The organism is Algibacter mikhailovii (assembly GCF_014651495.1).
In the GTDB taxonomy this organism is placed as follows: domain Bacteria; phylum Bacteroidota; class Bacteroidia; order Flavobacteriales; family Flavobacteriaceae; genus Algibacter_E; species Algibacter_E mikhailovii.
This window is the reverse complement of record NZ_BMWZ01000006.1, coordinates 1-57,671: the sequence shown is the minus strand read 5'-3', so window position 1 is coordinate 57,671 and position 57,671 is coordinate 1. Positions and strand designations below refer to the sequence as shown.

Sequence of the window (57,671 nt, the reverse complement as noted above, 5' to 3'; positions counted from 1 at the left end):
TCAGAAATCTACTATAAAAACTTATGGGATGTTAACCCTTATACACTAGAAAACGTTCGTATTAGGTATCGCGCAAAAAATAATGCCACCGCATACGCCTACGGTTTGGACCTTAGATTAAATGGCGAGTTTGTGCCTGGAACAGAATCATGGTTTAGTTTTGGTTATTTAAAAACAGAAGAAAATATTGATAATCGAGGCTATATTTCAAGACCTACAGATCAACGTTTAAAATTTGCGGCACTTTTTCAAGATTATGTTCCCAATATGCCTAATCTAAAAGTGTATTTAAATTTGGTTTATAATACAGGATTACCTGGCGGTTCACCTAGCTATGCCGACCCATATGATTACCAAAACCGACTCCCAGATTACAAACGTGCCGATTTAGGTTTACAGTATGTTTTGGTTGATGCGAATAAACAATTTAGTCACGGTTGGAAAAAACCATTCAAAGGGCTATCATTTGGGTTTGAAATCTATAACATATTTGACGCTCAAAATTCAATTACAAATACTTGGGTAAGAGATGTGAGTAACAAAAGACAAATAGCCATACCAAATTATCTCACCCCTAGAGTGTTTAACGTTAGAACAACAATGAAGTTTTAGGGTTTAGAAATAAACGTTTTCAAAACACCAATAACATAGTCAACTTCTTCTTTTGTATTGTATATACTAAATGAAAACCGTAACGAGGGCTTGTTTAATGCTTCAGTATGTGATAGCTCATAAAGGACATGAGACGTTTGCGTACTTCCACTTTGACAGGCACTACCTTTAGAACAGGCAATACCTTTTAAATCCAATTGAAATAACAACATTCCCGCTTTTTCAGCCGGTATGGGTAACCCTACATTTACCATAGTATAGGTACTTTGCTCTAAATTAGAGCTCTGTCCATTAAAGGATACTCCAGGAATTTCTGCTGAAATTTGATCTATAAAATACTGCTTTAAATCACGTACATAATTAGCCTCACTGGTTAAATTCTCATAAGCCATGGAAAGCGCTTTTTCCATGCCAACTATATTATGAATATTTTCAGTACCTGCTCTTAAACCTCTTTCTTGCTCCCCACCAATAATAAGCGCTCTTAAGCCAGAGTTTTTTCTAACAAAGGTAAAACCTACACCCTTCGGTCCATGAAACTTATGGGCAGAGGCTGCAAGAAAATCAATCTTAATGTCCTGAAGATCTAGTTTATAATGGCCTATAGCTTGTACGGCATCGGTATGAAAGTAAGCCTTATGTAATGTACACAAATCGGCAACTTTTTTAACATCCAAAATATTTCCTATTTCATTGTTTACATGCATTAAACTGACCAAGGACGTTTCATTAGTATCTAATAATACTGATAAATGATTTAAATCAATATCGCCTGCACCATTGACATTTACATATGCAACATTAATATTATAATCCTTTTTTAAGGCCTCAACTGTATGTAAAACGGCATGATGCTCTATTTTTGAGGTTATTATTTTGGTTACTCCTAAATCTCTAACAGCACTATTAAGCACTAAATTATCAGCTTCGGTACCACCCGATGTAAATACAATTTCTCCAGCAGACACGTTTAAAGACTGAGCAATTAACTTTCTTGAGTGCTCTATTAAAACCTTTGATGACCTCCCATAACTATGGGATGACGAAGGGTTTCCAAAATTATTCTTCATAACTTCAAAAACAACCTGAGCAACCTCATCTCTTATGGGTGTCGTAGCAGCATTATCAAAATAAACACGATTCATTTTAGTAGTTGCATTTGAAATAACGTTTCTCTTTCTCTTTTTCAGGGTCTAATTCGCATCAAAAATACTTGAAATAAAATTATTATCATTATGATACGTTATAATTGTCAATTCCTTTATTTTTGCCAAAAACAAATAACATGCGAAAGTTAGTTTTTACTATAATCACTATTGCTCTTGTTTCATTTTACTCATGTAATGATGGTGATATCATAACAGTTGAACTTGATTTTGAAGATACTTTTGAATCATGTGGTGTTACCAATTTGGTACTTTTTAAGACTAAAGAAGATCCCTCAGAATCTTTATCTTTATTTTTAAATGGTGTTACTTTAGAAGACATACTAACGGTTGACGAAGATGGTCTATTTGAAAAAACATATACGATTAACACAACAAACCCTTTTAATTATAGAACCTATAGTAATACCGATTTACCTAGTGATTTATTTTGTAGTGACATCCCCAATTCAGAGGTTATTATTACCCAAGATATTGAAAGTACCAGTGGTAGTGCCGACTTAAAAACAGTACTTACTGAAGATGACAATGATGGGATTCCGGCTATATTAGAAGACAGGAACAATAATGGCAATTTGGAAGATGATGATACGGATAATGATGGCATACCTGATTATATAGATGCTGATGACGATGGGGATAATATACTTACCAAAGACGAAGATCCAGATCCTAACGGAGACGGTGATTTAAGTGATGCACTGGATAGTGACGGTGACTCCATACCAGATTATTTAGATACAGACGATGATGGCGATGGTGTAAAAACCAGAGATGAAGAAAATGATTCCCAAGACAACAATCCCGCTAATGATACTACCAACTTTGAGGTTGGTCCTGATTATTTAAATCCTCAAGTTGCCACAACAGTTCCCGCTACTGGCTATAGAACGCATACTATTGTGCAAACCTATAAAGTCACGCTTATCATTAGAGATATTGACATTCAAATCATCTCTGCCGATTTCTATGATTTTGGAGAATTAGAAAACAGTGCCTTATCACAAACACGCGTAGGTGATCCTATTTTTAATTAATTGGAAGGCGCATTTTGATAAATATACACCTCAGTAGCACCTAAACCATATTTTTGGTAGTTGGCATCATAGTATTTCACGTTACTATAACGACCAAATAAATATTCCAACTCCATTTTAAGTACACCTTGGCCAACGCCGTGAATAAATACGACCTTTTGAATGCGCTTAGAAATAGCAAAATCCAATTGCCGTCTTGCTGTGTCTAACTGTAAGTTTAACATATCATGATTTGCCATACCCCTTGAAGATTTTACTAATTGATTAATATGTAAATCCACTTCTAGAGTAGGCTCATAACGATCTTTTGCCCGTTTCTTAACTTGATGCCTTCTTTTAGTTTGTTCTTTCTCTGCTACCACGGCATCAATTGACGTTTTAGAAAACAAAGCCGTTTTTAACTTCTGATTTTTTTCACTCTTCACCAACTCATTAGTCTGGAAATTTAATAAAAACCCATCTCCTGTTTCAATGGTTACAGTTTGGTTATTTATTTCTTTTATTACACCAGATAAATCTTCATCTAAAACCAATACATGATCACCAAGTTCAAAATTCATAAGTCTTCGTTTTCTTGATGTTCGTCATTCTCATGCTTATTTCTACTTGGGATCGTCTTAGAAATTCGGTAAACGCCAATCATTAATAATACAATGCCTCCCATTAACATGAATTGATTTTCGTGCTCACCTACTTTGGCATACATGGCTGTAAACGCGCCAATAATTATAAAAATATAATTTAAATATTTCATAGTACTTATTACATCTATGGTAGCGCAAATTACACCAATAATTTAGAATTTTCTTCGTAATTATCAATAAAAATAAATCACTGCATGCACTACTAAAGCTCCATCATATTAAGTTTCTTTTAGTATTTTAGCTACTTCATTGTTTGTGCTTTACTATCTATGGAAGAATTCATGCTCCCCTGTTTAAATAAAAAACTACTAGGCTTTGAATGCTTTGGTTGTGGGATTCAGCGTTCTATAGCGCTAATTTTAGAAGGTGAGTTTGTCGGTGCTTTCCATATGTATCCGGCCATATATAGTTTAACCGTTTTATTCGTATTAATACTTATTAATTATTTTCAGAATTTCAAATGGGGTAGTAAAATAATTACTATTTTGGCTATACTTAATGCTGTAATAATAGTAACAAGTTTTTTTATTAAAAATTTTATAATCAACTAAAAACCATAACATGGAACAACAAAAACTCCCAAATTCAACGCTAATTTTAGTTTTAGGTATATTATCAATCCCTATGTGCTGTTGCTATGGTGTTGTTGGACTCATTTTGGGTATAACTGCTATTGTATTAGCGAATAAAGCAGCAAAAATTTATGCAGAAAATCCTGAAGAGTATACGGGCTATCAAAATGTGAAGACTGGTAAAATTTTGGGAATTATCGGGATTATATTGGGCGTACTTTATATGATTTTCATTATTGTCATGATAAGTTTGGTTGGATGGGAAACCTTGCAAGATCAAGAACTTCTACAAGAACGGTTACAAGATATGATTGAGGTATAAAACGATATACTATAGACATAAAAAAAAGCGACCATTGGTCGCTTTTTATATTTATCCATAGTATGCTTCGCTTTAATCTTCAAATGACTTTAGCGTCTTGATTATAATTGATACACAATCTAATAATTGTTCTTCGGTCATAACTAATGGTGGCGCAAACCGAATAATATTGCCATGTGTTGGTTTTGCTAGCAAACCATTCTCTTTCAACGCCAAACATATATCCCATGCCTTATTACTCCCTTCGTCATCATTTATGACTATGGCATTAAGCAGGCCTTTTCCTCTTACTAATTTTACGATGCCGCTAGTTTCAATATATTTATTTAACTCCTTTCTAAATAATTCACCTAAAGTAAATGCATTTTCAGCCAAGTTTTCATCTTGAACCACTTCTAAAGCTGCCATAGCCACTGCAGCTGCAACAGGGTTTCCTCCAAAAGTACTCCCGTGATTCCCTGGTTTAATAACTTGCATCACGGCATCATTCGCTAAAACAGCCGAAACAGGATATACACCACCACTAATGGCTTTACCTAAAATCAAAACATCTGGTTTAACATCTGGCGTATTATCACAATTTTTATTTTCGCAAGAACAATTTCCACAGGTTGCTAATAAACGCCCGGTTCTAGCAATACCGGTTTGAACCTCATCTGCAATAAATAAAACGTTATGTGCTTCACAAAGTGCTTTGGCTTTCACTAAATAATCATCACTTGGCACATAAACACCTGCTTCACCCTGAATAGGCTCGACTAAAAAGCCTGCAACATTAGGATTGTTTTTTAACGCCTCTTCTAAAGCGGTTAAATTATCATACTCAATCTTAATAAACCCCTTGGTATAAGGTCCAAAGTTTTTTCGAGCTATAGGATCATTTGAAAATGAAATAATGGTTGTCGTTCTTCCGTGGAAATTATTTTCACAAACAATAATTTCAGCATTATTTTCATCAATACCCTTTACCTCATACGCCCATTTTCTGCAAAGCTTTAGAGCCGTTTCTACAGCTTCAGCTCCGGTATTCATAGGTAAAAGCTTATCAAATCCGAAAAATTCACAAGCAAATTTTTCATACTTACCAAGCACATCATTATGAAATGCTCTGGAGGTTAATGTTAATGTTTGCGCTTGCTGCACCATAGCATTAACAATTTTTGGGTGGCAATGCCCTTGATTAACTGCAGAATACGCCGATAGAAAGTCATAATACTTTTTACCTTCAACATCCCATACATACACACCTTCTCCCCTATTTAATACTACAGGTAAGGGATGGTAGTTGTGTGCACCATACTTGTTCTCTAAATCTATCGCTTGTTGCGAAGTTAATTGGTCTAAAACAGCCATTTTTAAAAATAATTTAAGGTTTAATGTCTTTATAAAAAGACACCGTTTGACACCATATATAGTGCAAACATTAATAATTAAATCTCGCTTTACGAGTAAAATAACTATTCCTTATCTACCTTTATCCTTTCGAAAGTGTCGAAAATTCAGCGTGGGAAAGAAATCATCCCTAGGAATGACAAAATTAGTAAAATTTTAGTTAATCCCGAAAACCTTAGTCAGACATTCTTCCTGAGAGTGAAGACACTTGCAGTTCTAGACGTTTTATTTCTCTTAATAATGCGTTTTTATCCATTTGCATCCAAGCAAATATTTTTAGCATACTTACACCAATCAGAAAAACAAGACTTCCAGTAGCCCACTTAATTAAATCAAAAGTGATTTCAGAATTAAAAAACTGCACCAAACAATAAATAAACAGTCCAAAAAACACAAGGGTCATAATATTCATAAGGTACATGATCCACTTGTTTTTCCCTTTAAATAAACCCCACACCATCTGGAGCACATTTTGTTCCTCCAAATCATCATAAAATTTAGCTTCTTCTTCAGTTAACGTTTCCTTTATTAATTTATCAATATCTTCATTATGTGTTTTCATGTCTTTTTATTTTTTAATTTATAGTATTATGTATTTCTATGTTTTCAAAAGCTGTTTTAGTCGTTCTCTAGCATGGAATAATCTTGATTTCGCAGTACCTACCGATATATTGAGCATTACGCTAATTTCTTTTAATGAGTACTCCTGAGTATAAAACAAGCGAATAACCATTTGCTGATGTGGTGGTAACGTTTTTAGTGCTTTCAGTAATCTTAACTTTATTGCCGTATTGCTGTTTTCATCTTCAGTAATAACGGTATTTTTGAAATTATAATCATCAAGGTTATTTTTTAATTTTTTATTCGCTTTAATCCAATCTAAAGACTTGGTATACACAATACGTAACGCCCAACTCCCAAAACTTTCTGGCTTTTTTAAACCGTCAATTTTATTAATAATCACACTCCAAGCATCTTGAGCAATATCTTTAGCTACATCTGCATCTTTAACCAACCAGAATGCTTTTTCACAAAATGTTTTATGCCATCGTTTAACTAATAAGGCAAGCGCATCCTTCTTTCCTGACTGAATTTGCTTTACTAAAACACCATCTATATCCTTTTGTTTTTTCACTTACTTGGTTTTAGTAAAAATCGCCATAAACGCACCCAGTAACACCATGTTGTAAATTTTTTAGTCTCTAAAAAATTATTTTCTATAGTGTCAAAAGCATTTTCAATTAAGGCATCATGCAGCCATCTAATAACAAATATCCATTTAAAAGTAGCTAAAAAACCTTCCGTTTTCATGAGAATGCTATGCCTAACTTCGGTAGCCTCCTCATTTAATGCAATAATTTCAAACCTATGATCACCATTAAATCCTTCGGGTTCTAAGAATTCGAAACTCATATACTCGCCTTCCTCATACCCCTTAATTGAATACCTAATCATACCATGTCCGCCTTCCTCACCTATTTTTAACCCTGTTTTAAACTTTATGGCTGGCCACCTATCTTTTGGCCACACTTTATCTTCCTTAGTCGCCAAAGTTTTCATTAGACTAGAAACCCTTGCTTTAGGCTGATTAATAACTCGTTTATGGATATTTACAACTTGCATTCTACACTATAGACAACCAAAATTTAAAAAGGTTCATTTATTTTTAAATAATTTTAAATTCCTTTAAAGTTAATAGAAATAAAGCCATATTTATGTATTGCTATTATTATTTTTGCAGCATGTCTAGAAGAAGCAAACAGAGAAAACAAGTTTTTGAAAACGTAGAAGTCATAGATGCTGGAGCAAAAGGTAAAACCATTGCAAAAGCGCCTGATGGCAAGGTGATTTTTTTACCTAATGCCGTACCAGGTGATATAGTAGATGTGCAAACCTTCAAAAAACGCAAGGCCTATTATGAAGGTAAAGCCACTGTTTTTCATAAACGATCTGATAAACGCACCACGCCTGCTTGCGAACATTTTGGAACCTGTGGTGGTTGTAAATGGCAAGATATGGGCTATGAACATCAATTGTTTTATAAACAAAAGGAGGTTACCAATAACTTAACCCGCATTGGTCATATAGAACTGCCTGAGGTCACTCCAATCCTTGGATCCAAAGCGCAATACTTTTATAGAAATAAGATGGAGTTTTCTTTTAGTGATAGCAGATGGTTAACCCTTGAAGAAATTCAATCGGATGAGGACCTTGGAGATAAAAATGCTTTAGGTTTTCATATTCCAGGCATGTGGGACAAAATACTTGATGTAAAAACATGTCATCTGCAAGCTGATCCCTCAAATGCTATTAGAAACGCCGTTAAAGCTTTTGCTATTGAAAACGGATTGGCTTTTTTTAATACTAGAAATCAAACCGGCTTATTGCGTACCATGATGATTCGTACCTCCACAACAGGAGATATTATGGTTATGATTCAGTTCTTTAAAGAAGATAAAGCTAAGCGTGAACTATTATTAGATTTTATTGCTGAAACCTTTCCTCAAATCACCTCGTTACAATATGTTATTAATGGTAAAGCTAATGATACCATATATGATCAAGACGTGATTTGCTACAAAGGTGAAGATCATATTTTTGAAGAAATGGAAGGGCTTAAATTTAAAATTAACGCCAAATCATTTTATCAAACTAATTCTAAACAAGCTTACGAACTGTATAAAATAACACGTGATTTTGCAGGGTTAACTGGTAATGAATTGGTATTTGATTTATATACGGGGACCGGAACCATTGCTCAATTTGTATCTAAAGAAGCTCATAAAGTGATTGGTGTTGAATCTGTACCTGATGCCATTAGTGCCGCCAAAGAAAACGCACAATTAAATAACATTACTAACGTTGACTTCTTTGTAGGTGACATGAAGCATGTGTTCAATGCTGAGTTTATTGCAACGCATGGCAAACCTGATGTGATTATTACCGACCCACCAAGAGATGGCATGCATAAAGATGTGGTTGAACAAATATTAAATATCAAACCAAAGCGCGTGGTCTATGTGAGTTGTAACAGTGCCACACAAGCCAGAGACTTAGCCTTAATGGATGCGCAATATAAAGTAATTAAAACCCAAGCAGTAGATATGTTTCCTCAAACTTTTCATGTAGAAAATGTTGTACTTTTGGAACTTCGATAATTGCCCTTTAGTTTAAGAATGAAATATTTTAAATTTATTATAATTCCTATTTTAATTCTAGTTGGATTATCACTAGCCTGCGAGCCTGATGATATTTGTCCGTCAACCACATCTACAACGCCTCGACTGATCATTGACTTCTATGATGCCAGTAACTCTGATAATAAAAAGAGTGTTTTTGACTTCAGAATTGAAGGTGTGGGTAATGCGACTTATCTTGACGGCTTAGATTTAGATGGCAATGAAATTGCTTATGATGGCTTATCCAATTTTGATGAGGCCTTGCTTCCTTTAAAAACGGACGAGAATACCACCCAATTTGTTCTCATTAAGGAATATGAATATATAGATGAAACAACGCCACCTAATGGTAACCGTGATACTATAACCATAAATTACAGCAGGGAACTTGTTTATGTTTCTCGTGCTTGTGGCTATAAAACCATCTATAAAAACGTCACTTTAACCATTGAGCCTGATGATGACAACTGGTTAAAGTCCAGACAACCCATAAATGACAATCAATCTGTAGAAAATGAATTTGAAACACACTTTAATGTTACGCATTAGTAGTATATTTTGTATGCTATGGTTTTGTGCAACACTGAGTGCTCAAAATGATAGTATACCAGAAACCGTGCATGACTCTACAAAAATCCAACAAAAATTCGGACTCCGTTTAGGAGCAGATATTGGAAAATTAGGACGGTCATTCTTAGATGATGATTATACCGGATTTGAAATTATTGGAGATTTTAGACTCACAAAAAAACTTTACATCGCTGCAGAAATTGGTGTTGAAGAAAAGAACACCATCACGAATTACATGGATATCACTAGCTCCGGGAGCTATTTAAAAGCAGGTGTTGACTATAACATGTATGAAAACTGGCTGGATATGGACAATATGATTTTTGCCGGATTTCGTTTTGGCGGAAGCACATTTTCACAGGATTTAAATAGTGCTACAATATATACCACCAATCAATATTGGTCCCCACAGCTAACTTCTACAGACAAAATAGAGGTTAGTGGCTTATCTGCTTTCTGGGCAGAAATACTACTCGGGATAAAAGCTGAACTATTCAAAAACCTATACATGGGATTGAATGTACAGCTGAAAATATTAGCCACGGAGACTAAACCAGATAATTTTGGAAATGTCTATATACCGGGATATCATAAAAACTATGACAATAGCCCTATTGGCGTGGGTTACAGTTACACCCTATCGTATAGAATTCCGCTATACAAGAAAGACTAACATAAACATACCTTGTCTTTCTTATAATTCACAAAATCTTGTTTAAAAAATTTCAAGTTAACTTGCCTTCCTATTGAAGTACAATACAAGCCTGCTACAAAATGTCGTACTTAGCATTATAAAACAGGGGCTCCATAAAGCAGGGATCCTTAAACACAAAGCGAAGCTTCTTTGACTAGCACTTTCGGGTATATAGTATCATCCCGTTGAACAACTTTTCCAAAACTAAAAACGTTAATAATATTTTATTTATATTTAGTAATTGAGACTTAAAACTAGAAGATTATGAATAAAATAAAAAAAGAAGACATCAACCAAGACGTTTTTGATTTGTATGATGACTACGCCCATAACAAAATAGGCAGACGCCTGTTTATAGAAAAACTATCCCTTTATGCGGTTGGCGGACTTACCGTCTCTTCATTACTTAGCTTTATTTCACCCAATTATATAGATAACCTCCTAGTAAAACCAGATGATGCCCGACTAAATTCAGATTATATCACCTATAATTCACCTAAAGGCGGGGGAGCCATTAAAGGTTTACTATCCATGCCAGACAAAACTAAAGGAAAATTACCTGGCGTGATTGTGGTTCATGAAAATCGAGGATTAAACCCATATATTGAAGATGTTGGCAGGCGTACAGCCCTTGATGGTTTTATTTCATTGGCACCGGATGCCTTAACGCCACTAGGAGGTTACCCAGGAAATGATGATGATGGCAGGGCGATGCAAAAGAAAAGGGACCGTAATGAAATGCTAGAAGATTTTATTGCGGCATATGACTATTTATTAAATCACGAAAACTGCAATGGCAAAATAGGCGTGGTAGGTTTTTGTTTTGGCGGCTGGATTGCCAATATGATGGCGGTAAAAGTACCAAACTTATCGGCAGCGGTTCCGTTCTATGGCGGACAACCCTCTGACGAAGATGCAGCTAAAATTAAGGCGCCATTATTACTGCAATTTGCAGGTTTAGATACCCGAGTTAATGCAGGATGGCCAGATTATGAAGTCGTTTTAAAAGCAAATAACATTCCTCATACCGCACATATTTATCCTGATGTTAATCATGGCTTTCACAATAACACAACTCCTAGATACGATGAAAAAGCCGCTACTCTAGCCTGGGAACGTACTATTTCGTTTTTCAAGAAAGCATTGTAAAACTAAAGTAATTGAATACTTTAATTAATACATTTTCAATATTGTAAATCTAGACAATAATCCTATGGATAATAGCAGACGAAATTTTATAAAGAATGGGATGATTTTAGGCTTGGCTCCAATTATAAATACCAATCCTATTCATAGTTTTGTAAATTTTTATAATACCTCTGAAACTTTAAAAATCCTTATTCTTGGTGGCACTAGTTTCTTAGGCCCCCATCAAATTGCATATGCCCTAGAGAGAGGGCATGAAGTATCCATTTTCTCAAGAGGTAAAACCACCCCTAAAATACATACAGAGCACTTCCAAAAAGTTGAGCATCTCATAGGATATCGAGAAGATAATTTAGAGGCTCTAAAAAACAGAACATGGGATGTAGTTATAGATAATTCTGGAAGAAAAACGAAATGGACCGAGGACACTGCAAAACTTTTAGTCAATAATGTTGGTTACTATATGTATACCTCTTCAGTTAGTGTATATTACCCATATACAGGTAATGACTTTTCAGAAGATAGAGCGGTGGTTACAGAAATACCAGAAGATGCTACTGATGAAGAAAAGCCAACGTATGCGTATGGGGTAATGAAAGCAAATTCTGAACTGGCCGCTATTAATATTTTCGGATCTGATAGGTCCATCATTGTACGGCCACATCTCATTGTAGGGCCTGGTGACCCTACAGATAGATTTCCATATTGGATAGCAAGACTTGAAAAAGGTGGTGATTTTATTATACCCGGAAAAAGCGATGAAGTTATACAGTATATTGATGTTAGAGATTTGGCAGAATGGATGATACGCTTAGCCGAGAACAAGGCTTCTGGTACATTTAATGGTGCTGGCCCTAACTTTGAAATGACTACTAATGCTTTTGTATATGGCATCCATGCTAACTTTAATTCGCCTATTAATTACATTCAAATAGATGATATTGACTTTTTAAGAGACAATAACATTTTTGCCATTCAACCTTGGGTGATACAATTACCTGAATACGCCGGCATGTCAAGAATAGATATAAAAAAAGCAGTGCAATCTGGTCTACAATTTAGAACATTATCTGAAACTGTAGAAGCCACAAAGCTATGGTGGTACTCGAGCGCCGTTGCAGCGGAAAGGCGAGATAACATTTTAACCAGTGAACGGGCTTTAATGCCAAGAGAAAAAGAAATAATAGCAAAATGGAAAAAATCAAATCTAAAGTAAATAAGTTATTGATTATCCTATTTCTATTATTTAAACTATTCTGATCCGTTATTACCTGAATAGTGTCCTAACAAAATCAAAGTTATGGGTCTATCTTATAATCAGACGTGAAGCTAGGCGTATGCATACAGAATTGCATTAAAATCACCTTAGGGGCTTCCCTCTAAACGTAATGCTTAATTTTCAAGAATATTTACCGATTTACAACCATTACAATTAATACGAAAAATATTAAAACATTTCACGGCATTAATGAACGTACTGCCATAAGCGACTTGGAAAATTTTATTCGGTTTTAGCATCAAATCCTTAAAAATAGTTGTCCAGAATAGCTCCTTTAAGTATTACAAAATAATGGAGTATTTAACCTACTACTCCCCTTATACCTTAAATACCCAAACATCATTATACAAGTAAGGTCTGAAGCCATATGTTGCGCTTTATTTATGCTTTAAATACCGAACTCTAATCTTAGAGATTTCCATAGAGTTTGTTCCTCCATGTCTTTGTTATGAAGGCAAAACAACCAGATAATTAGGTGCTACTGAATCATGTTATTTCAACCACAAAAGATAATTTCGTATCTTACTAACTAACAACCACATACCAACCAAACAATGACTACTAATAAAACAGAGCGTTTACATGCGCTAGATTCTCTTAGAGCCATTATGATGATACTGGGTATTGTCTTGCACTCGGCAAACACTTATGTTGTTGCAGATTACGGAGCAAGTTGGCCATTAAAAGACCCTGATAGTACCAGTATCACATTAGATTATATCTCTAGCATTGTTCATGCCTTTAGAATGCCTATTTTCTTTGTTATTGCAGGTTTCTTTGCATCGCTTTTGTTTTATGAACGGTCCTATTCCAAAATGATAAAAAATAGAATTAACCGTATACTGTTTCCTTTTATTGTGTTTCTAATCATCATGTGGCCATTGGTTACAATGGCTTTTACCTATTCTAATTTAGTGTTTTCAGGCCATCTAAATGCCTATGAAGCCACCTTGGCTAAATACACTAACATAGCTGCATTTATACCACAACATACCATGCATTTATGGTTTCTATACTATCTGGTATTCTTTTCTTTAACATCTTATGTTCTTGGATTATTATTTACAAAGCTCCCAAAAACATCGCGTAAAATAAGTCAGATGTTCAATTACATTATTCAAAAACCTATCTTAAAAGTTATGGTGTATTCTGTCATAACATTCTTGTTACTGCTTGCTATGAATAGGTATTGGGTAGCCACATCATTAAGTTTTGTGCCAGATTTTAATACCTATATTTTTTATGCGTTTTTCTATTTCTTTGGTTGGATATTATTTAAATCAAAAGCCTATTTAAACACCTTTTTAAAGTACGATTGGCTATTTACCATTTTAGCAATCGTGTTGTTCACCACCTATTTTTTAATGGATGATACGGCTTTAGCACTAGAAGTAAAAATGGCCATTAAATCTGTGAACGTCTGGCTATTCACTTTTGGTTTTACAGGTCTTTTTATAAGATATGCTAGCAAACATTCGGCTCTCATGCGTTATGTATCAGATTCGTCATATTGGGTGTATCTATTGCACTTGCCTTTAACAGCATTTTTACCAATGTCCCATTATGAAGTTGACATACCTGCCTTTTTTAAGTTTTTATTAGTTATGAGCGGCACCACTATTATCTGTTTTGTAACCTATCATTATTTGGTTAGAGCTACATTAATTGGTAAATTTTTAAATGGCCGATCTTACACGAGGCGTATTAAAGATATTAAGCCCAGTCCTACTAGGACCCCACAGATTAATGTGGCGCATTCTGAATATAGATTTCTGGCCGATGTTCCACAGGAAAATTACAAGAATTAGCAATAAAACATAAGGCATTAGCTTTTGCATGAAGTGATTTAGCAAGTTCTTTTTTTGTAGCATCCTGTATCATAACTTCAGGATGTAAAGTTACTTTTTTGAACCGACCACTCCCCGACCCGTCCACATCTAAAATAGCCTCGGCATGATCCTCATAGTTTAATACAGCAATATGGTGTTGTGCACAAACATATAGATAAGACATCATATGGCAAGAAGCCAGAGCAGATAACAACAAATCTTCTGGATTATATAGGGTGTCGTCACCTCGAAATGGTTTTGCCGCTGATACCTCTAAAGGTGCTTTTTTATTAGGTATAGTCACGACATGATTTCTGCTAAAATCTTTAGGATTTTGGGTGGTTTCATGAGTACCTAATTGCCAGTTTACTTTGGCTTTAAAAATGTGCTGAAATGCCATAGGATTATTTTTTTGAGAAAGATACGGAATGGCGAATAAAACATAGTACATGTTAATAATTAAGCATTCATCTTTGGATACGCCAATTCTAACGTCGCTTATTGTTGTTTGTTAGCAATCAAAGCAACAGATGTATCGCATTAAAGTTGGTAATATTTTAAAAATCCAGACTTGCTCCCAATTTAGATAATACCTTTGTAATTGGCCTAAGGGGACGAATAGCTTTATAATAAGTAATCAAACTAATAAACCTGTAGTAAGTCGCCAAACAAACTACAAAACGGCATTTAGCGTCAAAGATTAAGACAGCATATGGTTTCTTGCGCAACACACACTGCAATGGTTAATAATTTCGCAAAACTACCTAAGGTTGTTTTGTCAAGAAAAACCTAGCTGTTCTATTCATTATTTCAGGCCATTGAAGCCTACGTATACCTCTAAAGACAATGACAAGCTGAGAAGTACTTGAACCAAAATTGTAGTTTTTTGGACCAAAAGCATAATGGATTGATTATTAACTGCATTAGTTTTGAATTATTCATATTTAAAACATTTATAATGAAAACAATCCAAATAATTTTAGTTCTAATTGTGTTTACAATGCATTATACACAAGCACAACAAAAAAATCAATCAGCAATTAAAAACAATGACAGCATGAAAACCTATGTAATTGAACGTATTATTCCTGGAGCTGGAAACTTAACACCAGAGCAACTAAAAGCAATATCTCAAACATCATGCACAGTTTTAAAAGAAATGGGGCCAAGAATTTCATGGCAACATAGCTATGTTACAGGAGATAAAGTGTATTGCGTATACAAAGCAGAGAATAAAGAAACAATTGATGAGCATGCAAAAAAAGGGGGATTTCCTGCAAATTCTGTAAACGAAGTTGCAACTATCATTAGCCCTGTAACAGCTGAACAATAAAATCTTTTTTTTAAAATTAGTATCTTACTTAAAAATACAATTATGCCAATTTTTATGGACTTTCACGATTTGCCTGATGGTGTAACCGCAGCACATGTTGCAGAAATGCATCAGGCAGATCTAAAAATTGAACATAAATATAATTGTCGGGGATTAACTTATTGGTGTGATGAACGTCGACAAACTGCATTTTGTTTAATAGAAGCGCCAAATGAACAAGCCATTGTAGATTTACATCAAAAAGCACATGGCGCTGTTCCTCAACGAATTATTGAAGTAAACGATAAGATTGTAGAATCATTTTTAGGCAGAATTGAAGACCCAAAAAAATCACAAAACACAAAACTTAATATCATAAACGATCCAGCTTTTAAAACTTTAATGGTCATAATTATTAAGAAGAAAAGTTTACGAAAAAAAGGATTTAAAACGTTGAGTGCTGCAATACGTGGATATCATAAATCTATTACCAATATCATTAGCAAACAAAAAGGACGCATTGTTAAAGAAAAAGCAAATATCTATTTGACGTCTTTCGATTCAGTCACAAATGCCATCAAAAGCGCACATGAAATTCAAGAAATTTATAACTGTGTAATTACTCCAGATTTACAATTTCAAATTGGCATTAGTGCCGGTGTTCCTGTTACAGATAAAAAAAACATATTCGAAGACACTATAAAAAAAGCTAACTATTTAGCTTATATCGCTAATGACAAAGTTGCGCTTTCGAAGGAAGTTAAGGATTTATATGAAAGTGAAAATCGACAAATTTCTCTAGGTAATAAGCAGGAATTTAATGCGGTAAATACACAAGATGAAAAATTTATAGAGCACTTGATGGAGTACACAGAAAAAGTATGGTCATTTTCAAATATTAATGTTGGTGATTTCCATAAAAACCTTGGATTTAGTAAATCGAAATTATATAGAACTATGATATCAGTAATTGGTATGTCTCCGAATAGTTTTCTAAAAAATTACAGATTAAACAAGGCCATTGAATTGTTAGACAAACAAGAATCAAATATTTCTCAAATCGCCTATCAAACCGGATTTAGTAGTCCTGCATATTTTTCCAAATGCTTTCAGGAAGTTTATGGAATTTTACCTTCTAATTATATTAAGCTACAATTGGTTTAAATATAGAAATAGAGAGCAACTCATAAAAATTCTGGCTCATTACGACTGAATGTCTTAATCGAAATCTTAAGCCTTTTTGCTCAATTCAAACTATGACTGCGTGCTACTGCCGTACCATTAATAAATGAAACACAGTCAATACAGGTAAATCCAACACAACCTACCTGATATACTTGCCTTTCTTACTCCCTTCATACATCACATGTTTTACCAAACGTGATTCTACTTTGAACTCTACTGGCATTTCAACAAAAGGAGAAATCACATAAAAAAACTCAAAAAAGATAATGAGATCCCTCACATGTGTTCGGAATCACAACGTGGTTTGATTTAGCTTGGTATCTGTATCAAAATAAGAACTATAATACATAAGATTCCTGCGTTCGCAGGAACTAATCCTTATTCATATACTTCCCCTTCTTACTAATTTCATACATTACAAATTAAGAATGCTCAGTACCTCACCGTGTTAGTAAATGTTTATAATCAGGCATAACTACTTATTGCTTTTTGATAGGAATATTCTAACTTTACCAGATTAGAAACTTAACCTAATATTCTCGCTAAATGAAAAAAGTTGTAAACCTATTCATTTTTAATTTGATTTTTTCATCATTAATTTATAATTGCTCAAATTCTAATGATAACATTGCTGATGATAATTCAGAAATCGTTGACGATAGTTCTTATTTAGTAATGCGTTGGGATGGAACTCTTTTTGAAATAGGAAACAATACAGCTACTATTTCAACTTACGGCTCAATTGATGGAATAAGTTCAAGTTTTAGTGTTATTTATAATGCGGTGGTTACGACTAAGAGCAGCATTTATATCATTGACCGCGAATTTACTGCAGGGGATTCATCTATAATAGTATATAACCGAAACACAAATCTTAGCACAAAAACTGTGCTTGATTTATCTAATCCATCTTTTGGTGATTTCCCTGTGCTTACTACATTGGACTGGGACGAAAATAGTGAAAGCCTTATTGGTATAGTAGCGAGTAATGGAGGATACCCTGAAAGTATTTCTCATGTGATACAAATTGATCCTCTTAGCTTAAAAGTAACCAATCTCGAAATAAATTTAGGACAAAAATATATTATTTCCACCACTTTGTTGAATTCAAAATTATTTGCGTCTTCAGTAAAACCTAGTAATTATCAATTTGAAGATCTAATAGAAATTGATCTAAAAGATAAAACGTACAAAAGTTTAAACTTTAATCTTAAAAATACAATAACAAAACTTACTAGCAACCCCTTGAACAATCTCATATTTTGTTACTCATTAGGTACTACTGGAATCAATCCAAACCCAGATTTACCTTTACTTGGGAATAGTGCCGAACCATTCATTTTGAATATAACAAATGGTGAGTATAAAAAGCTATTGCCTGATACTGACACGGGTATACTTAGTCGCACCTCTAAACCGTTTTATGATGAATCAAGCGGTAACAATGCCTCATTTATGTTTACAAGAGATTTTTCAGGTATTATGGAATACAATAGCGAAAACAGTGAAATTACTTTTATTGATGGCTCTAATTGGGATGAATTAAAGGGCGTAGAAAAATGCATACTTACATCGATTAGAAAATAAAAGACGTCACCCGCTGCAGCCAGTTTGTAACTGGTGGTGTCAACAGTAAGAAAGAAGTCTACAGCTTTGAAACTAAATTAATAAGGTCCTGCCTGCGCAGGTATTGGTTATTTCATATACTTGCCTTTCTTACTGCCTTCATACATCACATACTTCACTAATCTTGATTCCAGTTTCGCATTATACAACTGTATTTTTCTTGAAGGGCGTAATCCTACGTATTTTAAGGCGTCTAGGTTTGAGGTGATAAACCAAGCATCGGTTCCTGGGTAGTTCTGTTTTAAGGTATCGCCAATATTGGCATAAAAGGCTTCCATATCTATATTTAAACGCTCCCCATAGGGTGGGTTAAATACCATATGTAATTTTTCATCACCACCTTTTTGGGTTTTAAAGAAATCCTCGTGCTTTACTTCAATAAAGTCTTCCAATTGGGCATTTTTCACATTCTCTTTAGCTTTTGCAACCGCACTAGGCGCCTTGTCATAGCCAATAATTTTATGGTGAAAATCTCTCGTTTTACTCAACAGTGATTCTTCAATTTTTTCAAACAAATCAACATCCCAATCTTGCCAACGTTCAAAGGCAAATTCCTTACGCATGAGGTTAGGCGGAATATTACAGGCAATCATGGCGGCTTCAATAAGCATAGTACCCGAACCACACATGGGGTCCATAAAATCGGTTTGCCCATCCCAACCGGAAAGCATAATAAGTCCTGCGGCGAGCACTTCGTTTATAGGCGCAATGTTTGTGGCCGTTTTATACCCACGTTTATGCAGGGAGTCTCCAGAGGAATCTAAGGAAATGGTACATTTTCGTCTGTCAATATGCACATTAATTTTAAGGTCTGGGAATTTAAGATCTACATTAGGCCGTTGTCCGGTAGTATCTCTAAATTTATCAACTATAGCATCTTTAGATTTCTGAGCAATAAATAGCGAATGCGAAAACAAATCAGAATGGATGGTGGCATCAATAGCCAAAGACCCGGTAGGTTTTAAGTATTGCGACCAATCCATAGCATAGATTTTATTGTATAAATCTTGCTCGTTATTCACATTAAAAGCATGGATGGGTTTTAATATTTTAACGGCAGTACGTAAGGCCAAATTGGCTTTATACATAAACCCCTTATCTCCTGAAAAAGCGACATTTCGAACCCCTTTTTTCACATAGAGCGCACCTAACTGTGTGAGTTCCTTTTCCAATAAATCTTCAAAGCCAAATAAGGTTTTAGCAACCATGTTGAAATTTTCTGCCATTTTTTTCGTCTGATTGGTTTTTACCTCCAATAGATTGCAAAAATAATGTAATTTTGCGGCAAACGTAATTTTTATTGATAATTAGGGTTAAGGATTATCTGGGATAGCCTTTAGCCAATTAAAAGACAGGGGGTATACATCAAGTGGACCCCTAGAACGTTACACCGGGGTAACCCAAAATAAGTTTATGATTAACGATACTAACACGTGGTTTACCTCATGGTTTGACACGCCATTTTACCATATTTTATATAAAGACAGAGACGATACTGAGGCCCATGCCTTTATGGAAACCTTAACCGATTATTTAAACATCCCCGAGCATGGTACTATTTTAGATTTGGCTTGTGGAAAAGGACGGCATGCGCGCTACCTCAATAAAATAGGCTATGATGTTACCGGTGTTGATTTAAGCGAAAACAGCATTGCCTTCGCCAAACAATTTGAAAACCACCGCTTGCACTTTGATGTGCATAATATGTGCCAACCCTATCACAAGCAATATGATGCGGTCTTTAATTTATTTACCAGTTTTGGGTATTTTGAAGATGATGGCGATAATTTAAAAACCATTAAGGCTATTAAAGCTGAACTTAATGCCTTTGGTTTTGGCGTTATTGATTTTATGAATTCTGAGTTTGTCATTGATAATTTGGTCCCTGAAGAAATTAAAACCGTTGATGCTATTGAGTTTCATTTAAAACGCTATGTAGAAGACGGATATATTATAAAAGATATTACTTTTACGACTAATGATAAATTGTATCATTATCAAGAGCGTGTACGTGGATTTACCTTAGCTGATTTTGAACAGCTTTTTGAACAGGCTGGGGTCTATTTATTGGATGTTTTTGGTGATTATAAATTGCGTAAGTTTAACCCAAAAACCTCTGAACGCCTGGTTATGGTTTTTAAATAATAGGCACAAGAATGGCGTGATTCTTAGGCATCATGCCATTGCAATCAAGTTTTAAAGCAGGTTATAATAAATGGTTTACAATTGAATAGTGTTTTTGAATGAATAAATTTCTTTTTCCCATATACGCTGTTATTTTTGGTGTTATTATTGCAAAATTATCCAAGAATAAAAAAACTTGGAACACCAAGCTCCTACTATCTTTTAGTGGCGCTTTTTTATTAGCACTCACCCTTTTTGAACTCCTACCTGAGGTATATAGTCACTTAGACACCAAACTTACCGGACTTTTCATTATGTGCGGTATTTTACTGCAAATTGTTTTGGAGTTATTCTCAAAAGGTGCGGAACATGGACATGTTCATATTCATAAAAATGAAAATGCATTCCCTTGGATGTTATTTATTAGTTTATGTATTCATAGTTTTCTTGAAGGATTCCCTATACACCAGCATAATGATATGGTCTACGGGGTATTAGTGCATAAAGTGCCTATTGCGGCCTTAATAAGCATGTTTTTATTTCAATCGAAATTCAGTCAGATACAGATCTATTCATTTTTAACCATTTTTGCCATTATGACCCCTTTAGGAACCTACATTTCTAACACGGCAAACTTGGGCGCTCATTTTGCCCATAGTATTAATGCCATTGTTATTGGTATCTTTTTTCACATTTCAACAACCATTTTATTTGAAAGTGGTGAGGGTCATAAGTTTAATTTATCAAAATTTATTTCAATTATTCTTGGGGTTGGTATAGCTTATTTCATTTAAATGGCCGCTCATGATAATGGTGTATGCTTCAGCAATCGGCGCGAAGAGTGACATAACAAAAAGTCAGTAACATGTTTTCAAAAGAAGAATCTAGATTATTAAGACAAGAGTTTTGGACGAGCTTCGGGAAATCATTTCCTAGAAAATGGATACTGTATGACACAAAACTGAAAGGCCTATCCTTTAAATTCCATTTTGATAATAAAAAGGCGCTAGTGGCTTTAGATTTAGAAGATAACCTTGAAAACCGCATTAAATATTGGGAAAAACTGATGGCACTAAAATCTATACTTTTAGAGGAGTACCTTCCTGAAGCTATTTATAAAGAAGAATTTTTTCTGGATAATCATAAAGAAATATCTCGGATATATATGCCTTTAGAACAAAAGGTATCCATACATAACAAAAACACATGGCGTGATGTTATGGAGTTCTTCAACACCAACATGAGCTTGTTTGAGGCCTTTTTTGAGGAATACAAGGAGATTATTGAAAGTTAGATAGCTACTTCAAATCTATATATGAAAGTGTATATGGTTTACTGTGTGTACTGTTTTTCATACCCTTTGTAACCATTAAATCAAAATTAGAAATAACCAATTTTCCATTGTAAACAATAAGATCTGCTGGCTGATCTAATTCACCATTGGCCCCATTATTGTCTGGATATTCAGCCAACAGCTGGACTTCTTTGTTTTGGTCAATTTTAAAAATCTGGTTTTGTGCAAAACCTGCGACATAGATATTACCATCATTATCGGTATGTATTCCGTCCGGAGCTGAATTTAAAGGCAATTGAGCATATAGCTCTGTTTTTATAACGCTGCCATCTTTCGATAAAAAGAGTTTAGTTAATCGGGCATCACCTAAATTCCCAATAATTAAATGCCCGTCTTGATCAAATACCAGACCATCAATACCAACTTGCCTATCCGGATTTTTGGTTTCTTCAGAGTAAATGAGATTGGCATCCGTGGCATCATTATTCATTTTGATATTTCGATCTGAACTATTAAAACGATATACGCCACTGCTAACCCCTTTGGTATTAAATTTTGGTAGAGAGGTTTGTGTGACATACAGTGCGCCTTCATGATAACGAATGCCATTTATAGACTTAAAATTATAAGCTACAACTTCGGTTTTAACTAAGGAATCATTATCAAAAGTCATGCTGAGTAATCGTCCTTTAGATTGATTGTCGCAAACATATAATACGCCATGCTCGTCAAATGCAATACCCATAGGCTGTGCCTTCCCACTTTCTTCCAGAACAGGGACATCTGCAAATTTTGTAATAGCACCATTTTCTGCAATTCGGACTAAAACCCCCAACTGATTATTATCAGCAAAATTAGGGCATGATAAAATCAAACGACCATCTGGTGCAATGGCAAAGGCATCTGGCGTTGGACAATACGACGGTAAAACAGCAAAAAGTTTTGCAGGCTGCTGGGCCTCTATAGCCTTAATAGCTAAAATCACTAAAAGGATAAAAAAAATGGAAGACTTAAACTTATAGCACAGGTTCATGTTGAGCGTTTTATACATCAAAACTACTACATAAAAAACCCCTAGACTACCAAGAACTTATCCTATCATTGTGCAATCTTATCTTAAATGCGCTTTGCCATAAGATAGTCATCCATAACAAACCCTTGACCAATGTCTTCAATAACAGAATCGGTAATTTCAAATCCCATTTTTTTATAAAACGTAATGGAATTCGCATTGTATTTATTCACATGAAGTCTAACTAGAGATACCCCTTGATCTTTTGCCAATGCCACCGTATGCTGAATGACCTTTTTGGCGATGCCCTTGCCTCTACTTTCCTTTAAAACATAAAGTTTACTAATATAAAGATGGTCCTTATGACAATCAATACCAACGTAGCCCACAGGAACATCATGATCTGTCAAATAAAAATATAGGGTCCCGTCTTTAGCGCGAGCAGTCATATGAGATACCGAATTAAATTTTTCGAGCATATACGCTATTTGCGCTACACTAATAATCTTTATGTAGTGTTCATGCCAAATAGTATGTGCCAAACCGGAAATGGTTTCAAAATGCTCTATGGTTGTCGCCGGAAGAATCTGTATCATAAACTAAAAAGAAACTAATTTATAGCACTTAAATAACGTAAAAATATACCATAAAGAAATGACATATAGCCCCTGCTAATACAAACATATGCCAAATCACATGGTTATAAGGTATTTTTTCAATGGCATAAAATATAATACCGACAGTATAAGCCAAACCGCCTGCAAATAAAAATAATACACCATTACTCCCAATGGCATCAGATAAATTCGAAAAATCAAAAACGATAAGCCACCCCATAACTAAATACAAGAGGGTTGAAAAAATTTCAAACCTACCCGTAAAAAAGAGTTTCAAAACCACACCAAAAGCAGCAATGCCCCAGACGGCATAGCATAGAGCCCAACCATGGCTTTGATCTAAAGCTATTAAAGTCACAGGCGTGTATGTTCCGGCAATTAAAATATAAATACTAATATGATCTAAAACCCTAAAGTGATGTTTAAGAGCGTCACTTTGTGCTGCATGATAGAGGGTTGATGCCGTAAATAAGAGAATAATAGAAAGCCCATAAACAATAACACTAAATAGACTATACGGTGTTTTATCTGAATTGTTAATGACTAATAAAACCAAGGCAACAATACCAAATAAAGCACCAATACCATGCGTATAGGCATTTAGTTTTTCTTCAAAGGCCGTTTGCAGACGCATGTTATTCTGGAGTTTTTTGATGAATCCACTTATCCGTCAAATCATAAAAATCAAATTCTACTTTTGGCTTCTGACGTTCTAATCGGCCAGCTTGAAAACTGCGCTGTAGAATGTCTTCAATCAAATAATCCTCTTTAACGTTTATAGGGTCAAACTCCCGTTTCAGGGAAATATCAAACATGCTGGCTGTAGTATTATACCAAAAGGCACGCCATCCGCTACGTAATTCTTTAACCAAATCAAAAGCCGTTTCACCGGTTTGTCTATGAATAAGTTTAACCAAAATCTGACCTTCGGTACGGGTTAATTTCTTCAACTCTGCCGAAAACTCACCCTCAACATACTTTTGTATTTTTTTGGTATACCGCTTTTTTTGCCGGTTCCTTTTCAAGGTTTTTAAATGCGTATTCATAGAGTCTAAGCGCTCCGCCGCCATTTTAGCATAAGGATATACCTTTAATGTTTTTCGTCTTAGAATCAAATACCGAATACGCTCTTCCCGATTACCAAATTCCAACTTATGCAGCAACATAACCTCATCCAAATCTATAGACCTCCGGGGGATAGAATCACCTTCAATAATTAAATATTCAATGGACGTAGTATCTTGCTCAATTTCATAGACTTGTGAAAAGAGTAAAACAGGAAAAAAAATGAGTATGTAAATTAAAAATTTCATCTTTAAAAGACTGGAGCATATAACGTGCCAAAATTAAGAATTTACAAGTGTTTAAGCATGTTGATTTCTATTTATATTATTATTTTAGTGCAAAACTTAAATAAATGGCAAAACAGAGCATTCTTAACAAAAAGTCAATGGACTTTTTAGAAAAATATTTAAATAATGCCGCTCCAACGGGGTATGAATGGGAAGGGCAAAAATTATGGATGGACTACTTGAAACCTTATGTTGATGAGTTTATCACAGACACCTATGGTTCGGCCGTTGGGGTGATAAACCCAAAGGCTAAATACAAAGTGGTGATTGAAGGGCATGCAGATGAAATTTCATGGTATGTTAATTATATTTCAGATAAAGGTTTAATTTATGTGATTAGAAATGGCGGGAGTGACCATCAAATTGCCCCGAGTAAAGTGGTTAATATTCACACCAAGAACGGCTTTGTAAAAGGTGTTTTTGGGTGGCCTGCAATTCACACAAGAAATAGAGCTAAAGAAGAAGCCCCAAAACCAGACAATATCTTTATTGACGTTGGATGTGCTAACAAGGAAGAAGTAGAAAAATTAGGCGTACATGTAGGTTGTGTAATCACCTACCCGGATGAGTTTCATATTTTAAACGAAGATAAATTTGTGTGCCGCGCCATTGATAATCGCATGGGTGGTTTTATGATTGCCGAAGTAGCCAGACTGCTAAAAGAGAATAAAAAGGAGTTACCTTTTGGTTTATATATTACCAATGCCGTTCAGGAAGAAATAGGCTTACGTGGTGCTGAAATGATTACGCATACCATTAAGCCAAATGTGGCTATAATCACAGATGTGACCCACGACACCACTACCCCAATGATTGAGCAGAAAAAAGAAGGCAGTTTAGAAATGGGTAAAGGTCCTGTAGTGGCTTATGCCCCTGCTGTGCAGCAAAAATTGCGCGATTTAATCACAGAAACGGCAGAAGCCAAAGAGATTCCTTTTCAGCGTTCGGCCTTGTCTAGAGCAACAGGAACAGATACTGATGCCTTTGCTTATAGCAACGGCGGTGTGGCTTCAGCATTAATTTCTTTACCCTTACGCTATATGCATACCACGGTTGAAATGGTGCATAGAGAGGATGTTGAAAATGTCATCAAACTGATTTATGAAACGCTTCTAAATATTGAAGACGGAGAAACATTTAGTTACTTTAAATAAACTTTATAATTCCCGCTTCGGCGGGAATATTTTTTTAATAACCTATGACCAGTAAAAAGCACTTATTTGATATTCCAGATGATGTAACGTATTTGAACGCAGCAAATATGTCACCGCTACTTCAGAGCACGAATGCCGTGGGTAAAACGGCTATAGATCAAAAGAGTCAGCCATATAAAATCCAAGGCACTGATTTCTTTAGTCCGCTACAGGAACTAAAAAAATTATACGCCGAACTTATTGATACCCAAGAAGCCCAACGCATTGCCGCTATTCCTTCAGTTTCGTATGGCATAGCCACCGTGGTCAATAATATTACATTAAAATCTAGCGATGAAATACTCGTGATTGAAGATCAGTTCCCTAGCAATATTTATGCTTGGCAACAACTTGCTGCGCAATATGATGCGGTTATTAAAGTGGTTGAAAAGCCTACCGACCCGATAGCATGTGGCAAAGTTTGGAATGCACAAATTCTAAATCTAATCACTGAAAAAACAGCAGTAGTTACTATGGGTAACATCCATTGGGCTGATGGCACCATATTCAATTTGAAAGCCATTAGTCAAAAAACAAAATTGGTGGAATCACTGCTTATTATAGATGGCTCACAATCTATTGGTGCTATACCATTTTCGGTCAATGAGATAAAACCTGATGCTTTAATCTGTGCGGGCTATAAATGGTTATTAGGTCCTTACTCCTTTGGGTTAGCTTATTACGGCCCCTATTTTGACAATGGGGTGCCCATTGAAGAAAATTGGTCAAACAGACTAAATAGTGAAAACTTTGCAGGACTTACTCAATATGAGTCGCAATACAAACCGCTGGCAAACCGATATAATGTAGGTGAAAACGGCAATTTTATTGCAATTCCCATGTTAACGGATTCTATCCGTCAAATACTTCAATGGAATCCTAAAAACATCCAAGAATATTGCCATAGTATTTCAAAGCATGTCATACAACCTCTACGCGCATTGGGCTGCCTTATTGAAGCGGATGATTATCGGGCAAAGCATTTATTTGGTATTAAATTACCCAATCATATTGATTTGGATAAACTGAAACAAGAATTTAAACAGAAGAACATTTTTGTCTCTTTTAGAGGGCAATACATCAGAATTTCTTGCCACCTATTCAATGCCCAAAAAGATTTTGATATACTTTTAAGTGCAATACAAAACGTTTTAAGATAATATGGATGAATTAATTGACCTAGCCGATAACCAGGGTAACCTTTTGGGTAAAACAGAACTAAAATCCATCATTCATAAAAAAGGCTATTACCACCATACCACACATATTTGGTTTTATACTAAAAAAGGTGAAGTATTGCTGTCTCAACGTTCGGCTAAAAAAGCAATCTGCCCGCTATTATGGGATGTTTCAGTTGCTGGTCATATTGATGCAGGTGAGACACCAGAGCAAGGTGGTATTAGAGAAACACAAGAAGAAATTGGCTTGCAAATCACCCAACACGATTTAATTAAGATAGGCGTTTTTAAATGCTTTCAATCTTACGATTATGGAATCATTGACAATGAATTTCACAATACCTTCATCTGTGAATTAAAAGTTCCGCTTCAAACATTAATACCGCAAGAAGAAGAGGTAGAAGCTTTAAAACTAGTCTCCTTTGATGAATTTGAATCCTTAATCAAAAACATTAATAATAATGGGAATCATTTTGTGCCTTCGAATAAAGCCTATTATCAGATTGTCTTAAAAAGCATAAAAAACAGTGTAACCTCTTGATAAGATTAACTATTTCCCTAATGACTATGAAATCTGCCGTACTACTTAAAAAAAAGAACCTCAATGCATAAGTTTCTTTTAAAACCTTTTGCATTGAGGCTCAAAATATATTCATATGGCTATGATTATATGAAACTTGACTGCATAAATATGGAGTCAAATTTCAAGAAAATTTCGTCTTTGGCCTGAACTGTACCTAGCAGCCCCTCTGGAGGTGTTATATTAAAGTCAGACATTTTCAATTGTGTCATGCCTTCAAGTTTAACTTGCGACCCAACTACAGTTACATTAAAATTTAATGGGATTTCTCTTTTTGTGCCAGCAATAACCAAATCACCAATGGTCTGTAATTCAAAAAGGCCGTTGCCCTTATCAACAACTTGACTTACTTCAGATAAGGTAAATAAAATGGATTTATACTGATCTGCTTTTAAAGATTGCGAGACCGCAGAAGTAATAGCAGGCTTTACCCCTTTCAAACTTTCTGTAAATACAGCTAGAGATAAATGCTCAATTTCACAAGAATCTAAATTAGCAAATTTAATGGCACCATTCTGTTTTTCTGCCTCAACTTTCCAACCATGAACGTTAGAGGAACCAAAAACAGTCATTGAAGAGTTTTTGTTTTCCAGTTGCATGATTTGTGCTTGTGACCAGTTAAATACAAAACCCATTACAGCAATACAGATAATTAATTTTCCGAAACTTTTTTTTTGTGTATTCATGACATTATACGGTTAAATTTATGCAACAAATATCCACTATATGATATTGATGAAAAATGATAAATATCATGTTTAAATTATATTTTTCGTAAAATACAAGTTTTTTTAAGCCTCAAATTATCATATTCGTAATTTTACACTGAATTAAGTACTATGAATTTGGCTAACTAAGATGGAGATCTACATCAAAATACAATGGCATAGACAGCACAATTAATTGGACCAATTAAAGAAACCTTATGCGACTTGAATATACATTTTTGGAAGTTAAAGAAATACCAAGACAGCCAATACCCCAACTACTTGTTTGTAAATTATTGTGGAGTCAAGGCATTCCAAATAATGTAATACCCGATGATACATTTAAAACTTTGGACCCGGTTAAAAACAAATTAGTTAAGCAACTCAATACCCTCGGGCTAAATCTACCATATTAAGTAACTTCTCACCCTGTATGTAGCGCCTCAAATTCTCTCTTATTATCATGTAGGCATTGCGTGAAGTTAAATCTGACTTGCCAGCAGTATGTTGCGTTATAATTACATTGGGCATAGTCCAAATTTCATGACCTTTAGGCAAGGGTTCGGGATCTGTAACATCCAGACCCGCGCCACTTAACTTACCACTTTTGAGTGCTGCAATTAATGCATTGGTATCTGTTGTTTTTCCACGCCCTACAGAAATATAGTAACTGCCATCTTTTAAGTTATTAAAAAATGCTTCATCCACAATACCCTCAGTAGTTTTGGTAAGCGGCAAAGCATTTACAACGATATCTGCTTGTTTTGCCAAGGTATTGGTTTCATCGCTCAGGCCGATGTAACCCATATAATCCGGTCCTGTTCTACTAGAATTTCTTGTTCCAATAACCCGCATTTCTAGGGCATGCGCTCGCTTTGCGACTTGTGATCCGATACCGCCTAACCCAAGAACCAACATCGTTTTACCTTTTAAAGCAATGGCTTTAGGCGCATTGGGTGCATTCCCTCGACTCCAATCAGATGCTGTTTTTAAATCATGAAACATGGGTAATCTCCTGGTTAACGCCATGACCAAAGCAATACTATGTTCTGCAATCGTCTCACTATGTACTTTGGCATTATTAGTGGCAATCAACTTGGAGGTCTTTAACCCCGGAATACGGCCACATCTATCAATTCCCGCAGAAGCAATATGAATATAATCTAAAGTCTTACTCTGTGTTATAACATCAGAACATCCACCGATATAAACATCACTATCAACAATACTTTTTTCAACCTCTGCTCTTCCACTTACAAATTCAATATTTACGCCATCTGCCACTTCCAAAAACCATTGCTTAGAAGCAAATCCACTTTCCGCTTTTGGTGCAATTAGCATTGTAACTTTCTTAGGACGTTCCCACCCTGCCATGTCTCTACTCGCCATACTAGATTCCCGAATACCAAGTTCAAGAATTAAAGAATCAATATTAATTTCAGCAACTTGTCCTTCTACCTGCAGATAAAAGCAGGCTAAAAAAAGAGAAGTAATTAGTTGTAATTTTTTCATAATAAGCCTCATAAGTTAGAAAATTACTTCTTTTTATAGAATCCAACAAATATAATCCACCCTAAAAGCAAAGTAGAAGACGGCAATAAACATGTAACATGGCATCAGAAATTAAATTTCTAAAACAGAATTAAAACCCCAAGCATTATCCTATTGAGTTTAACAATTAGGGCATTGACCGAATGCTAATTGTTTAATAATCTTTATATTTATCACTAATAAATCTTTCTTTTCTATGAATTTTAAAGTCCAAGTAAATTCTAATTTAGAATACCCCATTACTTCAAAAGACCTTTCAGAACTTGATGCCATAAACACTTCAGAGAAGCATTATCATGTGCTTCACAACAACCAATCCTTTCAAGCTGAAATTTCGAGCAGTGATTTTATCAATAAACAGTATACGGTAAAAATTAACAATAACACGTATAATGTCAACATATCTAACGCCTTAGATATGCTAATCAGTCAGATGGGTTTTGAGGTAGGTACACAAAAAGAAATTAATGCCATTCATGCTCCAATGCCGGGACTAATTTTAGAAATTAATATTGAAGTAGGACAAGAAGTTAAAGAAAACGAAGCCTTGTTTATTTTAGAAGCCATGAAAATGGAAAATATTATTACATCGCCACGAGATGGTATTATTAAATCTATAAAAGCAAAACATGGGGAAGCCGTTGAAAAAAAACAATTATTAATTGAATTTGAATAAAGCATGAAAAAGATACTTGTTGCCAATCGTGGAGAAATTGCTATTAGAGTAATGAAAACGGCAAAAATAATGGGAATAAAAACGGTTGCCGTGTTTTCAACTGCCGATAGGAATGCCCCCCATGTAAAGTTTGCTGATGAAGCTGTTTGTATTGGAGAACCGCCATCAAACCAATCGTATTTAAAAGCGGACAAAATCATTGAAGTAGCAAAAACACTTCATGTAGATGCGATTCATCCGGGGTATGGTTTTTTGAGTGAAAATGCAGATTTCGCCGAATTGTGCGAAACAAACGATATTGTTTTTATTGGCCCACGGTCAAAAGCCATAAAAATTATGGGAAGTAAGTTGGCCGCAAAAGAAGCTGTTAAAGCTTATGATATCCCTATGGTTCCTGGTATTGATGAGGCCATTACAGATGTTGATAAGGCGAAGGCCATAGCAAAAAAGATTGGCTTTCCTATTCTTATTAAAGCATCGGCAGGTGGCGGGGGAAAAGGCATGCGTGTCGTTGAAAAAGAACCTGATTTAGAGTCTCAGATGGACCGCGCCATAAGTGAAGCAAAATCCGCCTTTGGTGATGGTTCTGTTTTTATTGAAAAATACGTCGGCTCACCACGCCATATTGAAATTCAAGTCATGGCAGATAGCCATGGCACTATTTTGCATTTTTTTGAAAGAGAATGTAGTATTCAAAGGCGACACCAAAAAGTAGTTGAAGAAGCGCCGTCCTGTATTTTAACACCAACATTACGACAAACCATGGGTGAAGCTGCTATCAAAGTAGCGAAAGCCTGTGATTATCTTGGCGCTGGAACCGTAGAGTTCTTACTGGACGCCGATCATAATTTCTATTTTTTAGAAATGAATACCCGATTACAAGTAGAACACCCAGTTTCAGAATTAATTTCTGGGGTGGACTTGGTTGAATTACAAATTAGAGTTGCCCGTGGCGAAAAACTCAACATTAAACAGGAAGACTTAACCATTACTGGTCATGCTTTAGAATTGCGCGTTTATGCCGAAGATCCTTTAAATGATTTTCTACCTAGTGTAGGGCATTTAGACGTTTATCAATTGCCTACTGGCGAAAATATTCGCGTAGACAATGGCTTTGAGGCCGGTATGGACGTCCCAATATATTATGATCCCATGCTCGCCAAATTAATTACTTACGGAAAAACACGTGAAGCGGCCATAAAATTAATGATAGAGGCCATTGATCAATATCATATTATAGGCGTTCAAACGACTTTGCCTTTTGGGAAATTCGTATGCGAGCATGACGCCTTTCGATCTGGAAATTTTGATACGCATTTTGTTAAGAAATTCTACGCCCCTGAAATCTTAAAAGAACAAGGTGATACCGAGGCCAAACTGGCAGCCTTGATTGCTGTAAAACAATATATTGAAGACCAAAAACTATTAAGACTACCTAATTAAAACCTATGGATTCTAAAATTGACAAGTTAAACAAGAAACTAGCCCAAGCACATTTAGGTGGTGGACAAGCGCGTATTGACAAACAACACGATAAGAAAAAATTAACCGCAAGAGAACGTGTAGCATACCTCATGGACGAAGGTTCATTTGAAGAAATTGGTGCTTTGGTTACCCATAGAACCACAGATTTTGGTATGGATAAACAAGTCTTTTATGGTGATGGCGTTATAACTGGTTATGGCACGGTTAATGGGCGTTTGATCTATGTTTATGCCCAAGACTTTACCGTTTTTGGTGGAGCCCTTTCTGAAACACATGCTGAGAAAATCTGTAAAATTATGGATATGGCTGTAAAAATAGGGGCGCCTATAATTGGGCTTAATGATTCTGGTGGTGCGCGAATTCAAGAAGGTGTGCGCTCTTTGGGTGGTTATGCCGACATCTTTTACCGAAATGTTCAAGCCTCAGGCGTGGTTCCTCAAATTTCTGCCATTATGGGCCCCTGTGCCGGTGGGGCCGTATATTCGCCTGCTATGACCGATTTCACTATTATGGTGGAGCAAACAAGTTATATGTTTGTTACAGGTCCCAATGTTGTTAAAACAGTAACTAATGAAACGGTAACCAGTGAAGAATTAGGAGGCGCGCATACCCACGCTTCAAAATCAGGAGTAGCGCATAAAACATCAACTAATGATATTCAATGCTTAGAAGATATCAAAACATTATTGGGTTATCTCCCCCAAAACAATAGGGAAACTGCCGAGAAGCTCGAAATAGAATTAAGTGATGAAGTAAGAGATGTGTTGTCCGAGATTGTACCAGAGAATGCCAACAAGCCTTATGATATGCATGCGGTCATTTCTGGGATTATAGATGAAGACTCCTTTTATGAAATTCATAAAGACTATGCCGAAAGTATTATTGTTGGATTTGCCCGATTAGGAGGCAGAAGTATCGGAATTATTGCCAACCAACCCATGTCTTTTGCTGGCGTTCTTGGCGTTAAAAGTTCAAGAAAAGCTGCGCGTTTCACGCGATTTTGCGACTGCTTTAATATCCCGTTATTAGTTTTAGTAGATGTTCCTGGTTTTTTACCAGGTACAGACCAAGAGTGGAATGGCATTATAGTTCATGGCGCAAAATTACTTTACGCCCTAAGTGAAGCCACAGTACCTCGAGTAACTGTAATTACAAGAAAAGCTTACGGTGGAGCCTATGATGTGATGAACTCAAAACATATTGGAGCAGACATGAATTTTGCCTGGCCTGGTGCCGAAATAGCAGTTATGGGCGCCAAAGGTGCGAGTGAAATTATCTTTAAAAAAGAAATTTCAAATGCGGAAGACCCAGCGGCCAAACTTGCTGAAAAAGAAAAGGAATATGCTGATAAATTTGCAAACCCCTATGCTGCGGCCAAGCGCGGATTTATTGACGAGGTTATCCTTCCAAAAAATACCAGACGAAAACTACTTAAAACTTTTGCCATGTTAGAGGATAAAAAAGTAGATCGACCAAAACGGAAGCATGGTAATATTCCGTTATAAGTTAACACAGATTAGTTCATTTTGACTATTTGCGCGTTATACATAAAAGAATCACGCCATCTATCAAAACGTTTATCATATGCTGAGGAGAAAATAACATATTGGCATTTGCCTATACTCTCTGGTGTGCGTGTAACCTCAGCCAAATTATGATCTCTAAATAAGAATTCAGCATCTTCAACCATACAGATTTGAAGCTTATTTAGGTTTATTCCGTTTAGAAAAAATATTTTATTTAAACGCTTTGGTGTGGCTATAACAATATCGACGCCTTCATAAATAGCATCACGTTGTCTGTCTATGTCCAACTCATCATAAGCACAATAGACACGCAAATCTGTACCACGTAAAAAGGCGTTAAACTCCAACTCCAATTGCAATGCTGCCTGTTTGTTTTTTACGAAAATTAAGGCTCTGGGTGCATCTTCAAAGGCCCGCCCCTTTAATTTATGAATCACACTTAACACCATACTTGTAGTTTTTCCTGCTCCCATTGGTGCAATACAAAACAAACTAGCCCCGCCCTTAATTTTTGATAAAACTAATTTCTGAAAAGGCAAAGGTTCATTAAAACCTTTATTTTCAAGAGAATCTTTTAAAGGTTGAATTAGTTTTTTAAAAGCCATGGTAGTGATTATTTTGAATGGGCAACAAATATAGGCTTAAAATCCCTATACCAACTTTCATAAAACAAATAAGACACTCGATTAGGAGTGCCTTATTAACATGCTATAAAATTCTTCCGCTTAAAATTCTAAATCTGCTACTAAATCAAATTCGTCATAAATAGCCTTATCCTTTAAATCATCAAAAAAGCTTGTAGACCCGTAACGCACATCATACTTTGTTCTATCTACTTTTAACGAAGCCGTTGCTTTACTTCCATAGATTGAAATACTAAACTTCACAGGATGCGTTTTGCCCTTAATGGTCATATCACCTGTAACATCATAAGCGTTTTTACCTGAAGCTTTTACCTTAGTAAATACTAAAGTTGCCGTTGGATACTTTTCTACGCCAAAAAAATCATCAGACTTTAAGTGACCGTCTAATTTCCCTTTATATTCACCTTCTAAATCGGTAGCGCCTATAGTAGTCATATCAATAACAAATTCACCACCAGTTAATTTATCATTATCAAAAACTAAATGCCCTGATTTAATTTCGATAGTTCCTTCATGCGAACCCGTTACTTTGTAGCCTTTCCAAACTAATTTACTTTTATCCGTTTTAACTTCTTTTTTATCTCCAACAACCGTGGTAAAGGATAATGTAAAAAAAGCAACAAGCGCAATAACTAAGGTGTTTTTTAAATTGTTTTTCATTTTGAATTTATTTTAAATTTCTATTTTAATAATATACTACAAATATCGGTCATAACCTTTCGAATTAAAATGAAGTAGATTATAAAATAATGTTAAACTAGATTAACTTTTTAATTATCTAATAGCAGTTGTTTTTTAATCTTACTAAGAAATTCTTTAGTAATACCGAGGTAAGAAGCTACCATATATTGAGGAATACGTTGCTCAATTAAAGGGTATTGCGTTTTAAAATAAATATACCTGTCCTTTGCAGAAAGGCTAAAGTTTCTAACAATTCGTTTTTGAGATGCTGCAAACGCTTTCTCTATCACCTGCCTAAAAAAACGTTCTAGCTTGGGGATTTCTTTATAAAGTGTTTCTATAGAATCATGATGAAATATGGCTAATTCTGTAGTTTCTAAACACATGACATTAAAATCAGAAGGAGCTTGTGTGATAAAACTTCCCATATCGGCAGTCCACCAGTCCTCTATAGAAAATAAAAGAATATGCTCCTGCCCTGTTTCATCCACATGAAACATCTTTGTACAGCCCTTAAGCACGAAACATTCATACTTGCAAATATCACCTTGTTGTAAAACATATTGGCCTTTTAAATATTTTCTATATAGCACTTTTGACAACAAAAGCTGCTTTTCAGTATCTGTCAATTCAACATACTGACTAATATAATTTAATAACGGTTGTATTTTATTCTCAATCATTTGATGCATCTAATAAACGCCTATGATAATTAATCTGACCTAAATGATAAGCTAGATGATGCACCAAATGGGTTAAAAAATATTCGGTAGTCATTGGCTCTTTAAAAACTTCAATTGGATACAAACCATCTAGATCAGCACTACTCAATTGAATTAATGTTTCAGTAACCACTAAAATAGTATCATCAATTTGCTTTAAGAGTTCTCTTCTTGGCACGTCTTTTAAAGAAAACTCAAGGTTTCTCTGTCTTAAATACCCAGTATTTCCCAGTACAGCCCCTATAAAATGATTTAAATTACCAACAAGATGAAGACATAAATTACCAGCACTATTTGTAATTGATTTATCTACAATCCATAGCTTACGCTCCGTACTATAACATTCTATTTCATATTTAAGTTTAGTAAGATCTCTATTAAATATTTTAATTAGGGTATTTGTATACATCTCAAATTTTTAAATCAAATTTAGCAATAATATGATTGTATTAAATAATGATTAAAGAGTTTCTCCGGAAATTAAATGATTTAAATTTGCCACATGAACAACCCGCAGAGTTTTAAGTTTGAATTTGTCGCACTAATGGCCTCTTTAATGTCTATTGTGGCACTATCCATAGATGCCTTATTACCTGCTTTACCAGAAATTGGCAAACATTTAAACATAATAAATAGCACAGATAACCAATTACTAATCACTATGATCTTTTTAGGATTAGGTTTTGGACAATTAATATTTGGGCCACTATCAGATAGTTTTGGTAGAAAACCATTGGTGTATTGGGGGTTTATTGTTTTTATAATAGGTAGCATGATATGCATCACCACCAAAAATTTTAATATGATGATTTTGGGGCGTGTATTGCAGGGCATTGGGTTATCGTCTCCCAGAAGCTTAGCTCTTTCAATGATAAGAGACTCATACAGTGGTGACTATATGGCCAAGATTGTCTCTATAGTGGTCATGTTTTTTATTTTGGTACCAGTAATAGCACCTAGTCTAGGTCAGTTTTTAATGACCTTTTTTAATTGGCAATCTATATTTTATGTCAATCTCATTTTTGGAATAGTTATAATGCTTTGGTTTTGGCAAAGACAACCTGAAACCTTGCCTAAACCTAAGAGAATCAAATTCTCATCTCATCTGTTTATTGACGGCACCAGGGAGTTTTTTAAACATAAAGAAGCAGTAGCTTTTACTTTAGTGTCTGGTTTCATCACAGGATCATTTATGGTGTATTTAAGTACGGCACAGCAAATTTTTCAAGAACAATATCATTTGGCAGAAATGTTTCCATACATATTTGCTAGTTTGGCTATTTCAGTAGGATTAGCCACATTTATGAATAGCCGATTAGTTACAAAGTTTGGCATGTGGCGCATAGCCTATATGGCTTCTATAGCCTATGCACTTATATCCATAATTTACTGTGTTTTATACTGGTCTGGAACCAACCCGAGTATATATATTCTTTTAACTTTTTTTGCATTACAGTTTTTTGCGGTTGGTTTCCTTTTTGGAAATTTAAGAGCTATAGCCATGCAGCCATTAGGTCATATTGCTGGAATTGGTGCTGCTATTAATGGATTTATATCTACCGTAATGGCTGTACCTATTGCCAACTATATAGGTGGTTTTGTGATTGATTCTGTACTCCCCCTATTTATAGGTTTTTCTTTTTTTGGAATTCTGTCCGTTTTAGTTTTTCTAATTTTAAAACGAAAACCACAATTGGTGCCTAATTAATCCTTTCTTTGGTTTTCTCCGATACTTTCTTGAGGTAGATTTAAATTATTTTATTAGATTGTTAAAAAAATAATTTATGAATAATATGTACTATTTTTTTAACAAAAAATCTTTCTTTCTTTCTATTCTATTTTTCTTTATTCTTAGTCTTGGTCAATCTCAAACTGTTATTAATATTAACGAGCAGGATTTACGCAAAACGCCTATTGATAGCATTGATTTTGAAGCGGTAAGATTAACAGCTGTTTTAAAAAAAGCTAGTGAAGACTTATTTATGTTAGATAAGTTAATTGATAGTCATACCGACACCACAACGGTGCAAGAACTTAACCAAAGTAGAAAGGAACGTATAGACGCCTATCGCGCATTTACAAAAGATAAGCTACACCAAGACATATCTAGTTTCTCGAACAGAGAGTTAGAAAATGTAGATAGACAATGGAGCAATCAAAAAGATGATATCGAATCTATTATTGGCGATTATTTAGTCATTATTGATCGTCTGGAAGAAGAAAAAAAATCCATTCAAACCATTTCAAAATTTTGGGAAAAATATAGAGCACATAATTCAAATAGTAACGCAGAGTTAATAGAAGACCTGAATAATACAAACAAACAGATTAGCTTATTACTTCCAAAATATGAAAACAAAATTGATATTCTGGCGAAACGTGCTAATTCGCTGAATAGAATAAACATTGAAATTGATGATAAACTAGAACGAATTAACGATTATTTAAATAGTGCGAACAATTTATTTAAACAAAATATACCTCCCTATTGGAATACTTTCACAACAGCTAGTTTATCACTAACAAGCACGTCGTTTTTAGAGTCATTAAAAAACATCTATGACCACCTTAAGGAGACCGCAAGAAATTTTATCTCGACACATTTTTTAGTGGCTTGCATCTTTTTGTTTTTCTATGCACTTTGTATTCGAATAAAGAAAAGGCTTCAATTTCAAACAGATTTTATTGAAACACATAGGCTAAATCTAAATACTGTTTTTAATAGACCCTTTTTAGCAGCCTATTTTTACACCTATATTTTTGCATACTTTATCTATTTAGGCTCGGTTCCGGCTATTTTTATTGACTTTGTTTCTCTTGGTGCTGTAATTGCTTTATTCATTATATCCAAAACAGTATTTGATAAAATCATTGTTAGCTTTATAAAACATTTTATGGTGTTTTGGATTTCAATGAAAATTGTAGAAATTTTTGAAACCCCATCTTTCATTAGTAGAACCATTCTACTTCTTATTAATGCATACTTTCTTTATTGGTTATATCATTACTACAAGAAAAAACAATTACAAGGCAATGTTAAAACCACTTTTCTTGCCAAAAAATTATTAAGTTCTTATTTAATATTAGCCATTTTATTAACAGTTACAAACATTATTTGTACTGTTCTTGGTTATATGAATTTAGCCCTTTATGTGAGTGCCTTTTTGGTATCCATGACCTTATTAATTATATTCTTATACCTATGGAACCCTTTATTTAAAAGATTTATACTATTAGCTTTTGATGAAAATTATTTAAAAAGCAGACGGTTTATTAACGATAATAAAGAGGCTATTTTAAAGTCTACCTCTAAGATTATAAATCTTGGAACATACGCTATTTTCATTTATAGCTTATTGTCTATCATATCCCTTTTCAACCCCATTGTTGATTGGGTTGACACCTTCATTAATAATGAAATAACCATTGGTTCCCTTACATTTTCTTTATGGAGTATAATACTATTTGTAGTGATTATAGCGCTCTCAACCTTTTTATCAAAAGTGATACAATTGTTTTTGCAAGATGAAGTCTTGGTTAAGGCCAATTTAGAACGTGGTTTCCCTGAAACCATTTCTATGCTTGTAAAATATCTAATTGCTGGGGTTGGTTATTTCGTAGCCATTACAACTTTAGGGATTGAATTGAGTCAAATGACCATAATATTTGGTGCATTAAGTGTTGGTATTGGATTTGGACTTCAAAATATATTTAACAATTTAGTATCCGGACTCATCCTCATTTTCTCCAGACCAATACGTATTGATGATACTATTGAAATCAATGATATGGTTGGAAGAGTGAATAGCATAGGCATTCGTTCGAGTCATGTGCGCACTTTTGAAGGTGCAGAAGTTATTATTCCAAATGGTAACTTAATATCAAATGAAGTAATTAATTGGACCCTTTCTGATCAGCGAAGACGTATAGAAGTTATGATTGGTGTTGCCTATGGTAGTAATATCAAGCAAGTATCAGAATTACTTCAAGACATTTTAAATAATGACGATCAAGTGATAAATTTCCCAGAACCTCTAGTGCTATTTGATGAATTTGCCGATAGTTCTTTAAATTTTAAATTGTTATTCTGGACAGGGAATATTGGGGATTGGATGATCGTAAAAAGTAATGTTCTATTTGAAATTAATGCCGTCTTTGAAAAGGAAAATATTGAAATACCTTTTCCTCAAAGAGATATTCATATGATATCTGAGTAAAGCATTATCATACGTTTAAGGAACGCTAAACGTTGGTGTTTTTTTTGTAAAAGCTACCAAATGGAATACAAATTAATGAATTTAAAACAGCCCACATTAGCACCTTTTTCTATGTTAAAATTATGCATCAATATTTTCATAAGCCTTGCAGTATGTCAGAGTTTTGGTCAAACCCATGATTCTATTGCAAAACAACTTTCCAATGATTTAAAACCAATATTTGACAAAGGTCATATTAATGGACTTTCAGTAGCCATCGTTAATGAACAGGGAACACTATTTGAACAAGGATTAGGCTATGCCGACAAAAAAGCAGGACAGCCGTATACAGAGCATACCATTCAGAATATCGCTTCTATCTCTAAAACATTTATTGGTGTTGCACTATTGAAAGCTCAAGAAATGGGAGCGCTAAATTTGGATGACCCCATTAATAAGTATCTACCATTTAAAGTAATTAACCCTCATTTTCCTGATAAAGCCATAACGATTAAACATCTTGCTACCCACACGTCAAGCATAAAAGACCCTTCACAATATGAGGATAACGGCTATGTCTTGATGCATAAAAATAATGACAATCTAAAGGTCAGCTCTAATTTTATTTCGCCAGATAATATGATGGATTATAAAGTCTTCTTGAAAAATATTTTAGACCAAGAAGGTAACTGGTATCATAAGAAAGTTTTTCTTAAGAATGAACCAGGAGCGCTATTTGAGTATTCTAACATCGCTGCCGGACTAGCGGCTTTCGTTCTTGAAAAAGCAACAGGTCAAGCTTTTAATGCATTTACAAAAACGTATATTTTTTCACCTTTGGAAATGTCCAATTCGGGATGGTTCCGTGACGAAGTAGACAATTCCAAACATTCAAAACTTTATGCGGATATTGATACGGAATTAGCACCTTACTATTTGATAAATTATCCCGATGGTGCTTTAATTACATCAATTCATGATCTAGGAAAATTTCTTAAAGAGTTAATTTCTGGCTATAATGGCCATGGCACGCTACTAAATAAATCTAGTTATAGCGAACTATTTAAACCAAATTTAAAAGACTCAAACTACAAAAAACGAAATACAAATGTCTATAATGATGAATACAATATGGGCGTTTTTATGGGTATTTCTGCCCAAGGCCAGATAGGTCATACCGGTGGCGACCCCGGAGTAGGCACATTTATGTTTTTCAATTCCGAAACCAAAATTGGCAAAATTCTTTTCGTAAACACTGAGCTTGACAAGGCTGGTGTTAATGAGTTCATTGAAATCTGGAAAGTCTTAGAGGCCTATGAGAATAAATTATAACGCCCCCTCATAAAGATTACTGGTATCGTGAAGATATTCTAATCTCTCCTTTATCTTTTTAAATTAAAATTTCGCTTTAATGCTGTTTAGCAGCGCATAAATCAAACTATCTCAATATATGCGATTAAATCAATAGCATTAATATAGTCTATGATCCCAAATATAACGCTTCAATGACCGTCATATGATGAATTTCATGGCCTAGAATAATAAAGGCTGCAGCACGTGCTGACATACTACTAGCATTAGCACTACCAACATGTTCTAAATCAGTTCTACTAAAACTATTCAACAACACCATAGTATTTTGACGTACCACGTGATATTCCTCCAGTAAAGCCTCTATAGATTTTGAATTGGCCTGTGATGGTAAAATATAATCATCTTGCTCAAAGCCTGCCAACGGCGTATCATCATGCCTTGCAAACCTAAAACAGCGGTAAGCAAAAACACGTTCAGTATCAATGATATGTTGAAGTACTTCTTTAATAGTCCATTTACCAGGTGCATATCTATATTCGAGTTTGTCTTTAGGAATCCCGTTAAAAAATGCGATAAGCTGTTCAGCACCCAATTTATAACCCGCATTCAAATTGAGGTGTTTAGGTACTTTACTTATATAAGTTTCATAATAGTTATGGTACTCTGAGGTGTTTAAATCACTTACTGTCATAATTATATTTTTGCTTGATATGTATATAAATCATAATACCTGCCTTTTTGAGCAATAAGGGTATCATGAGTTCCCCGTTCTACAATTTTACCGGCTTCCACAACAAGAATTTGATCGGCCTTTCTAATAGTACTTAATCTATGTGCAATTACAATAGTCGTCCTATCTTTAACTAATTTATCCAGACTCTTCTGGATTAACACTTCACTTTCTGTATCTAAATTTGATGTGGCTTCATCTAAAATTATGATTTTAGGGTCAGCTAATATCGCTCTGGCAATTGCCAAACGTTGACGTTGCCCTCCAGATAACTTCACGCCGCGTTCACCAATTAGTGTTTCTAAACCATCATCAAATCGATCTGTAAACTCTGAAACGTAAGCGGCCTCTATAGCATTCTGTAATTCATCTTCGGTGGCATTTGGTCTTGGAAACATGATGTTTTCCCTTATGGTACCTTCAAATAAAAACTCATCCTGCAAAACCACTCCTAGATACTGCCTGTAACTACTCAATTTTACTTTAGATAAATCTTGATTATCAATGGTTACTTTTCCTGATTGCGGATTTAAGAACGTAGCCGATAAACCAGCGATAGTAGATTTCCCTGAGCCTGAACTGCCCACCAAAGCCGTTACAGAACCTGCCGGTGCTTTAAAATTTATATTATGAAGCACTTCTTTATCCGTTTCATAAGCAAATGTAACATCCTCAAATGCAATATCACCTTTCACATTTTTTAGCTGAATTGAGCGGGCTTCATCATCTTCTTCTGCCGACATATTCATAAGTTCTTCAGTTCTATCCAAACCTGCTAAAGCTTCGGTTAACTGACTTCCTATATTACTCATTTGTACAATGGGAGCAATCATAAAGCCCAGAATTAAGGTGAAAAACAAAAAATCTCCTGTTGTCATTTCCCCTAGAATCATATAATACCCACCAATAGCCATAATACCTGTAGTAGCAACACCAATTAAAAAGGTTGAAGAACTAGTCATTAAGGCAGTAGCTGTCAAACTCTTCTTTACATTCTGATAAAGTTTATTAACACCTTGTTCAAAAATTTGATTTTCCTGTTCTTCAGCATTAAAGGCTTTAATCACACGCACACCCGCCAAGGTCTCAGTTAATCGCCCTTTTACCTCTGCATTAATTTTTCCTCTTACCCTAAAAATTGGACGAATGTACTTAAATGCCCTAAGGGCTATATATCCAAATATAGATAAAGGAATAAACACAAAAAGTGTCATCCATGGGTTAAGTTTTATAAGAATTACCAATGAAACAATCGCCGTAAACGTACCGCCAACCAATTGAACTAAACCGGTTCCAATAAGATTCCGTACCCCTTCTACATCACTCATAATTCTAGACACTAAGGCACCTGATTTCGTATTATCGAAAAAGCTAATGGGCAATGACAATACTTTTTTCTGTACTTGGGCGCGTAATTCACTAATTAAATACTGAGCTTGCACACTTAAAATTCGTGTTAAAGAAAAGGAAGTCACCGCCTGAACTAAAATGGCCGTTAAAACTATAGCTATTAAACTGTACAACTGGGATGGATCTTTACTTGGAACAACTTCATCCAAAAGCACTTTACTTTGCCAAGGTAATATTAACCCGGCCAAACTTCTTAAAACAATTAATATTAAACCTAAAAACACCAGTTTTCGCCTAGGCCAAATAATGGTTTTAAAAGCTTGTGCCATAGTGACTTTTGAATTCGTCCTATCCTGATCCTTAGCGGTTTCTTTTAAATGTTGCATGCCTGTTAATTTGAATTTAGAAAGGTAGTGTTTTTCATAAAAATTACATTAAAAACAGATATAGCATTTGTATAATTCCTTACTTTTATACTCTGATTAAAAACAATAATTAAAACAGCGCAAACAATGAAAATAATAGGTATTGGTAAAAACTATGTGAATGATAAGTCTGAAATTGCAGCCTTAAAAACAGGACATCAGCTCATCTTTTTAAAAGCTGAAAGCACTTTAGTTACAGATAACAAAGACATCCAATTTCCATCAATTACAAATGCATTAGTATATGAGGTAGAACTGGTTGCCAAAATAGGCAAAACTGGTAAGGATATTTCAGAAAGTGACGCGGCTTCATATATTAGTGAAATAGGCATTGGTATTGATTATACAGCCAAAGATGTACTTACTAAAAGTAGAGAAACCAAAGGACCATGGGCTTTAGCAAAAGGTTTTGACGGGGCTTCACCAGTAGCTGGTTTTCAACCAGTTTCTAATTTCCCAGACCTTAACAATATCAATTTTGATTTAGATATTAATGGAGAAAAAATTCAAATAGGGAATACCTCTGACATGATTTATAACTTCAGTGAGATCATTGCTTTTGTTTCCAAATTCATGACCTTAGAGCCAGGTGATCTAATTTTTACTGGAACTCCTGCTACCGGGGCTGGATTAAATGTGAAAGGCGATCATTTACAGGCTTCAGTTGAAGGCCAATTACTTTTAGATTTTAAATTGGTTTAGTAGATGCCAAAAAAAAGGAGGTTTAATCAAAATTGTTTAAACCTCCTTTTATAAATTCTATATCATTACAAGGCTTTATCCATTATTTCCTGAACCACCTCTGGGTTTAATAATGTACTCGTATCACCTAAATTACCGGTTTCATTGCAGGCTATTTTTCTTAAAATTCGTCTCATAATTTTTCCAGAACGTGTTTTGGGTAAACCACTTGTAAACTGGATTTTATCCAGCTTCGCTATAGGCCCAATATGCTCCGTTATAATCTGATTAATCTCCTTACGTAAGTTATTTTGGTCTCTACTTTCTCCAGTATCTTTTAAGGTGACATAGCCATACAAAGCACTACCCTTANTGGTTAACTCGGCAACACCAGCTTGTAAAAACGACCCGCTAAAGTCTCCTTTTTGCAAGGCTGAAGATTTCTTTAAGAAACCATCGGTTTTATCAGAGTTTGATAAGTCGGCTGAAGAGACAATCATGTTCTCTACATTTTCAGCTAAATAAGCCAATACATTCGAAGAGGCTGCTCTAGATGCCAATCCTGCTTTATGCGCAATAGATTCAAAATCCAATTCTGGAAGTTGTCCTGATAAGAAAAAGTCCAGCTTTTCTGCTAATGCAGCATTCGCGTCTCTCCAAGCTGTAATCTGAGCTTTCTTCTCTGCTGCTTGTGCTGTTTTATTTGCTACTAAGTCTTTATAAAACGCCTGAACATCACCATAAATATCAAATGGATTTTCTAGATCTGCGCCTAAATTCAATAAAGTCTTTTCGTAATCTGCTCCTGTGGCTCCAATAGGTTGACCGTGTAATTCACAGTACCCTTCAAACATACTTCCATCGGCAGCTACACAGCCTTTACCCATTATGGTTTTACCAATAATTAATGTTGGCTTTTCTGTTTCGTTATTCGCGTCTGTTAATGCCTTTCTTATTTCATCATGATTGTGACCATCTATAGTTACAACCTTCCAACCCCATGCTTCATATTTCATGGCAGTATCCTCACTGGTTACTTCGTCTGTAGAGGTTGACAACTGAATATCGTTTGAATCAAAAAACATGATAAAGTTATTCAATCCTAAGTGCCCAGCTATTCTACCCGCACCTTGAGAAATCTCTTCTTGAATACCACCATCGGATATAAAACCATAGACCTTGTGATTCATCCAATCCCCAAAACGTGCCTGTAAAAACTTTGCAGCAATAGCAGCTCCAACACCCATAGTATGTCCTTGACCTAATGGTCCAGAGGTGTTTTCTATTCCTCTTGCTACATCTACTTCAGGATGACCAGGCGTAATGGAACCCCATTGTCTGAAATTGGCAACATCTTCCTTCCCATAGTTTCCTAAAAGGTAATACTGCGCATACATTAAAGTAGATAGGTGACCAGCATCCATAAAGAAACGATCTCTAAAGGCCCAAGTCATATCTGATGGATCATAATTAAAAAATTCTGAATAGAGAATGTGCATGAAATCTGCACCTCCCATAGGACCTCCTGGATGTCCTGATTTTGCCTTTTCTACCATAGCTACAGCTAATGCGCGTATATTATCTGCTGCCTGTAAATTAATGTTTTTGTTCATTTTTTTTAATTATGATTAATGTTTTATTGACTTTAAATAACCTATTTAAAAAAGATTGTTTTATCCTAAAAACTATATTTTTTGCAAATATATAATCTTTAACTTGTTAGGGATTACTAAATGGAAATTAATTTAATAACAGATGTTAACATCTCTGTAGTGAGACATACTATGAATTATTAGCTCTAGTTTTCAAAAGGCTTTAATCCGCTAACAGGCCTTATGATTGATGGCTCTTTTTCCGCCTAAAGAAAGGGATGCTATTGTGATTTTTTCTTAAAATTCATTTTGCTATACAGAATCTTAATAACGCATATTAATAAACAACAGATTCCGTATCCTATTAACACTTAGAATTCCTATATTTATTGTGCATTCTCAATCATTTGTAATGCTTTAACACATGGGAAACAAGAATTATAAAACATGAAATTCAACCAAACACTAATTCTATTACTTTGCTTAACGTTTTTTATTAATTGCAAAAAATCGACTGAAGCAGAAATAAAAAAAGAATCGACCATTAGTAAAGCGGAAAAACAATTTGCTTTATTAACTAAAGATGCGGAAGACCAAAACAGAATCCCCAGAACTTTAGATGCGCAGGGACAAATGCATTGGGCTCATAAAAATTTTGATTGGACCGAAGGATTCTTCCCTGGTTCTTGTTGGTATTTATTCGAGGCTACTAAAGACAAAAAATGGCAAATTGCGGCTGAGAAATTTCAAGCACTTTTTGAGGATCATAAATATCTAACTACTAATCACGATTTGGGATTTGTTTTTAACTGTTCTTATGGTAATGGCTATAGATTAACAAAAAACGAAGCCTTTAAAAAAGTAATGATTACCGCGGCTGACTCACTACTTACACGCTTTAACCCTACGGTTGGCTGTATAAAAAGCTGGGACGTCACTAACGGTTGGCAAAAAGAACGCGGCTGGGAGTACCCTGTAATCATTGACAACATGATGAATTTAGAATTACTCTTTGAAGTTTCAAAATTAACAGGTAATACAACCTATAGTGATGCCGCCAAAATGCACGCGAATACCACCCTTAAAAATCATTTCAGAGAAGACTACAGCTCTTACCACGTTATAGATTATAATCCAGAAAACGGAGCGGTTAGAAGCAAGCAAACCGCGCAAGGCTTTGCACATGAAAGTGCATGGGCAAGAGGCCAAGCTTGGGGATTATACGGCTTTACCGTTTGCTACAGATACACAAAAGATATCGCATATTTAAATCAAGCAGAGCAGATTGCTAATTTTATTATTAATTACAAAGGCACCCCAAAAGATGGCATTCCCTATTGGGATTATAACGCGCCAAATACCCCTAATGAACCGAGAGACGTCTCCGCTGCAACAATTACAGCTTCTGCCTTAATTGAATTAAATAAATACTCAAAAACCTCATATAATTCGGCCATTGACAAAATAATGAATTCGTTAGCATCAGATGTCTACACGGCTAAATTAGGAGAAAACAAACACTTCATATTGAAACATAGTGTTGGTAGCATCCCTCATGGTAATGAAATTGATGTACCCTTAAATTATGCCGACTACTATTATCTAGAAGCACTTACACGATATAAATCAATGGAACTAAATAAAAAGTAAAAATGAAATTATTTAGTTTAATTATTCTTGTTTTTGTTTTTTTTAATTGTAATGCGCAAGAAAAAACGGTGTGGGAAGATTTTGTTGCATCAAGAAAGACCAATAAAACACCCATATTACCAGACTTTTCGTATGCAGGTTATATGTATAGCGAAATACCTATCCCGCATGTGGATTACAAAGTCTTCGATGTCACACATTTTGGTGCTATCCCAAATGATTTAAATTCAGATAAAAAAGCAATTAAGGCTGCTATAAACGCGGCAACAAAAAATGGTCAAGGCATCATATTCTTTCCAAAAGGAAAGTATTATATCAATACCGGTGATGACGATAACAGTATAATTACTATTGCCTCGTCAAAAATTGTATTTCGAGGAGAAGATCAGGCGAATACTATACTCTTTTTTGATAAAGACTTACCGCCTTTAGATCCAACAAAACTGTGGACCTGTCCGTCTGCAATAAAAACAACAACATTATCAGAGGACGAATTACTAACAACTATAACGAACAATTCGAAAAGAGAGTCCCATACTATTGAAGTTGAAGATGCTTCAAAAATAAAAAAAGGCGATTGGCTTATTATTACTTTAAAGGATAACAGCCCAGAACTCATTACTCAGGATATTGGTCCACTTGTACCTGATAAAAAATGGACATCAATTCTAAATGACGGAGTTCAAATAAATGAAAGACATCAAGTGGCTTCAGTGAAGGGTAACATAATTCAATTGGTATCGCCTATTCATTATGATATTGATACTAAATACAAATGGCATGTTTATAGCTTCTCCCATATAAATCACGTAGGCTTTGAAAATATAACTTTTGAAGGGCATTGGACTAAAAAATTTGTCCACCATAAAAATGCTCAGCATGATGGTGGTTGGAGTATTTTAAGCTTAACAAAAGCGGTCAATTCTTGGATTAAGGATTGTACATTTATAAATGTAAATAATGCTGCTAGTATTTCTTCTTCTGCAGCCACAACCGCATTAAATATTAAAATAAAAGGACATATTAGTCATGCTGCAATACATGCGGCTGGAGGATCCACAAATATTTTGTTGGCAAAAATAGATGATCTAGCAGGGATGCATCATTCAACAGGCGTTGGTGGTGGCAGTACTACAGGCACAGTCATTTGGAGATCAACATACCCTGAACATACTTGTTTTGAATCGCATTCATCGCAACCGCGTTGTTCTTTATTTGATAATGTAAAAGGGGGCTTCTTTGCTGGAAGAGCAGGCGGCGCTATAAAGAACTTGCCAACCCATGGCAGATATTTAGTGCTTTGGAATTACGAGGAAACGGATGAACCTGAAACGAATTTTGATTTTATAGCCAAAGATTCTGATTATTGGAGAATTGTTCCACCAATTATTGTTGGGTTTCATGGAAGCGGTACAACCTTTAATAAAAATGAGGTTCAAATTATTGAGAGTCTTGGCAAACCAGTCAAACCAGAATCTTTATTTGAAGAACAACTTAAATTACGCCTAGGCAAATTACCAGAGTGGATCATTAATTACAATTGATTATTAAAAAATGAGTTCAAGACATATTATATTATTCGCTTTACTAATAGTTTCATTTGCCTGTAAAAATAAAAAAAAGAGTGCCACAGATAATCAGGAGGATCAAAAAAAACCAAACATTTTAATTGTATTTCCTGACCAATTGCGCCGCTATAGTGCTGGGTTTTGGTCTGAATCCCCGTATCGAGAATTGGCCCAAGGCAAAGGGGATCCAGTTATTACACCTACCATTGATAAATTGGCGAAAAACGGCATGGTATTTACACAAGCTGTGAGTAATTTCCCTTTATGCAGCCCTTACAGAGGTATGCTAATGTCTGGTATGTATCCTGAACAAAATGGGATATGGAACAATTGTAAAGTTGGTAGAAATCACAGTTTGAAAGATGACATTCCTACCATCCCTAGTTTATTCCTTCAAGCAGGATATAATACCGCTTATTTTGGCAAATGTCATTGGCAAAAACCGGAACCACTATTTGACGACAACGGAAACTACGTGGGATCAAGGGAAGATCCCGGTGGGCATTATGTAAACACATACGACACCTATATTCCTCCAGGAAAGAAACGACATGGCATTGAATACTTTTATGAATCCATTAAAGATTCTCATTTTAATCCACATATTTACTCAAACGACCCCGTAACTATTGAAGGTAAAAAAGATGGTCAATTATATTTACCAAAAATATTTTCACCTAAAAATGAATCACGAATTATTATAGATTATTTACAAAACAATAGAGGTCAAAGGGATAGCAATAAACCTTTTTGTATGATTTGGTCCATGAATCCACCACACAATCCGTGGGATGATAAAAACACGGATATGGAAACTCTAAGAAAACATTATGACATTAATAAATACCCAAAAATAGACACCCTACTCGTTCGTGAAAATGCAGATAAAGAAGTTGGCAATTATGCGAGACATTACTATGCTAATGTAACTAGTTCAGACTATTATATCGGATTAGTCCTAGATGAATTAAAAAAAATGGGGAAATTAGACAACACCATTGTTGTTTTTAGTTCAGACCACGGAGAAATGCTAGGAAGTCATGGAAAAACAGGTAAAAATGCCGTAGAACTGGAGGCTTCAGCCATTCCATTAATTGTGCATTGGCCAAAAGGTTTAGCACCAGGAACGACTAACCTCTTATTTAGTGTTGTAGATGTATTACCCACAATCATGGGGCTTGCCGGTATTGGAGATAGCATCCCAAAAGAAATTGAAGGTACTGACTTTTCCTTGGTTCTAAAAAATGAGAAAAATGACGCTTTTAAAAAACCTAAAGCAATTTTATTCATGTTGGGAAACTCGAGAGGTGTTTTTACAGACAGGTATTCCCTTTGCTTAAGAGAAAACAAAAAGCAATGGGACAAACAAGACGCTACAACAATTGCTGAAGCTTTTATTTATGACAACCTAAAAGACCCATACCAATTAAACAAAATTGATATTAATGCTATTCCAGAAGTTTCAAAAGAATTGTTGACTCAATTAAGCACTTTATTAGAACAAACAAACGACCCCTGGTTTCAAGATAAAAGATATAGTCATATTATCCCGTATGCAACAAATCATGATTAATTAATTGAGAAGGCAAATAACATCATTTAATTACTAAACTATTAAATTCTGAAGGCCTTATCCCAATAATCTTAAAACATTGTAAACAATACAGTTTTTCTAGTTCTTTTTAGGTTTCTTCTTTTTATGCAAAAGGTTTTGAATCCCTTTTTTTGGGACGATATAAGTAAAACCTTCAATTAAACCGTGAATGATATAATTAATTGGAGATCTATATATATTTCGTTGGTACGAATACGCTGCAGTACTATATTTTTTATCCCCTGGCATATTACTGGGGTGTATGGCGGCATTAGCTATGGCTGACTGAAACACCCTTCGTTTTGGCTCATTTGTATCCTCTTCTTTTAAAACCTCCAAATTTAAATCTTTGTAATCAAAAACGAGGTGATTATTAGAGTACACACTGTTTGCTTCCATATGATATTTAATCTTTTGAATATACCCTGACAACATTTCCACACCTACCAAAGGTTTTAAGGTACTATTAAAATCAGTAAATTTCATATCATCTACATCTAAATCGACTTGAAAAGTTTCATTACTATATGGCGCGTCCATTACAAGATTTAATCCTGCTTTATTCTCTAAAGTTGCTTTTATATTCGCATGCAGAGAACCCACTACTGCTTGATGATCTTCTTTATTCGTTATACCCGTTACGCTACCGTTAATATCTCCAATGGTTATGTACCCGGTTTTTAATTTTTTTAGCCCTAATTCTCCATAGGCTAAAGTTGAATTCGATATACTCAAGGAATCTAGTTTTAAATCAACAGGAATCGCGTTAATCATGCCTTGAAACATGGGCTTCGTTGTATCTGCTGGCCTTTGCAAATTCTTATTTCTTTGCAACTTAATATTAAGTCCGTCTATAGACACTGATCCGGCATCAATATCTAGTTGAGTATAAAACTCACTGGACGGCTCAAGTTGATGAATCCCAATTTCCTTGACATCAAATTCAATAACATCATTTTGAAAACCAATTTCTCGACTAACTTCGACCCAGCTTTTATTATAGCCTAACGCGACCTCTTTTAACAAAATCTCCTTGTTTTTAAGGTTATAATGAAAATGCCCCAAGTTCATAAAGGTGTAGTCATTCAATTGAAAAGACCCATCCCTAATATCTACATTTATATCGCCCATTTTAAATGGAATTAGATGGTTAAATTGCAAAGCATCAGTTTCTAATTCAGTAGCAAGAATATCGATATTTTTAACTTGTCCAATAGTATCTTGAGTCTCTGAATTTAAAAACATTACAGATCCTTTTTCCAAACTAAAACTTTTTAAATCTGCACGAGATAAAATATCTCCAAACATCGTTTGCAAACCTTTACCACCTTTGTTTTTTGTTGAATCCTTACCTATTTCAACCTTAAACACAGGTTTTACAAAAGCAATTTCTTGCATATTAAGTCGTCTACCAACCAGTAAATCAATCCAAACAAGACCGTTTAAAGTGGCATGATCTACGCGCCCAGTAACCACTGACCCCGCTTTTGCATTTAGCGGTTCTATCTTCATTTCAGTCAAAGTGACTCCAGTAAAAAAATTATCTAGATCAAAATCCTCATAAGTAATATCATAGGAACGCTCAGGGTTTTTGTTGATTTTAGATTCAAAACTTGATTCCAGCCACCACTCCAAGCCCTTAGAAATAACAAAAAATAATACAATAACAAAAACGATTCCTTTTAGGACTTTTTTCATTCTAATTCCAATATTAATTTTAAAATGTAATTGGGTTAACCTAGGATATAAGAAGGCCAACAACATGTCTCTTAAGTTAAAGATAACATTAATATCTATGGAAAACAATAAAAACCAAAAAGCCCTTAAATCGCATTAAGTTTAATAGCCTTGTTTTAAAAAACAAAAAAGTTTAGGTTTCAGCTAGATCTTTTTTTGTATTTTTAGATAGGTCATATGTAACGATACTAAAATTTTGCTTTATGAATACTAGTGATTTTTGTTTCACATATCTCTTTTTTGGTTTCCAAACCATTTTCTAACTAATTCTATAAGTCTATGAAAAAGCTATTATTATCTTTTTTAATTGTTCTATTCAGCTTACCTGCTTTTTGTCAGGAATTACTAGTCAAAAGGTATGACTCAAATTACAAGGAAATCAGTATAGATACATTTATGCTAGGAGACCGCATTATAATCGGCCATGCCAAGAAAGGAAAAAACCCACATTATTTTCAGGGAAAAATTACCGGAATATTTAAAGACAGAGGTGTCATCAGGGTCTTTGATTATGCCAGAAGTACCAGATTTATGCCCATTGCCGGAAAAAAAATTCCCATTGAAAATATTATTGCTGTAGGTAGACCTGATGAGAAAAAAATGAAAGGAAGAGAAACTAGGGCTATAGCCGCATCTGCCGGAAAATTTCTTGGTACCGTTGTAGGCGGAGATGCGGGAAATGCAATATACTGGGGCTCAACAGCAGGAAATGTAGTTTCCGATTTTGTCTCAAGAGAAAAACTTAAAACAGAAAGAATTAAGTGTGAAATTTTTGAATTCTAAAATTATGAAAAAATATATTGTTCTTTTATTATTGATTTTACCATTATTTCTTTTGAACGGCTGCAAAAAGAAAAACAAAGCGACTTCTGCCGAGAAAGTGGACGTTACCGAACACCAATGGGAAGAAAATAACATGCTTGAATTTGAAAGAAACTGTGTTGGTTTCCTTGAAAGTGAATCTGTTGTAAATGCAAAAAAATACTGTGATTGCTTGTTAAAATATTCTGTTGAGGCTTACCCAGATCCTGCTGAGGCCATGGAACTTGAACAAAACGAAATTGTGGAATTATTTGTCAATTCAAAATGCGTTGATGATTTACTTTTAATCAAGATAGAAGATCCTTGGACAAAAGAAGTTGAACAATTATTTGTTGAGAATTGTAAAACAGCTCAAAAAGATAAAGGAGTTTCTGATCATGATGCAGACAACTACTGTTCTTGTGCTTTAGGTGAGGTTAAGCAAATCGTTCCTAATCCACATCATGTAATGACATTAACAGAAGAAGAACTTGCTATGATCCTAAAAAAGTGTAACTAAAAACTCAGCACTTAGCTTGAGCATATAACGCCTATTTACTATTTAAATACGTTTCTTGTTTAAAAGTAAAAATATCAGAATGCGTTCTTGCCGCTTTTAATATGACTTCCATTTCTTTAACAACTTCAGGGTTTTCATGGGCTACGTTATTTGCCTCTTTTAGGTCTTTTGATAAATCATAAAGCTCTAATGGTGCATCGGGCTGCTCCAGAACATTATACTTTACGGCTTTCCAATCTCCTTTTCGAACGGCTTGCCTTCCTCCTTTTTCATGAAACTCCCAATATAAATATTCGTGTTTTTTTTGTGCTGCGCTTTGGTTTTGTAGGGTTGGCAAAAATGAGACACCATCAATATTAGCAGGGATTTCTGCATTTACAATATCGCTAAATGTTGGAAATACATCCCAAAACGCTGAAATATGATTGGTCTTGGAATTCGGTTTAATATTATCAGGCCAGCTTACCACCATAGGCACACGAATGCCTCCTTCATATAAGTCTCTTTTATGTCCTCTTAGATCGCCATTGCTGTTAAAAAAAACAGGATCTGCTCCGCCTTCTTGATGCGGACCATTATCTGAAGTAAAAATAATCATAGTATGTTCTGCTAAGCCCAACGCTTTAACTTTATCCATAATTTCACCAACCTGCCGGTCTAGTATAGAAATCATAGCCACAAATGTGGCATGGCTCTCTTTTTGCGATGCATAGGGTCCTGCTTTATATTTAGGACCATCATCCACACCTTTATATTCCAACTCCGGAGAATACTTACCTCTATATTGCATTAATACCTCTTCTGGTGCAGCAAGTTCTGCGTGTGGTATTATAGAAGGCACATACAAAAAGAATGGCCTGTCTTTATTTATTTCTATAAACTCCAATGTTTTTTCATGAATAAGCGCTGGAGCATAAACTTCTCTATTCATGCCTTCATTACCTTTTAAAGGAATAGAATCTTTATTAGACCATAGATGATAGGGGTAATAGTGATGCCCTAGGCGTTGACAGTTATAACCATAAAAAGTATCAAACCCTTGTTCGATAGGGTCCCCCTCTGATCCCGGAAACCCCAAACCCCATTTTCCAAAAGCACCTGTAGTATAGCCTTTGCTTTTAAACATTTCGGCTATGGTATAGGTAGAGTCCGGTATAGGGTACTGCCCCTCTGGTCTAACTTCTTTATTACCTCTCACAGCTGTATGCCCAGTATGCATTCCTGTCATTAAAGATGAACGGGAAGGCGCACAAACAGTACTACCAGAATAATGCTGTGTAAACAACATACCCTCAGCTGCCAATTTATCTATGTTAGGGGTATCAAATTTTGTTTGTCCGTAACAACTTAAATCTCCGTAGCCTAGATCATCAGCTAGGATATAAATAATATTTGGTTGGCTAGGTCTTTCAACTTTTGCCAATACTTGAGTATCTTTTGCATAATCATTTTTCCCTTTACAGGATATCAATTGTACACCTAATACCATTAGCATTAGAAAGCTTATATTCTTCATCTTTTTATTTATAAAATCTTTTATAATTATATTGAATGCTACTTCGTGTTTTTCATCACATAGAATTTCGAAGGAACCATTTTAAAGTCCATTCAATGACTCGTGATTTGATTTCTCGGTTTTCCAATAAGAGTCTACAAAGTAAGTTTTATTGCCTAAGAAGCAACATTTTTAATAAAAAAACGGAAGATTTTAAAAAATATATATTCGTTATGCTGCCTAAAATAGAAAAGACTACTTTATCAAGCCTGTTTTTCCTTTTATATAGTGCGGGCTAGAGGAGACAGGAACACCCAAATCACACGGCAATAGACTCAAAGTCATATTTGTTAAAATCGAACTAAGATGAACGTTATGACTTAACTTTTTATAGCATTTAATATACATCAATATGAAAAATAGTTTGTGGTAAACTACATACTGTTTTTCATAATTTCCTGAACCACCTCTGGGTTTAATAATGTACTCGTATCGCCTAAATTACTGGTTTCATTGCAGGCTATTTTTCTTAAAATTCGTCTCATAATTTTTCCAGAACGTGTTTTGGGTAAACCTCTTGTAAACTGGATTTTATCCAACTTCGCTATAGGTCCAATATGTTCTGTAATTATTTGATTAATCTCTTTTCTAAGGTTATCATGGTTTCTACTTTCACCTGTTTCTTTTAAGGTAACATAACCGTATAAGGCACTTCCTTTCACCTCATGTGGAAAACCTACAATAGCTGATTCGGCCACAGCAGGGTGCTCATTTATAGCATCTTCAATAGGTGCCGTTCCTAAGTTATGTCCAGATACAATAATCACATCATCTACTCTACCTGTAATTCTATAATATCCAACCTCATCGCGTAAAGCACCATCTCCAGTAAAGTATTTGTTTTCATAGGCTGAGAAATAGGTATCTTTATAACGGTTGTGATTTCCCCAAATAGTCCTTGCCATACTAGGCCATGGAAATTTAATACATAATCGTCCATCAACTTGATTCCCTTTTAATTCGATGCCATTTTCATCCATTAATGCGGGTTGTATCCCAATAAACGGCAAGGTTGCATAGGTAGGTTTTGTAGGTGTAACAAATGGAATTGGAGAAATCATAATGCCTCCAGTCTCTGTTTGCCACCAAGTATCCACAATTGGACTTTTCTTTTTACCAATATTATCATTATACCAATGCCAGGCCTCTTCATTAATAGGTTCCCCTACGGAGCCTAAAACTTTTATAGAAGATAAATCATACGCTTCTACAAGCTCCATGCCTTGCTTGGCAAGTGCCCTAATTGCCGTAGGTGCGGTATAAAACTGATTAACTTTATGCTTTTCAACAATCTCCCAAAACCGCCCATAATCAGGATAACTTGGCACACCTTCAAACATTAGTGTTGTTGCCCCATTAGCTAATGGGCCATAAACAATATAACTATGTCCTGTTATCCAACCAATATCTGCGGTACACCAATACACGTCATTTTCTCTATATTGAAATACATTTTTAAAGGTGTAGGCCGTGTGTACCATATAACCGGCTGTGGTATGAACCATACCTTTTGGCATACCTGTTGATCCTGAGGTATATAAAATAAATAGTGGATCTTCGGCTAACATGAGTTCTGCTTCACATGATTCAGACGCCTCATCTAATAAGGGTTGCAACCATTGGTCTCTTCCTGCTTTCATCTGAATATCTGAGTGAATACGTTTGGCTACCAAAACTTTTTCAATACAGCTGCAATCTTCTAAAGCATCATCTACAATACCCTTTAAATCTATAGTTTTAGCACCTCTATAAGATCCATCACTTGTAATGACCATTTTACAATCGGAATCATTAATTCGCGTGGCTAAAGCCGTTGACGAAAACCCGGCAAAAACAACCGAATGAATGGCTCCAATTCTAGCACATGCTAGCAATGAAATCGCTAATTCTGGAATCATAGGTAAATAAATACAGACCCGATCACCTTTCTTTATACCTTGAGATTTTAAAACGTTTGCAAATTTATTAACACGTTCATGAAGTTGTTTATAGGTAATGTGCTCAGCTGGATCTTCAGGGTTATTCGGTTCAAAAAGAATGGCCGTTTTATC

At 35.0% G+C, this 57,671-nt stretch carries 56 protein-coding genes (1 of these 56 running past the window's edge); 31 read left to right on the top strand and 25 right to left on the bottom strand.

The window, feature by feature from the left end; genetic code table 11:
- Positions 1-612, top strand: the end of a protein-coding gene (locus IE051_RS13195) for a TonB-dependent receptor (RefSeq protein WP_229796810.1). Its footprint begins 1,848 nt before the window's first position; only the last 612 of its 2,460 coding nucleotides appear in the window; its start codon lies off the left edge, out of view; the stop codon is at positions 610-612.
- On the opposite strand, the gene IE051_RS13190 is transcribed toward IE051_RS13195, so the two are convergent.
- On the bottom strand, positions 609-1,757 hold the full coding sequence (locus tag IE051_RS13190; protein WP_189361430.1) for a cysteine desulfurase family protein: 1,149 nt from the start codon (positions 1,755-1,757) through the stop codon (positions 609-611). The two genes, IE051_RS13195 and IE051_RS13190, sit on opposite strands and share 4 nt — an antisense overlap.
- 140 nt (positions 1,758-1,897) lie before the next feature.
- Between IE051_RS13190 and IE051_RS13185 the strand changes: the two genes are divergently transcribed.
- Complete coding sequence (locus IE051_RS13185) at positions 1,898-2,815, top strand: hypothetical protein (protein ID WP_189361428.1); 918 nt, start codon at positions 1,898-1,900, stop codon at positions 2,813-2,815.
- Here IE051_RS13185 and IE051_RS13180 read toward each other — a convergent pair.
- A complete protein-coding gene (locus tag IE051_RS13180) occupies positions 2,812-3,375 on the bottom strand; it encodes a DUF8465 domain-containing protein (protein WP_189361427.1) in 564 nt (187 codons plus the stop codon). The two genes, IE051_RS13185 and IE051_RS13180, sit on opposite strands and share 4 nt — an antisense overlap.
- Positions 3,372-3,569: a hypothetical protein gene (locus tag IE051_RS13175; RefSeq protein ID WP_189361425.1), complete on the bottom strand. Its 198-nt coding sequence runs from the start codon at positions 3,567-3,569 to the stop codon at positions 3,372-3,374. Before IE051_RS13175 ends, IE051_RS13180 begins: the two co-directional genes overlap by 4 nt.
- Positions 3,570-3,728: 159 nt before the next feature.
- Here IE051_RS13175 and IE051_RS13170 point away from each other — a divergent pair, with 159 nt between their 5' ends.
- Entirely contained in the window at positions 3,729-4,010 is a 282-nt protein-coding gene (locus IE051_RS13170; protein ID WP_189361424.1) for a DUF2752 domain-containing protein, read from the top strand.
- A 10-nt stretch (positions 4,011-4,020) separates the two neighbouring features.
- On the top strand, positions 4,021-4,353 hold the full coding sequence (locus tag IE051_RS13165) for a CCC motif membrane protein (protein ID WP_189361423.1): 333 nt from the start codon (positions 4,021-4,023) through the stop codon (positions 4,351-4,353).
- A gap of 72 nt (positions 4,354-4,425) precedes the next feature.
- On the opposite strand, the gene rocD is transcribed toward IE051_RS13165, so the two are convergent.
- The 4 genes from rocD to IE051_RS13145 form a co-directional block, all read right to left on the bottom strand.
- A complete protein-coding gene (gene rocD / locus IE051_RS13160) occupies positions 4,426-5,706 on the bottom strand; it encodes an ornithine--oxo-acid transaminase (RefSeq protein WP_189361422.1) in 1,281 nt (426 codons plus the stop codon).
- A 214-nt stretch (positions 5,707-5,920) separates the two neighbouring features.
- Positions 5,921-6,307, bottom strand: a complete 387-nt coding sequence (locus tag IE051_RS13155) for a DUF6768 family protein (protein WP_189361421.1) — start codon at positions 6,305-6,307, stop codon at positions 5,921-5,923.
- Positions 6,308-6,343: 36 nt separating this feature from the next.
- Positions 6,344-6,880, bottom strand: a complete 537-nt coding sequence (locus IE051_RS13150) for an RNA polymerase sigma factor (protein WP_189361420.1) — start codon at positions 6,878-6,880, stop codon at positions 6,344-6,346.
- Entirely contained in the window at positions 6,877-7,368 is a 492-nt protein-coding gene (locus IE051_RS13145; protein WP_189361419.1) for a hypothetical protein, read from the bottom strand. The genes IE051_RS13150 and IE051_RS13145 overlap by 4 nt, the downstream gene beginning before the upstream one ends.
- A 119-nt stretch (positions 7,369-7,487) precedes the next feature.
- Here IE051_RS13145 and rlmD point away from each other — a divergent pair, with 119 nt between their 5' ends.
- The 6 genes from rlmD to IE051_RS13115 all read left to right on the top strand — a co-directional run bounded on the left by rlmD (position 7,488) and on the right by IE051_RS13115 (position 14,421).
- Entirely contained in the window at positions 7,488-8,903 is a 1,416-nt protein-coding gene (rlmD, locus tag IE051_RS13140) for a 23S rRNA (uracil(1939)-C(5))-methyltransferase RlmD (protein ID WP_189361417.1), read from the top strand.
- An 18-nt stretch (positions 8,904-8,921) separates the two neighbouring features.
- Positions 8,922-9,473 carry a DUF6452 family protein gene (locus IE051_RS13135; RefSeq protein ID WP_189361416.1) on the top strand — a complete coding sequence of 184 codons (552 nt, stop codon included), beginning with the start codon at positions 8,922-8,924 and terminating at the stop codon, positions 9,471-9,473.
- Positions 9,460-10,167, top strand: a complete 708-nt coding sequence (locus tag IE051_RS13130) for a DUF6048 family protein (protein WP_229796809.1) — start codon at positions 9,460-9,462, stop codon at positions 10,165-10,167. Before IE051_RS13135 ends, IE051_RS13130 begins: the two co-directional genes overlap by 14 nt.
- A 285-nt stretch (positions 10,168-10,452) precedes the next feature.
- Positions 10,453-11,337: a dienelactone hydrolase family protein gene (locus tag IE051_RS13125; protein ID WP_189361412.1), complete on the top strand. Its 885-nt coding sequence runs from the start codon at positions 10,453-10,455 to the stop codon at positions 11,335-11,337.
- Between the two features lie 64 nt (positions 11,338-11,401).
- A complete protein-coding gene (locus IE051_RS13120) occupies positions 11,402-12,550 on the top strand; it encodes an NAD-dependent epimerase/dehydratase family protein (RefSeq protein WP_189361410.1) in 1,149 nt (382 codons plus the stop codon).
- A 617-nt stretch (positions 12,551-13,167) separates the two neighbouring features.
- Positions 13,168-14,421, top strand: coding sequence for an acyltransferase family protein (locus IE051_RS13115; protein ID WP_189361408.1), 1,254 nt, complete (start codon positions 13,168-13,170; stop codon positions 14,419-14,421).
- On the opposite strand, the gene IE051_RS13110 is transcribed toward IE051_RS13115, so the two are convergent.
- Positions 14,357-14,842: an OsmC family protein gene (locus tag IE051_RS13110; RefSeq protein WP_189361407.1), complete on the bottom strand. Its 486-nt coding sequence runs from the start codon at positions 14,840-14,842 to the stop codon at positions 14,357-14,359. The two genes, IE051_RS13115 and IE051_RS13110, sit on opposite strands and share 65 nt — an antisense overlap.
- A gap of 558 nt (positions 14,843-15,400) precedes the next feature.
- Between IE051_RS13110 and IE051_RS13105 the strand changes: the two genes are divergently transcribed.
- The 3 genes from IE051_RS13105 to IE051_RS13095 all read left to right on the top strand — a co-directional run bounded on the left by IE051_RS13105 (position 15,401) and on the right by IE051_RS13095 (position 18,526).
- On the top strand, positions 15,401-15,775 hold the full coding sequence (locus tag IE051_RS13105; protein ID WP_229796808.1) for a DUF4242 domain-containing protein: 375 nt from the start codon (positions 15,401-15,403) through the stop codon (positions 15,773-15,775).
- A 42-nt stretch (positions 15,776-15,817) separates the two neighbouring features.
- A complete protein-coding gene (locus IE051_RS13100) occupies positions 15,818-16,918 on the top strand; it encodes a nickel-binding protein (RefSeq protein WP_189361405.1) in 1,101 nt (366 codons plus the stop codon).
- A 567-nt stretch (positions 16,919-17,485) separates the two neighbouring features.
- Entirely contained in the window at positions 17,486-18,526 is a 1,041-nt protein-coding gene (locus tag IE051_RS13095; protein WP_189361403.1) for a hypothetical protein, read from the top strand.
- 107 nt (positions 18,527-18,633) lie between these two features.
- Here the strand turns inward: IE051_RS13095 and IE051_RS13090 are convergent, their stop codons facing one another.
- Entirely contained in the window at positions 18,634-19,791 is a 1,158-nt protein-coding gene (locus tag IE051_RS13090) for a THUMP domain-containing class I SAM-dependent RNA methyltransferase (protein WP_189361401.1), read from the bottom strand.
- A gap of 187 nt (positions 19,792-19,978) precedes the next feature.
- On the opposite strand from IE051_RS13090, the gene IE051_RS13085 reads away from it, so the two are divergent.
- From IE051_RS13085 to IE051_RS13075, 3 genes are all read left to right on the top strand, one after another.
- Positions 19,979-20,710, top strand: coding sequence for a class I SAM-dependent methyltransferase (locus IE051_RS13085; protein ID WP_189361399.1), 732 nt, complete (start codon positions 19,979-19,981; stop codon positions 20,708-20,710).
- A gap of 98 nt (positions 20,711-20,808) precedes the next feature.
- The gene (locus tag IE051_RS13080) at positions 20,809-21,483 is read left to right on the top strand and encodes a ZIP family metal transporter (RefSeq protein WP_189361398.1); all 675 of its coding nucleotides are present in this window, start codon (positions 20,809-20,811) and stop codon (positions 21,481-21,483) included.
- 71 nt (positions 21,484-21,554) lie between these two features.
- Positions 21,555-21,983: a DUF4268 domain-containing protein gene (locus IE051_RS13075; RefSeq protein WP_189361396.1), complete on the top strand. Its 429-nt coding sequence runs from the start codon at positions 21,555-21,557 to the stop codon at positions 21,981-21,983.
- A 4-nt stretch (positions 21,984-21,987) separates the two neighbouring features.
- Here the strand turns inward: IE051_RS13075 and IE051_RS13070 are convergent, their stop codons facing one another.
- From IE051_RS13070 to IE051_RS13055, 4 genes are all read right to left on the bottom strand, one after another.
- The gene (locus IE051_RS13070; protein ID WP_189361394.1) at positions 21,988-23,016 is read right to left on the bottom strand and encodes an SMP-30/gluconolactonase/LRE family protein; all 1,029 of its coding nucleotides are present in this window, start codon (positions 23,014-23,016) and stop codon (positions 21,988-21,990) included.
- Positions 23,017-23,099: 83 nt separating this feature from the next.
- A complete protein-coding gene (locus IE051_RS13065; RefSeq protein WP_189361392.1) occupies positions 23,100-23,591 on the bottom strand; it encodes a GNAT family N-acetyltransferase in 492 nt (163 codons plus the stop codon).
- 28 nt (positions 23,592-23,619) lie between these two features.
- A complete protein-coding gene (trhA, locus tag IE051_RS13060; RefSeq protein ID WP_189361391.1) occupies positions 23,620-24,246 on the bottom strand; it encodes a PAQR family membrane homeostasis protein TrhA in 627 nt (208 codons plus the stop codon).
- A gap of 1 nt (position 24,247) precedes the next feature.
- Positions 24,248-24,925, bottom strand: a complete 678-nt coding sequence (locus IE051_RS13055) for a DUF4294 domain-containing protein (RefSeq protein WP_189361389.1) — start codon at positions 24,923-24,925, stop codon at positions 24,248-24,250.
- A gap of 104 nt (positions 24,926-25,029) precedes the next feature.
- On the opposite strand from IE051_RS13055, the gene IE051_RS13050 reads away from it, so the two are divergent.
- Genes IE051_RS13050 through IE051_RS13040 form a run of 3 tightly spaced genes read left to right on the top strand, consistent with a single transcriptional unit; the run spans position 25,030 to position 27,876 of the window.
- Complete coding sequence (locus IE051_RS13050; protein WP_189361387.1) at positions 25,030-26,118, top strand: M42 family metallopeptidase; 1,089 nt, start codon at positions 25,030-25,032, stop codon at positions 26,116-26,118.
- A gap of 44 nt (positions 26,119-26,162) precedes the next feature.
- A complete protein-coding gene (locus IE051_RS13045) occupies positions 26,163-27,317 on the top strand; it encodes an aminotransferase class V-fold PLP-dependent enzyme (RefSeq protein ID WP_189361385.1) in 1,155 nt (384 codons plus the stop codon).
- 1 nt (position 27,318) lies between these two features.
- Positions 27,319-27,876 carry an NUDIX hydrolase gene (locus IE051_RS13040; protein ID WP_189361383.1) on the top strand — a complete coding sequence of 186 codons (558 nt, stop codon included), beginning with the start codon at positions 27,319-27,321 and terminating at the stop codon, positions 27,874-27,876.
- A 125-nt stretch (positions 27,877-28,001) separates the two neighbouring features.
- Here IE051_RS13040 and IE051_RS13035 read toward each other — a convergent pair whose 3' ends face one another.
- Positions 28,002-28,601, bottom strand: a complete 600-nt coding sequence (locus IE051_RS13035) for a YceI family protein (RefSeq protein ID WP_189361381.1) — start codon at positions 28,599-28,601, stop codon at positions 28,002-28,004.
- A gap of 405 nt (positions 28,602-29,006) precedes the next feature.
- Positions 29,007-30,134, bottom strand: coding sequence for a D-2-hydroxyacid dehydrogenase (locus tag IE051_RS13030; protein WP_189361379.1), 1,128 nt, complete (start codon positions 30,132-30,134; stop codon positions 29,007-29,009).
- Positions 30,135-30,369: 235 nt separating this feature from the next.
- Here IE051_RS13030 and IE051_RS13025 point away from each other — a divergent pair, with 235 nt between their 5' ends.
- From IE051_RS13025 to IE051_RS13015, 3 genes are read left to right on the top strand one after another with little or no spacing between them, the layout of a single operon-like run.
- Positions 30,370-30,849, top strand: coding sequence for an acyl-CoA carboxylase biotin carboxyl carrier protein subunit (locus IE051_RS13025; protein ID WP_189361377.1), 480 nt, complete (start codon positions 30,370-30,372; stop codon positions 30,847-30,849).
- A 3-nt stretch (positions 30,850-30,852) separates the two neighbouring features.
- Positions 30,853-32,292, top strand: a complete 1,440-nt coding sequence (accC, locus tag IE051_RS13020; RefSeq protein WP_189361375.1) for an acetyl-CoA carboxylase biotin carboxylase subunit — start codon at positions 30,853-30,855, stop codon at positions 32,290-32,292.
- 5 nt (positions 32,293-32,297) lie between these two features.
- The gene (locus IE051_RS13015; protein ID WP_189361372.1) at positions 32,298-33,839 is read left to right on the top strand and encodes an acyl-CoA carboxylase subunit beta; all 1,542 of its coding nucleotides are present in this window, start codon (positions 32,298-32,300) and stop codon (positions 33,837-33,839) included.
- 11 nt (positions 33,840-33,850) lie between these two features.
- Here IE051_RS13015 and IE051_RS13010 read toward each other — a convergent pair whose 3' ends face one another.
- From IE051_RS13010 to IE051_RS12995, 4 genes are all read right to left on the bottom strand, one after another.
- Positions 33,851-34,465, bottom strand: a complete 615-nt coding sequence (locus IE051_RS13010; RefSeq protein ID WP_189361371.1) for a DEAD/DEAH box helicase — start codon at positions 34,463-34,465, stop codon at positions 33,851-33,853.
- Between the two features lie 120 nt (positions 34,466-34,585).
- The gene (locus IE051_RS13005) at positions 34,586-35,164 is read right to left on the bottom strand and encodes a YceI family protein (protein WP_189361368.1); all 579 of its coding nucleotides are present in this window, start codon (positions 35,162-35,164) and stop codon (positions 34,586-34,588) included.
- A gap of 110 nt (positions 35,165-35,274) precedes the next feature.
- Positions 35,275-35,868 carry a Crp/Fnr family transcriptional regulator gene (locus IE051_RS13000; protein WP_189361366.1) on the bottom strand — a complete coding sequence of 198 codons (594 nt, stop codon included), beginning with the start codon at positions 35,866-35,868 and terminating at the stop codon, positions 35,275-35,277.
- Entirely contained in the window at positions 35,861-36,316 is a 456-nt protein-coding gene (locus IE051_RS12995) for a DinB family protein (protein ID WP_189361364.1), read from the bottom strand. Before IE051_RS12995 ends, IE051_RS13000 begins: the two co-directional genes overlap by 8 nt.
- Before the next feature lie 93 nt (positions 36,317-36,409).
- Here IE051_RS12995 and IE051_RS12990 point away from each other — a divergent pair, with 93 nt between their 5' ends.
- The 3 genes from IE051_RS12990 to IE051_RS12980 all read left to right on the top strand — a co-directional run bounded on the left by IE051_RS12990 (position 36,410) and on the right by IE051_RS12980 (position 41,435).
- Positions 36,410-37,615: a multidrug effflux MFS transporter gene (locus tag IE051_RS12990; protein ID WP_189361362.1), complete on the top strand. Its 1,206-nt coding sequence runs from the start codon at positions 36,410-36,412 to the stop codon at positions 37,613-37,615.
- Positions 37,616-37,691: 76 nt separating this feature from the next.
- Complete coding sequence (locus tag IE051_RS12985; RefSeq protein ID WP_189361360.1) at positions 37,692-40,124, top strand: mechanosensitive ion channel family protein; 2,433 nt, start codon at positions 37,692-37,694, stop codon at positions 40,122-40,124.
- A gap of 60 nt (positions 40,125-40,184) precedes the next feature.
- Positions 40,185-41,435 (top strand): serine hydrolase domain-containing protein, encoded by a 1,251-nt coding sequence (locus IE051_RS12980; protein ID WP_229796807.1) that lies wholly within the window; start codon positions 40,185-40,187, stop codon positions 41,433-41,435.
- Between the two features lie 148 nt (positions 41,436-41,583).
- Here IE051_RS12980 and IE051_RS12975 read toward each other — a convergent pair whose 3' ends face one another.
- Entirely contained in the window at positions 41,584-42,108 is a 525-nt protein-coding gene (locus IE051_RS12975; RefSeq protein ID WP_189361358.1) for a DinB family protein, read from the bottom strand.
- A 2-nt stretch (positions 42,109-42,110) separates the two neighbouring features.
- A complete protein-coding gene (locus IE051_RS12970) occupies positions 42,111-43,883 on the bottom strand; it encodes an ABC transporter ATP-binding protein (RefSeq protein WP_189361356.1) in 1,773 nt (590 codons plus the stop codon).
- 126 nt (positions 43,884-44,009) lie between these two features.
- Between IE051_RS12970 and IE051_RS12965 the strand changes: the two genes are divergently transcribed.
- Positions 44,010-44,624 (top strand): fumarylacetoacetate hydrolase family protein, encoded by a 615-nt coding sequence (locus IE051_RS12965; RefSeq protein WP_189361354.1) that lies wholly within the window; start codon positions 44,010-44,012, stop codon positions 44,622-44,624.
- A 65-nt stretch (positions 44,625-44,689) separates the two neighbouring features.
- Here the strand turns inward: IE051_RS12965 and IE051_RS12960 are convergent, their stop codons facing one another.
- The gene (locus IE051_RS12960; protein WP_189361352.1) at positions 44,690-46,216 is read right to left on the bottom strand and encodes a thiamine pyrophosphate-binding protein; all 1,527 of its coding nucleotides are present in this window, start codon (positions 46,214-46,216) and stop codon (positions 44,690-44,692) included.
- 426 nt (positions 46,217-46,642) lie between these two features.
- On the opposite strand from IE051_RS12960, the gene IE051_RS12955 reads away from it, so the two are divergent.
- The 3 genes from IE051_RS12955 to IE051_RS12945 are packed head-to-tail and all read left to right on the top strand — an operon-like array spanning position 46,643 to position 50,986.
- Positions 46,643-47,845 carry a glycoside hydrolase family 88 protein gene (locus tag IE051_RS12955; protein ID WP_189361350.1) on the top strand — a complete coding sequence of 401 codons (1,203 nt, stop codon included), beginning with the start codon at positions 46,643-46,645 and terminating at the stop codon, positions 47,843-47,845.
- A gap of 2 nt (positions 47,846-47,847) precedes the next feature.
- A complete protein-coding gene (locus IE051_RS12950) occupies positions 47,848-49,389 on the top strand; it encodes a DUF4955 domain-containing protein (protein WP_189361349.1) in 1,542 nt (513 codons plus the stop codon).
- A gap of 10 nt (positions 49,390-49,399) precedes the next feature.
- Positions 49,400-50,986, top strand: coding sequence for a sulfatase family protein (locus tag IE051_RS12945; RefSeq protein WP_189361346.1), 1,587 nt, complete (start codon positions 49,400-49,402; stop codon positions 50,984-50,986).
- A gap of 99 nt (positions 50,987-51,085) precedes the next feature.
- On the opposite strand, the gene IE051_RS12940 is transcribed toward IE051_RS12945, so the two are convergent.
- Entirely contained in the window at positions 51,086-52,705 is a 1,620-nt protein-coding gene (locus IE051_RS12940) for an AsmA family protein (RefSeq protein WP_189361344.1), read from the bottom strand.
- A gap of 318 nt (positions 52,706-53,023) precedes the next feature.
- Here IE051_RS12940 and IE051_RS12935 point away from each other — a divergent pair, with 318 nt between their 5' ends.
- Together IE051_RS12935 and IE051_RS12930 are read left to right on the top strand one after the other, a co-directional pair.
- Positions 53,024-53,527, top strand: coding sequence for a hypothetical protein (locus IE051_RS12935; protein ID WP_189361343.1), 504 nt, complete (start codon positions 53,024-53,026; stop codon positions 53,525-53,527).
- Between the two features lie 4 nt (positions 53,528-53,531).
- Entirely contained in the window at positions 53,532-54,065 is a 534-nt protein-coding gene (locus IE051_RS12930; RefSeq protein WP_189361341.1) for a hypothetical protein, read from the top strand.
- 31 nt (positions 54,066-54,096) lie between these two features.
- Here the strand turns inward: IE051_RS12930 and IE051_RS12925 are convergent, their stop codons facing one another.
- Both IE051_RS12925 and acs read right to left on the bottom strand, forming a co-directional pair.
- Complete coding sequence (locus IE051_RS12925) at positions 54,097-55,581, bottom strand: arylsulfatase (RefSeq protein WP_189361339.1); 1,485 nt, start codon at positions 55,579-55,581, stop codon at positions 54,097-54,099.
- 413 nt (positions 55,582-55,994) lie between these two features.
- Positions 55,995-57,671: acetate--CoA ligase (gene acs, locus IE051_RS12920; protein ID WP_189361337.1), on the bottom strand; the 1,677-nt coding region annotated here is incomplete at its 5' end.

Bases quoted from the DNA above. Each gene is read 5' to 3' on its own strand.
- IE051_RS13190 (WP_189361430.1), bottom strand. From the start codon at position 1,757: ATGAATCGTGTTTATTTTGATAATGCTGCTACGACACCCATAAGAGAT.
- IE051_RS13185 (WP_189361428.1), top strand. From the start codon at position 1,898: ATGCGAAAGTTAGTTTTTACTATAATCACTATTGCTCTTGTTTCATTT.
- IE051_RS13180 (WP_189361427.1), bottom strand. From the start codon at position 3,375: ATGAATTTTGAACTTGGTGATCATGTATTGGTTTTAGATGAAGATTTA.
- IE051_RS13175 (WP_189361425.1), bottom strand. From the start codon at position 3,569: ATGAAATATTTAAATTATATTTTTATAATTATTGGCGCGTTTACAGCC.
- IE051_RS13170 (WP_189361424.1), top strand. From the start codon at position 3,729: ATGGAAGAATTCATGCTCCCCTGTTTAAATAAAAAACTACTAGGCTTT.
- IE051_RS13165 (WP_189361423.1), top strand. From the start codon at position 4,021: ATGGAACAACAAAAACTCCCAAATTCAACGCTAATTTTAGTTTTAGGT.
- rocD (WP_189361422.1), bottom strand. From the start codon at position 5,706: ATGGCTGTTTTAGACCAATTAACTTCGCAACAAGCGATAGATTTAGAG.
- IE051_RS13155 (WP_189361421.1), bottom strand. From the start codon at position 6,307: ATGAAAACACATAATGAAGATATTGATAAATTAATAAAGGAAACGTTA.
- IE051_RS13145 (WP_189361419.1), bottom strand. From the start codon at position 7,368: ATGCAAGTTGTAAATATCCATAAACGAGTTATTAATCAGCCTAAAGCA.
- rlmD (WP_189361417.1), top strand. From the start codon at position 7,488: ATGTCTAGAAGAAGCAAACAGAGAAAACAAGTTTTTGAAAACGTAGAA.
- IE051_RS13135 (WP_189361416.1), top strand. From the start codon at position 8,922: ATGAAATATTTTAAATTTATTATAATTCCTATTTTAATTCTAGTTGGA.
- IE051_RS13130 (WP_229796809.1), top strand. From the start codon at position 9,460: ATGTTACGCATTAGTAGTATATTTTGTATGCTATGGTTTTGTGCAACA.
- IE051_RS13125 (WP_189361412.1), top strand. From the start codon at position 10,453: ATGAATAAAATAAAAAAAGAAGACATCAACCAAGACGTTTTTGATTTG.
- IE051_RS13120 (WP_189361410.1), top strand. From the start codon at position 11,402: ATGGATAATAGCAGACGAAATTTTATAAAGAATGGGATGATTTTAGGC.
- IE051_RS13115 (WP_189361408.1), top strand. From the start codon at position 13,168: ATGACTACTAATAAAACAGAGCGTTTACATGCGCTAGATTCTCTTAGA.
- IE051_RS13110 (WP_189361407.1), bottom strand. From the start codon at position 14,842: ATGGCATTTCAGCACATTTTTAAAGCCAAAGTAAACTGGCAATTAGGT.
- IE051_RS13105 (WP_229796808.1), top strand. From the start codon at position 15,401: ATGAAAACAATCCAAATAATTTTAGTTCTAATTGTGTTTACAATGCAT.
- IE051_RS13100 (WP_189361405.1), top strand. From the start codon at position 15,818: ATGCCAATTTTTATGGACTTTCACGATTTGCCTGATGGTGTAACCGCA.
- IE051_RS13095 (WP_189361403.1), top strand. From the start codon at position 17,486: ATGAAAAAAGTTGTAAACCTATTCATTTTTAATTTGATTTTTTCATCA.
- IE051_RS13090 (WP_189361401.1), bottom strand. From the start codon at position 19,791: ATGGCAGAAAATTTCAACATGGTTGCTAAAACCTTATTTGGCTTTGAA.
- IE051_RS13085 (WP_189361399.1), top strand. From the start codon at position 19,979: ATGATTAACGATACTAACACGTGGTTTACCTCATGGTTTGACACGCCA.
- IE051_RS13080 (WP_189361398.1), top strand. From the start codon at position 20,809: ATGAATAAATTTCTTTTTCCCATATACGCTGTTATTTTTGGTGTTATT.
- IE051_RS13075 (WP_189361396.1), top strand. From the start codon at position 21,555: ATGTTTTCAAAAGAAGAATCTAGATTATTAAGACAAGAGTTTTGGACG.
- IE051_RS13070 (WP_189361394.1), bottom strand. From the start codon at position 23,016: ATGAACCTGTGCTATAAGTTTAAGTCTTCCATTTTTTTTATCCTTTTA.
- IE051_RS13065 (WP_189361392.1), bottom strand. From the start codon at position 23,591: ATGATACAGATTCTTCCGGCGACAACCATAGAGCATTTTGAAACCATT.
- trhA (WP_189361391.1), bottom strand. From the start codon at position 24,246: ATGCGTCTGCAAACGGCCTTTGAAGAAAAACTAAATGCCTATACGCAT.
- IE051_RS13055 (WP_189361389.1), bottom strand. From the start codon at position 24,925: ATGAAATTTTTAATTTACATACTCATTTTTTTTCCTGTTTTACTCTTT.
- IE051_RS13050 (WP_189361387.1), top strand. From the start codon at position 25,030: ATGGCAAAACAGAGCATTCTTAACAAAAAGTCAATGGACTTTTTAGAA.
- IE051_RS13045 (WP_189361385.1), top strand. From the start codon at position 26,163: ATGACCAGTAAAAAGCACTTATTTGATATTCCAGATGATGTAACGTAT.
- IE051_RS13040 (WP_189361383.1), top strand. From the start codon at position 27,319: ATGGATGAATTAATTGACCTAGCCGATAACCAGGGTAACCTTTTGGGT.
- IE051_RS13035 (WP_189361381.1), bottom strand. From the start codon at position 28,601: ATGAATACACAAAAAAAAAGTTTCGGAAAATTAATTATCTGTATTGCT.
- IE051_RS13030 (WP_189361379.1), bottom strand. From the start codon at position 30,134: ATGAAAAAATTACAACTAATTACTTCTCTTTTTTTAGCCTGCTTTTAT.
- IE051_RS13025 (WP_189361377.1), top strand. From the start codon at position 30,370: ATGAATTTTAAAGTCCAAGTAAATTCTAATTTAGAATACCCCATTACT.
- accC (WP_189361375.1), top strand. From the start codon at position 30,853: ATGAAAAAGATACTTGTTGCCAATCGTGGAGAAATTGCTATTAGAGTA.
- IE051_RS13015 (WP_189361372.1), top strand. From the start codon at position 32,298: ATGGATTCTAAAATTGACAAGTTAAACAAGAAACTAGCCCAAGCACAT.
- IE051_RS13010 (WP_189361371.1), bottom strand. From the start codon at position 34,465: ATGGCTTTTAAAAAACTAATTCAACCTTTAAAAGATTCTCTTGAAAAT.
- IE051_RS13005 (WP_189361368.1), bottom strand. From the start codon at position 35,164: ATGAAAAACAATTTAAAAAACACCTTAGTTATTGCGCTTGTTGCTTTT.
- IE051_RS13000 (WP_189361366.1), bottom strand. From the start codon at position 35,868: ATGATTGAGAATAAAATACAACCGTTATTAAATTATATTAGTCAGTAT.
- IE051_RS12995 (WP_189361364.1), bottom strand. From the start codon at position 36,316: ATGTATACAAATACCCTAATTAAAATATTTAATAGAGATCTTACTAAA.
- IE051_RS12990 (WP_189361362.1), top strand. From the start codon at position 36,410: ATGAACAACCCGCAGAGTTTTAAGTTTGAATTTGTCGCACTAATGGCC.
- IE051_RS12985 (WP_189361360.1), top strand. From the start codon at position 37,692: ATGAATAATATGTACTATTTTTTTAACAAAAAATCTTTCTTTCTTTCT.
- IE051_RS12980 (WP_229796807.1), top strand. From the start codon at position 40,185: ATGGAATACAAATTAATGAATTTAAAACAGCCCACATTAGCACCTTTT.
- IE051_RS12975 (WP_189361358.1), bottom strand. From the start codon at position 42,108: ATGACAGTAAGTGATTTAAACACCTCAGAGTACCATAACTATTATGAA.
- IE051_RS12970 (WP_189361356.1), bottom strand. From the start codon at position 43,883: ATGCAACATTTAAAAGAAACCGCTAAGGATCAGGATAGGACGAATTCA.
- IE051_RS12965 (WP_189361354.1), top strand. From the start codon at position 44,010: ATGAAAATAATAGGTATTGGTAAAAACTATGTGAATGATAAGTCTGAA.
- IE051_RS12955 (WP_189361350.1), top strand. From the start codon at position 46,643: ATGAAATTCAACCAAACACTAATTCTATTACTTTGCTTAACGTTTTTT.
- IE051_RS12950 (WP_189361349.1), top strand. From the start codon at position 47,848: ATGAAATTATTTAGTTTAATTATTCTTGTTTTTGTTTTTTTTAATTGT.
- IE051_RS12945 (WP_189361346.1), top strand. From the start codon at position 49,400: ATGAGTTCAAGACATATTATATTATTCGCTTTACTAATAGTTTCATTT.
- IE051_RS12940 (WP_189361344.1), bottom strand. From the start codon at position 52,705: ATGAAAAAAGTCCTAAAAGGAATCGTTTTTGTTATTGTATTATTTTTT.
- IE051_RS12935 (WP_189361343.1), top strand. From the start codon at position 53,024: ATGAAAAAGCTATTATTATCTTTTTTAATTGTTCTATTCAGCTTACCT.
- IE051_RS12930 (WP_189361341.1), top strand. From the start codon at position 53,532: ATGAAAAAATATATTGTTCTTTTATTATTGATTTTACCATTATTTCTT.
- IE051_RS12925 (WP_189361339.1), bottom strand. From the start codon at position 55,581: ATGAAGAATATAAGCTTTCTAATGCTAATGGTATTAGGTGTACAATTG.